This window comes from Enterobacter sp. ENT02 (assembly GCF_019219165.1).
Classification (GTDB): domain Bacteria; phylum Pseudomonadota; class Gammaproteobacteria; order Enterobacterales; family Enterobacteriaceae; genus Enterobacter; species Enterobacter mori.
In genome coordinates this window covers 56,833-108,269 of sequence record NZ_JAHUWD010000010.1, presented here as the reverse complement: position 1 = coordinate 108,269, position 51,437 = coordinate 56,833, and the positions used below count along the sequence as shown (strand labels likewise).

48 protein-coding genes, 1 other RNA gene, 1 pseudogene and 1 other annotated feature (1 of these 51 running past the window's edge) are annotated in these 51,437 nt (G+C 55.5%); of the genes and pseudogenes, 26 read left to right on the top strand and 24 right to left on the bottom strand.

What is annotated here, in order from left to right:
• Positions 1 to 184: 184 nt before the first annotated feature.
• A complete protein-coding gene (gene tesB / locus KW829_RS21305) occupies positions 185 to 1,045 on the bottom strand; it encodes an acyl-CoA thioesterase II (RefSeq protein WP_089599328.1) in 861 nt (286 codons plus the stop codon).
• 203 nt (positions 1,046 to 1,248) lie between these two features.
• On the opposite strand from tesB, the gene KW829_RS21300 reads away from it, so the two are divergent.
• Complete coding sequence (locus KW829_RS21300) at positions 1,249 to 1,776, top strand: YbaY family lipoprotein (RefSeq protein ID WP_010428141.1); 528 nt, start codon at positions 1,249 to 1,251, stop codon at positions 1,774 to 1,776.
• Positions 1,777 to 1,809: 33 nt separating this feature from the next.
• Here KW829_RS21300 and KW829_RS21295 read toward each other — a convergent pair whose 3' ends face one another.
• Entirely contained in the window at positions 1,810 to 2,121 is a 312-nt protein-coding gene (locus KW829_RS21295) for an MGMT family protein (protein ID WP_010428142.1), read from the bottom strand.
• 170 nt (positions 2,122 to 2,291) lie between these two features.
• On the opposite strand from KW829_RS21295, the gene ffs reads away from it, so the two are divergent.
• The 3 genes from ffs to KW829_RS21280 all read left to right on the top strand — a co-directional run bounded on the left by ffs (position 2,292) and on the right by KW829_RS21280 (position 3,123).
• An RNA gene (gene ffs / locus KW829_RS21290) (signal recognition particle sRNA small type) lies at positions 2,292 to 2,388 on the top strand.
• Positions 2,389 to 2,659: 271 nt separating this feature from the next.
• On the top strand, positions 2,660 to 2,911 hold the full coding sequence (locus KW829_RS21285) for a hypothetical protein (protein ID WP_199887082.1): 252 nt from the start codon (positions 2,660 to 2,662) through the stop codon (positions 2,909 to 2,911).
• Positions 2,908 to 3,123, top strand: a complete 216-nt coding sequence (locus KW829_RS21280; protein ID WP_010428144.1) for a hypothetical protein — start codon at positions 2,908 to 2,910, stop codon at positions 3,121 to 3,123. Before KW829_RS21285 ends, KW829_RS21280 begins: the two co-directional genes overlap by 4 nt.
• Before the next feature lie 69 nt (positions 3,124 to 3,192).
• Here the strand turns inward: KW829_RS21280 and KW829_RS21275 are convergent, their stop codons facing one another.
• Positions 3,193 to 4,614, bottom strand: coding sequence for a PLP-dependent aminotransferase family protein (locus KW829_RS21275; protein ID WP_218309028.1), 1,422 nt, complete (start codon positions 4,612 to 4,614; stop codon positions 3,193 to 3,195).
• 86 nt (positions 4,615 to 4,700) lie between these two features.
• Here KW829_RS21275 and KW829_RS21270 point away from each other — a divergent pair, with 86 nt between their 5' ends.
• From KW829_RS21270 to KW829_RS21260, 3 genes are all read left to right on the top strand, one after another.
• Positions 4,701 to 5,312 (top strand): YitT family protein, encoded by a 612-nt coding sequence (locus KW829_RS21270; protein ID WP_218309027.1) that lies wholly within the window; start codon positions 4,701 to 4,703, stop codon positions 5,310 to 5,312.
• A gap of 77 nt (positions 5,313 to 5,389) precedes the next feature.
• Positions 5,390 to 6,460: a LacI family DNA-binding transcriptional regulator gene (locus KW829_RS21265; protein ID WP_218309026.1), complete on the top strand. Its 1,071-nt coding sequence runs from the start codon at positions 5,390 to 5,392 to the stop codon at positions 6,458 to 6,460.
• A gap of 103 nt (positions 6,461 to 6,563) precedes the next feature.
• Entirely contained in the window at positions 6,564 to 9,656 is a 3,093-nt protein-coding gene (locus KW829_RS21260; RefSeq protein WP_218309025.1) for a beta-galactosidase, read from the top strand.
• Positions 9,657 to 9,692: 36 nt separating this feature from the next.
• Here the strand turns inward: KW829_RS21260 and KW829_RS21255 are convergent, their stop codons facing one another.
• Complete coding sequence (locus KW829_RS21255; RefSeq protein WP_218309024.1) at positions 9,693 to 10,529, bottom strand: nickel/cobalt efflux protein RcnA; 837 nt, start codon at positions 10,527 to 10,529, stop codon at positions 9,693 to 9,695.
• 132 nt (positions 10,530 to 10,661) lie between these two features.
• Here KW829_RS21255 and KW829_RS21250 point away from each other — a divergent pair, with 132 nt between their 5' ends.
• Entirely contained in the window at positions 10,662 to 10,934 is a 273-nt protein-coding gene (locus tag KW829_RS21250) for a metal/formaldehyde-sensitive transcriptional repressor (protein WP_010428149.1), read from the top strand.
• Here KW829_RS21250 and KW829_RS21245 read toward each other — a convergent pair.
• A complete protein-coding gene (locus KW829_RS21245; protein WP_010428151.1) occupies positions 10,927 to 12,492 on the bottom strand; it encodes an EAL domain-containing protein in 1,566 nt (521 codons plus the stop codon). The two genes, KW829_RS21250 and KW829_RS21245, sit on opposite strands and share 8 nt — an antisense overlap.
• A gap of 231 nt (positions 12,493 to 12,723) precedes the next feature.
• Here KW829_RS21245 and KW829_RS21240 point away from each other — a divergent pair, with 231 nt between their 5' ends.
• Together KW829_RS21240 and ykgO are read left to right on the top strand one after the other, a co-directional pair.
• Entirely contained in the window at positions 12,724 to 12,984 is a 261-nt protein-coding gene (locus KW829_RS21240) for a type B 50S ribosomal protein L31 (RefSeq protein ID WP_010428154.1), read from the top strand.
• Between the two features lie 2 nt (positions 12,985 to 12,986).
• A complete protein-coding gene (gene ykgO, locus KW829_RS21235; protein WP_003859006.1) occupies positions 12,987 to 13,127 on the top strand; it encodes a type B 50S ribosomal protein L36 in 141 nt (46 codons plus the stop codon).
• Here the strand turns inward: ykgO and KW829_RS21230 are convergent.
• On the bottom strand, positions 13,124 to 13,834 hold the full coding sequence (locus KW829_RS21230; protein ID WP_218309023.1) for a GNAT family N-acetyltransferase: 711 nt from the start codon (positions 13,832 to 13,834) through the stop codon (positions 13,124 to 13,126). The two genes, ykgO and KW829_RS21230, sit on opposite strands and share 4 nt — an antisense overlap.
• 101 nt (positions 13,835 to 13,935) lie before the next feature.
• Here KW829_RS21230 and KW829_RS21225 point away from each other — a divergent pair, with 101 nt between their 5' ends.
• Positions 13,936 to 15,396 carry a PLP-dependent aminotransferase family protein gene (locus KW829_RS21225; protein ID WP_218309022.1) on the top strand — a complete coding sequence of 487 codons (1,461 nt, stop codon included), beginning with the start codon at positions 13,936 to 13,938 and terminating at the stop codon, positions 15,394 to 15,396.
• On the opposite strand, the gene KW829_RS21220 is transcribed toward KW829_RS21225, so the two are convergent.
• The 6 genes from KW829_RS21220 to acrA form a co-directional block, all read right to left on the bottom strand.
• Positions 15,368 to 15,835, bottom strand: a complete 468-nt coding sequence (locus KW829_RS21220; RefSeq protein WP_089597999.1) for a YlaC family protein — start codon at positions 15,833 to 15,835, stop codon at positions 15,368 to 15,370. The genes KW829_RS21225 and KW829_RS21220 overlap by 29 nt on opposite strands.
• Before the next feature lie 117 nt (positions 15,836 to 15,952).
• A complete protein-coding gene (maa, locus tag KW829_RS21215) occupies positions 15,953 to 16,504 on the bottom strand; it encodes a maltose O-acetyltransferase (RefSeq protein ID WP_010428173.1) in 552 nt (183 codons plus the stop codon).
• Positions 16,505 to 16,713: 209 nt separating this feature from the next.
• Complete coding sequence (locus tag KW829_RS21210) at positions 16,714 to 16,932, bottom strand: HHA domain-containing protein (RefSeq protein ID WP_010428174.1); 219 nt, start codon at positions 16,930 to 16,932, stop codon at positions 16,714 to 16,716.
• A gap of 27 nt (positions 16,933 to 16,959) precedes the next feature.
• Positions 16,960 to 17,334: an Hha toxicity modulator TomB gene (gene tomB / locus KW829_RS21205; protein ID WP_008499288.1), complete on the bottom strand. Its 375-nt coding sequence runs from the start codon at positions 17,332 to 17,334 to the stop codon at positions 16,960 to 16,962.
• 509 nt (positions 17,335 to 17,843) lie between these two features.
• Positions 17,844 to 20,990, bottom strand: a complete 3,147-nt coding sequence (acrB, locus tag KW829_RS21200) for a multidrug efflux RND transporter permease subunit AcrB (RefSeq protein WP_089598001.1) — start codon at positions 20,988 to 20,990, stop codon at positions 17,844 to 17,846.
• 22 nt (positions 20,991 to 21,012) lie between these two features.
• The gene (gene acrA, locus KW829_RS21195; RefSeq protein WP_172701376.1) at positions 21,013 to 22,206 is read right to left on the bottom strand and encodes a multidrug efflux RND transporter periplasmic adaptor subunit AcrA; all 1,194 of its coding nucleotides are present in this window, start codon (positions 22,204 to 22,206) and stop codon (positions 21,013 to 21,015) included.
• 141 nt (positions 22,207 to 22,347) lie between these two features.
• Here acrA and acrR point away from each other — a divergent pair, with 141 nt between their 5' ends.
• Positions 22,348 to 23,001, top strand: coding sequence for a multidrug efflux transporter transcriptional repressor AcrR (gene acrR / locus KW829_RS21190; protein ID WP_010428179.1), 654 nt, complete (start codon positions 22,348 to 22,350; stop codon positions 22,999 to 23,001).
• Between the two features lie 113 nt (positions 23,002 to 23,114).
• Positions 23,115 to 26,462: a mechanosensitive channel MscK gene (gene mscK / locus KW829_RS21185; RefSeq protein ID WP_218309021.1), complete on the top strand. Its 3,348-nt coding sequence runs from the start codon at positions 23,115 to 23,117 to the stop codon at positions 26,460 to 26,462.
• 41 nt (positions 26,463 to 26,503) lie between these two features.
• On the opposite strand, the pseudogene rsmS reads toward mscK, so the two are convergent.
• Together rsmS and priC are read right to left on the bottom strand one after the other, a co-directional pair.
• Positions 26,504 to 26,672: pseudogene (gene rsmS, locus KW829_RS21180) on the bottom strand (pleiotropic regulatory protein RsmS); the annotation flags it as partial.
• Positions 26,673 to 26,686: 14 nt separating this feature from the next.
• Positions 26,687 to 27,214, bottom strand: a complete 528-nt coding sequence (priC, locus tag KW829_RS21175) for a primosomal replication protein N'' (RefSeq protein ID WP_089598004.1) — start codon at positions 27,212 to 27,214, stop codon at positions 26,687 to 26,689.
• Between the two features lie 50 nt (positions 27,215 to 27,264).
• Here priC and KW829_RS21170 point away from each other — a divergent pair, with 50 nt between their 5' ends.
• From KW829_RS21170 to KW829_RS21130, 9 genes are all read left to right on the top strand, one after another.
• A complete protein-coding gene (locus tag KW829_RS21170) occupies positions 27,265 to 27,642 on the top strand; it encodes a DUF454 family protein (protein ID WP_010428184.1) in 378 nt (125 codons plus the stop codon).
• A gap of 151 nt (positions 27,643 to 27,793) precedes the next feature.
• The gene (gene apt / locus KW829_RS21165) at positions 27,794 to 28,345 is read left to right on the top strand and encodes an adenine phosphoribosyltransferase (RefSeq protein WP_218309020.1); all 552 of its coding nucleotides are present in this window, start codon (positions 27,794 to 27,796) and stop codon (positions 28,343 to 28,345) included.
• 88 nt (positions 28,346 to 28,433) lie between these two features.
• Positions 28,434 to 30,359, top strand: coding sequence for a DNA polymerase III subunit gamma/tau (dnaX, locus tag KW829_RS21160; RefSeq protein ID WP_218309019.1), 1,926 nt, complete (start codon positions 28,434 to 28,436; stop codon positions 30,357 to 30,359).
• Positions 29,689 to 29,753 (top strand) — a sequence feature (DnaX frameshifting element). It overlaps the preceding gene by 65 nt.
• 53 nt (positions 30,360 to 30,412) lie before the next feature.
• Positions 30,413 to 30,745 (top strand): YbaB/EbfC family nucleoid-associated protein, encoded by a 333-nt coding sequence (locus tag KW829_RS21155; RefSeq protein ID WP_010428194.1) that lies wholly within the window; start codon positions 30,413 to 30,415, stop codon positions 30,743 to 30,745.
• The gene (gene recR, locus KW829_RS21150; protein ID WP_008499298.1) at positions 30,745 to 31,350 is read left to right on the top strand and encodes a recombination mediator RecR; all 606 of its coding nucleotides are present in this window, start codon (positions 30,745 to 30,747) and stop codon (positions 31,348 to 31,350) included. The genes KW829_RS21155 and recR overlap by 1 nt, the downstream gene beginning before the upstream one ends.
• A gap of 110 nt (positions 31,351 to 31,460) precedes the next feature.
• Positions 31,461 to 33,335 carry a molecular chaperone HtpG gene (gene htpG, locus KW829_RS21145; protein WP_010428198.1) on the top strand — a complete coding sequence of 625 codons (1,875 nt, stop codon included), beginning with the start codon at positions 31,461 to 31,463 and terminating at the stop codon, positions 33,333 to 33,335.
• Positions 33,336 to 33,553: 218 nt separating this feature from the next.
• The gene (adk, locus tag KW829_RS21140) at positions 33,554 to 34,198 is read left to right on the top strand and encodes an adenylate kinase (protein ID WP_010428200.1); all 645 of its coding nucleotides are present in this window, start codon (positions 33,554 to 33,556) and stop codon (positions 34,196 to 34,198) included.
• Between the two features lie 125 nt (positions 34,199 to 34,323).
• Positions 34,324 to 35,286: a ferrochelatase gene (gene hemH, locus KW829_RS21135; protein ID WP_010428201.1), complete on the top strand. Its 963-nt coding sequence runs from the start codon at positions 34,324 to 34,326 to the stop codon at positions 35,284 to 35,286.
• Between the two features lie 62 nt (positions 35,287 to 35,348).
• Complete coding sequence (locus KW829_RS21130; protein ID WP_089598006.1) at positions 35,349 to 36,653, top strand: inosine/guanosine kinase; 1,305 nt, start codon at positions 35,349 to 35,351, stop codon at positions 36,651 to 36,653.
• Positions 36,654 to 36,930: 277 nt separating this feature from the next.
• Here KW829_RS21130 and ybaL read toward each other — a convergent pair whose 3' ends face one another.
• A complete protein-coding gene (gene ybaL, locus KW829_RS21125) occupies positions 36,931 to 38,607 on the bottom strand; it encodes a YbaL family putative K(+) efflux transporter (RefSeq protein ID WP_010428204.1) in 1,677 nt (558 codons plus the stop codon).
• 232 nt (positions 38,608 to 38,839) lie between these two features.
• Entirely contained in the window at positions 38,840 to 40,060 is a 1,221-nt protein-coding gene (locus KW829_RS21120; protein ID WP_218309018.1) for an MFS transporter, read from the bottom strand.
• A gap of 164 nt (positions 40,061 to 40,224) precedes the next feature.
• Here KW829_RS21120 and ushA point away from each other — a divergent pair, with 164 nt between their 5' ends.
• Positions 40,225 to 41,877 carry a bifunctional UDP-sugar hydrolase/5'-nucleotidase UshA gene (gene ushA / locus KW829_RS21115; protein WP_010428206.1) on the top strand — a complete coding sequence of 551 codons (1,653 nt, stop codon included), beginning with the start codon at positions 40,225 to 40,227 and terminating at the stop codon, positions 41,875 to 41,877.
• A 120-nt stretch (positions 41,878 to 41,997) separates the two neighbouring features.
• Here the strand turns inward: ushA and ybaK are convergent, their stop codons facing one another.
• From ybaK to copA, 3 genes are all read right to left on the bottom strand, one after another.
• Positions 41,998 to 42,477 carry a Cys-tRNA(Pro)/Cys-tRNA(Cys) deacylase YbaK gene (ybaK, locus tag KW829_RS21110; RefSeq protein WP_010428207.1) on the bottom strand — a complete coding sequence of 160 codons (480 nt, stop codon included), beginning with the start codon at positions 42,475 to 42,477 and terminating at the stop codon, positions 41,998 to 42,000.
• 199 nt (positions 42,478 to 42,676) lie between these two features.
• On the bottom strand, positions 42,677 to 43,471 hold the full coding sequence (locus tag KW829_RS21105; protein WP_218309017.1) for a TraB/GumN family protein: 795 nt from the start codon (positions 43,469 to 43,471) through the stop codon (positions 42,677 to 42,679).
• A 49-nt stretch (positions 43,472 to 43,520) separates the two neighbouring features.
• A complete protein-coding gene (copA, locus tag KW829_RS21100; protein WP_218309016.1) occupies positions 43,521 to 46,019 on the bottom strand; it encodes a copper-exporting P-type ATPase CopA in 2,499 nt (832 codons plus the stop codon).
• A gap of 108 nt (positions 46,020 to 46,127) precedes the next feature.
• Between copA and cueR the strand changes: the two genes are divergently transcribed.
• Complete coding sequence (gene cueR, locus KW829_RS21095; protein ID WP_010428217.1) at positions 46,128 to 46,538, top strand: Cu(I)-responsive transcriptional regulator; 411 nt, start codon at positions 46,128 to 46,130, stop codon at positions 46,536 to 46,538.
• On the opposite strand, the gene KW829_RS21090 is transcribed toward cueR, so the two are convergent.
• Genes KW829_RS21090 through KW829_RS21080 form a run of 3 tightly spaced genes read right to left on the bottom strand, consistent with a single transcriptional unit; the run spans position 46,535 to position 48,792 of the window.
• On the bottom strand, positions 46,535 to 46,987 hold the full coding sequence (locus KW829_RS21090) for an NfeD family protein (protein WP_042715721.1): 453 nt from the start codon (positions 46,985 to 46,987) through the stop codon (positions 46,535 to 46,537). The two genes, cueR and KW829_RS21090, sit on opposite strands and share 4 nt — an antisense overlap.
• Complete coding sequence (locus tag KW829_RS21085) at positions 46,984 to 47,898, bottom strand: SPFH domain-containing protein (RefSeq protein ID WP_042715719.1); 915 nt, start codon at positions 47,896 to 47,898, stop codon at positions 46,984 to 46,986. Before KW829_RS21085 ends, KW829_RS21090 begins: the two co-directional genes overlap by 4 nt.
• 42 nt (positions 47,899 to 47,940) lie before the next feature.
• Positions 47,941 to 48,792 (bottom strand): hypothetical protein, encoded by an 852-nt coding sequence (locus KW829_RS21080; protein WP_010428223.1) that lies wholly within the window; start codon positions 48,790 to 48,792, stop codon positions 47,941 to 47,943.
• Positions 48,793 to 48,934: 142 nt separating this feature from the next.
• Between KW829_RS21080 and fetA the strand changes: the two genes are divergently transcribed.
• Positions 48,935 to 49,606, top strand: a complete 672-nt coding sequence (gene fetA, locus KW829_RS21075) for an iron ABC transporter ATP-binding protein FetA (RefSeq protein WP_218309015.1) — start codon at positions 48,935 to 48,937, stop codon at positions 49,604 to 49,606.
• Positions 49,599 to 50,381 (top strand): iron export ABC transporter permease subunit FetB, encoded by a 783-nt coding sequence (gene fetB, locus KW829_RS21070; protein WP_010428226.1) that lies wholly within the window; start codon positions 49,599 to 49,601, stop codon positions 50,379 to 50,381. The genes fetA and fetB overlap by 8 nt, the downstream gene beginning before the upstream one ends.
• Before the next feature lie 50 nt (positions 50,382 to 50,431).
• On the opposite strand, the gene KW829_RS21065 is transcribed toward fetB, so the two are convergent.
• Together KW829_RS21065 and KW829_RS21060 are read right to left on the bottom strand one after the other, a co-directional pair.
• Entirely contained in the window at positions 50,432 to 51,286 is an 855-nt protein-coding gene (locus KW829_RS21065; protein ID WP_010428228.1) for a co-chaperone YbbN, read from the bottom strand.
• A 58-nt stretch (positions 51,287 to 51,344) separates the two neighbouring features.
• On the bottom strand, positions 51,345 to 51,437 hold the final stretch of the coding sequence (locus KW829_RS21060) for an SDR family oxidoreductase (protein WP_085928900.1). Its footprint extends 717 nt past the window's final position; only the last 93 of its 810 coding nucleotides appear in the window; its start codon lies off the right edge, out of view — the gene reads right to left on this strand; the stop codon is at positions 51,345 to 51,347.

Here is a 51,437-nt window from a genome sequence, read left to right as displayed (position 1 = left end):
AGCAAAACGGCAACTTCGGTTGCCGTTTTTAGTGTGTATTCCCTCTCCCTGTGGGAGAGGGTCAGGGTGAGGGCATCAGGCCGCATAAGGTTAAAGCAAAACGGCAACTTCGGTTGCCGTTTTTAGTATGTATTCCCTCTCCCCGTGGGAGAGGGTCAGGGTGAGGGCATCAGGCCGCACAACATCACCCTCGGTTACGCATCACCCCTTCCTGCACCGTCGAGGCGACCAGCACGCCATCCTGCGTATAAAACTCCCCGCGGACAAACCCGCGCGCGCTTGATGCCGACGTACTTTCCACACTGTAGAGCAACCACTCATTCATGTTGAATGGACGGTGGAACCACATCGAGTGGTCGATGGTGGCGACCTGCATCCCCTTTTCCAGGAACCCCACGCCGTGCGGCTGCAGCGCCACAGGCAGGAAGTTAAAGTCAGATGCATAGCCCAGCAGGTACTGATGAACGCGGAGATCTTCCGGCACTGTACCGTTGGCACGCATCCAGACCTGACGTTTCGGTTCTGCAGTGTGGCCTTTCATCGGGTTATGGAATTCAACGGGGCGGATCTCAAGCGGCTTATCGCAGAGGAACTTCTCCTTTACCTGTGGCGGAAGCAGATGCGCCAGCGCGCGGGCGATATCGGTTTCCGATTTGAGATCGTCAGGCGAAGGGGCTGGCGGCATCACTTTTTGATGCTCATAGCCCGGTTCAGGCGCCTGGAAAGAGGCGGTCATGTAAAAGATCGGTTTGCCATGTTGAATGGCTGCCACGCGGCGAGCACTAAAACTGTTGCCATCTCTGAGCACTTCAACGTCATAGACAATGGGTTTTGCGCTATCGCCAGGGCGCAGGAAGTAACTGTGAAAGGAGTGCACCAGACGGTCAGTCGGGACGGTTTCCTTGGCTGCGTACAGCGCTTGTCCCACGACCTGCCCACCGAAGACCTGGCGTAAACCCAAATCTTCGCTCTGTCCGCGAAAGAGTCCTTCCTCAATTTTTTCCAGATTCAGTAATGTCAGCAGATTGTTCAGTGCCTGACTCATAGTCGTCCTCAATAAACGCCGTGGCGAAAGATACGCAGAGTATAACGCAGAAATGAAAGTGGTCCGATGGGTAGATTAGTCTGAATATCGGGGAGAATTCAGGCGTTAATCATTGATTTGTGCCACACTTGAATACGTTATGTGAATGAAACGACATCGGATGGGATCGATCCCGCTGGTGCATTGATGATAAGGAGACTTCAATGAAACTCGTGCCTATGCTAAGTGGTATAGCTATTGCGGTGGCGTTGTCCGCCTGTGCAGGTAAGAGCGCTCAGGTGCCGGTGCCCGCAGCTGACCCGAACGGGATTAATACACTTTCACAGCAGTCAATTCAGCAGCCAAATGTATCCGGTACAATCTGGATCAAGCAAAGAGTGGCTCTGCCGCCGGATGCGGTATTAACGGTAACGCTGTCTGATGCTTCACTGGCCGATGCACCGTCGAAAGTGCTGGCGCAGCGTGCGGTTCGCACCGAGGGTAAACAGGCGCCATTTAGCTTCGTACTGCCTTACAATCCAGCAGATGTGCAGCCAAATGCGCGTATCCTGCTGAGTGCGGCGGTAACGATCAACGATAAACTGGTCTTTATTACCGACACGGTGCACGAAGCGATTAACAACGGTGGAACAAAAGTTGACCTGAATCTGGTCCCGGTGCAGCAAACGGAAGTTCCGCTTGCGCCTCAGACTAACCAGCCGGCCGTCGCAACCCCGCCTACGCAGCTGTAATTCCTGCCTTTACCCTCTCCTGCGGGAGAGGGTTCAGTACACCCAACGGTATTTCTGCAAATCGATCTGTCCCGAACCTGACACCTGCACACCTTCTGACAATAACGCCTGACGCTGGCGCTGCAAATCCGGCCCGGTAAGCGAAATGGCACCGTGACGATTCACCACACGATGCCACGGCAAAGCACTTCCTTCCGGGAGCCGCTTCAGAACGCCACCGACCTGACGTGCTGCACGCGGAGAGCCTGCAAGACGCGCTACCTCACCGTAGGTGGTCACAACCCCTTCCGGGATGGAGGCCACGATTTGCCACACGCGTTGCGGGAAAGAGTCATGTTCGTCCATTTATCACTCCAGTGGGTCGTAATGAAGTGTGATGGTAAACGAAGATGAAGGCGATTGCCGCTTAAGTTTGCGCAATAAACCAGCATCCAGATGCCCATGGCTTGCAATTGACGGGCGGCATAGGGATAATGCGCCAGCGCGTTGGTTAACAACGCTCTCAATGGGGGCTCTGTTGGTTCTCCCGCAACGCTACTCTGTTCACCAGGTCAGGTCCGGAAGGAAGCAGCCAGGGCAGACGACGTGTGTGCCGGGATGTAGCTGGCAGGGCCCCCACCCATTTCTCCCCGCCCCAAAAAAAATCTTCTGCTTTAGATAGCGTTGCTCTCAGGCTATTAATCCTTATAGATAAAGTGGTTTTATAAGCCCGGAAATATATCTTTCATTTAACTGAAATAATATTGTCATAAACCTGTAATAATAGACTGTCATTTTATTATCGGGTGTCTTTTTTCCGTCATAAGCAAAAAATATATATCTGGATTAGAAAGTTAACTTCGTGTATTAAATTAAACACGTATTCCGAAGGGAAGTGACAATTATGGCTACTGCGGTTTTAAATGTTAAAATTGATGAAGCGCTAAAAGAAAGACTTCGCCACTATGCCGAAGTTAATAATGAGAATTTAAGCGTGACCACAGAGAAACTGCTGCTGCTGGCGTTTGAAGCAGTAGAAGAGGCGGGAGTATCGGAAGAGGATATTGATAATCAGCATACGGAAGAAGAGAGCATTTCTCCATTTACTCCTAAAGAAATCAAGGCACTACGTAAACTTCTGAAGAAGAGAAAATGAAACAACAACTGTCGACCGCCCATGACTACAAAGAGGCCTGCGATCTGTTGCGTTCAGGCTATGTTAAACATGTACGTCTTGGCTGGAATGTAGGAAGTGATGAGTTCTTTCGTATTGCGTCTGACTGGTGTGATACCGGCGCAAAAATAAAGAAAGAGGGTGAAGATTTTGTTATTTCACTGAAAGGTTTCCCGATTCCTCCTCAGCACTAATTCCTGAACTGTGAAAACAGCTGACTGCCTCTATGACAGTCAGCTGTTTTTATTATTTACGAAAAAATTTTATACCAGGCTCCGTTTAATCGAGGGCGTGGTTTTGTTCAGGGCGAGCCACAACGGCTTGATTCTCAATAACGCTTGCTCGAGTTCTTCCGGTTCAAGTGAGAAAGGCATACGCAAATAGCGATCAAATGCCCCTGAAAGGCCGAACCGCGTGCCGGTCCCCATGTTGATCCCAATCGTCTCAGCCCGTGCGGCGAGCTGCGTTGCCAGCATCCCCGGCAGTTCAATCCAGTACGAAAGCCCGCCTTCGGCTTCATGGAAGGTCCAGTCCGGGAAATGCTCGCGCAGGAGTTCCCCGCACTTGTTCCGTCGTTCCACCAGCATTTTCCGGCGAGCGGGCAAAAAGGTTTCGCTGTTTTCGATAAGCCACAGCGTTGCCAGCTGTTCCAGCAGAGGGGAGCCGAGGTCCAGCGTATCGCGCGCCTGAGCAAGCGCCGCGATGGTGCGTGAAGAGGCGCGGATCCAGCCGAGACGCAGTCCACCCCAGAAGCTTTTCCCGGCAGAGCCCAGCGTAATCACCGCCGCCCCAGGATTAAACGCTGCCAGAGGGGGCGGCGGCGGCGCATCAAACCAGAGATCGAGCATGGTTTCGTCCACGACCAGCGTGGTACGAGTCCGCGCGGCGATGTCGGTGATCGTCTGACGCGTTGCAGCGTCCATACAGCGTCCCGTTGGATTATGAAAATCCGGCATCAGGTAGGCCAGGCGCGGGGCCGTTTGGGCAAGCGTTGCCGCGAAACCGTCGGTATCCCAGCCGCTTTCAGGCAGTGATACGCCTACCGGTCGGCAGAGGGCCCCCTGAATAGCGGCGATCGCCAGCGGGTAGGTTGGATGGTCGACGACGATGCGATCGCCTGGCCCGGTCATCATGCGCAATACCAGCGCAAAGCCGCTGACGGCACCATTTACGACCATCACTTCGTCTGCCCGCGTTGGCAGCCCGCGCGCGGTATAGCGTGCGGCAATGGCTTCCCGCAGCGCGGGCAACCCGAGCTGGTCATAGCCCGTCAGCGCAAGGTGCTGGGTAATCGCCGTCAGCGCATGGGTATACGCCTGATGGATTTCGGGCCCGGCGTTGAGTGCGGCGGTGGAGAGGTCCAGCGCCGCGCTGGCCGCGGAAAGCGTCGGTACCGCGCGGGTATCCGGCAGGATCACGCGTGAGCCGCTGCCGTGGCGACTTTCCAGATAACCCTCTTCCCGCAGATGGGCGAGCGCGCTGCCAACGGTGGTTCGGCTGACGTTTAGCGTACTGGCTAATTCCCTCTCACCTGGTAGCCGCGTATTCAGCGCCAGTCTGCCATCCAGAATAAGCAGACGTAACGCATCGGCCAGTTGACGCCACAGCGGCGTACGCGATGAGGATTGTTGCCAGTGGCCTAAAAGGCGTGCCAGAGACTGGCTTCCGAAACGACGAGATGACATATGCAGTCCACTATTTAGAAACTGGACATTAATCATAGAGCCATTTTGACCCAATATGAAACTCTGGTTCACTGGAGAAGATAAAAATGGTACGTCGTCTGCTACAGCTTTATGTCGGTTTAGGGCTTTATGGTCTTTCCACCGCGATGTTTATTCGTGCGGATCTGGGCGTCGATCCGTGGGACGTCTTTCACCTTGGGGTGGCCTTACAAACGGGGATGACCATTGGTACGGTCATCATTGTGACCGGTGCGGCGGTGCTTCTGCTGTGGATCCCGCTGCGTCAGATGCCCGGGCTGGGCACCCTCAGTAACGTTATCTGTATTGGCCTGGCGGCAGATGCTTCAATGGCATTAATCCCTGAGTTGAGTTCGCTGCCTGTCCGCATCGCGCTGCTGGTGTCCGGGATCGTCGCGAACGCCATAGCAACCGGGATGTATATCGGTGCAGGTTTTGGGTCAGGTCCGCGCGACGGCCTGATGACCGGGATCCACGCCCGGTTAGGCTGGTCAATCCGCAGCGTGCGCACCTCCATTGAAGTCTCTGTCCTGATTATCGGTTGCCTGCTTGGCGGTTCATTTGGTGTGGGGACAGTGATTTACGCCCTGACCATCGGCCCGCTTATCCAGCTCTGTTTGCCGTGGTTCCGTCAAAAGCCGCCTATCGAGACGGTTCCTCAGCCTGAGCGGGTTGTTTAATTTTGCGAAGCGCTCACATGTTTTAATGGCGTCCCTGTGCCAGAATAGCGGCTTGTTATCAAGCGATGCCGGACTGCATGAAAGCGATCACACTCTATGACGTAGCCCTCCTTGCGGGGGTGTCTTACCAGACCGTGTCCCGCGTGATTAATGGCGCGGAGCACGTCTCCACCCGCACGCGGGAAAAGGTGCAGCAGGCGATGGCTGAGCTGCACTATGTGCCTAATCGGGGCGCACAGCAGCTTGCGGGGAAACGGACCCGGACGCTGGGGCTGATCACCACCGATCTGGCCCTGCATGCGCCCTCGCAAATTGTCTCAGCGGTAAAATCCCGCGCGGCAGAGCAGGGGGCAAGCGTCTTAATTTCAATGGTGGAGCATGTTCAGCAATGCCAGGCTGCGGTGCAGGAACTGCTGGCTCAGCGTGTGGAAGCCTTACTGGTCAACGTCCCGCTGGACGATCCTGACGCAGAGCAGCTTCAGAAAATGGCTTTGCCTGTGCCTGTTCTGTTCCTCGATGTTTCCCCTTCGGCGCAGGTCAACAGTCTGGTATTTAACGCCGGGCAGGGGGCCGCGCTGGGCGCGGAACATCTGATTTCTCTGGGGCATCAGCGCATCGCTCTTCTCAGTGGACCAGAGAGTTCCGTTTCAGCGCGTGCGCGTCTGGCGGGCTGGAAAACGACCCTGGCACAAGCCGGTCTTGAAGCCGCTGACGAGGTTCATGGCGACTGGAGCGCCGCCTCCGGATATGAAAAAGGCCACCAGCTTTTATCCGGATCGCAACTACCTGACGCCATTCTGGTCGCGAACGATCAGATGGCGCTGGGCGTGATGCGCGCCTGCGTTGAGAAGGGCATTGCTATACCGGGCCAGATATCGATTGTCGGGTTTGATGACACGGCCGACAGCGCCTGGTTTTCACCGCCGCTGACCACCGTTCGGCAGGCTTTTCGTGAAGCGGGCGAGCGCAGCGTGGAATGGCTGCTGACGCCGACGAGAAGCGAAAAATGCTGGCAAGAGCAGCTTCCCGTCACGCTGATCGCGCGTCATTCGAGCGCCCGTCGCGCAGCCGATCGGGTTGATCGGGAAGAGCTTGCCCATCAACTGAGAAATCTGGCATTGCTGGCTGAAAAAATCGCGCGGGGATAAATCTTTTGTGATCCGGCTCGCTACGTGAGGATCGCACACTTTACCCTTCTCTGTTGCCAGGGCATGTTGACTAAAATTGTGAGCGCTTCGCAAAGAGGTTATTATGTCTGACACATCATCGCTGACCCTCAGCGCACTTCTGGCTCGTCGGGACTGGGAAAACCCCGGGGTAACGCAGTGGAATCGCCTGGCGGCCCACGCGCCGTTTCACAGCTGGCGTGACGAAGCCTCTGCCAGAGAAGAGGCGAAAACCCCGAACAAACGTTCTCTCAACGGGGTGTGGCAGTTTAGCTTTTTTGCAGCACCAGAACAGGTTACGCAGGCATGGGTAGAAGAGGATTATACCGATGCCGTCGCGATGCCCGTTCCTTCGAACTGGCAGATGCAGGGCTTTGATACGCCGATCTACACCAATGTGACCTATCCGATCCCCGTCAATCCGCCCTGCGTTCCGACAGAGAATCCTACCGGTTGTTACTCGCTCACATTTGAGATGGATGACGCCTGGCTGCACGGCGGGCAAACCCGCATTATCTTCGACGGGGTAAACTCAGCATTCCATCTCTGGTGCAACGGCCAGTGGATTGGCTATTCCCAGGACAGTCGCCTGCCCGCCGAGTTTGATCTCACGGCAGCGCTGCGTTCAGGCCAGAATCGTCTTGCGGTCATGGTGCTGCGCTGGTGCGACGGGAGCTATCTTGAAGATCAGGATATGTGGCGCATGAGCGGTATTTTCCGTGACGTATCGCTGCTGCATAAGCCTGAGACGCAGATTGCGGATTACCACGTTGTGACCAATCTCAACGCAGAGTGCGACCGCGCAATGCTTAACGTCGACGTCACGCTGGCCGGCTCCTGCTATTCAGCCTGCGAAGTGGTCATCACCCTGTGGCGAAACGGCGAAAAATGCGCCAGCGTCACGCAACGCCCCGGCTCTGCGGTGGTCGACGAGCGAGGGCGCTGGGCCGAGCGGCTAGCGGTGGCGATCCCCGTCAAAGATCCCGCACTGTGGAGTGCGGAAACGCCTGAACTTTACCGGCTGACAATTGCGCTTAGGGACGCACAGGGTGATGTGCTGGACGTCGAGGCATGCGACGTCGGCTTTCGCCGGGTTGAAATCAGCAATGGCCTGCTGAAGCTAAACGGTAAACCGCTGCTGATTCGGGGCGTGAACCGCCATGAGCATCATCCGGAAAACGGGCAGGTGATGGATGAAGCGACGATGCGCCGCGATATCGAGCTGATGAAGCAGCATAACTTTAACGCCGTCCGTTGCTCGCATTACCCGAATCATCCGCTGTGGTACAGGCTTTGCGATCGCTACGGTCTGTACGTTGTGGACGAGGCCAATATCGAAACCCACGGCATGTTGCCAATGAGCCGTCTTGCTGACGATCCCCGCTGGCTGCCTGCCATGAGTGAACGCGTGACCCGCATGGTGCAGCGCGATCGTAACCATCCGTCCATTATCATCTGGTCGCTGGGGAATGAGTCCGGACACGGTGCAAACCATGATGCGCTTTACCGCTGGCTGAAAACTACCGATCCAACGCGCCCTGTACAGTACGAAGGCGGTGGGGCGAATACGGCAGCAACCGACATTGTCTGTCCGATGTATGCTCGTGTTGATCAGGACCAGCCGTTCCCTACGGTGCCAAAATGGGCGATCAAAAAATGGATCGGCATGCCGGATGAAACTCGCCCGCTGATCCTCTGTGAATATGCCCACGCGATGGGCAACAGCTTTGGCGGGTTCGCCAGGTACTGGCAGGCATTTCGCAGTCATCCGCGCCTGCAGGGCGGGTTCGTCTGGGACTGGGTCGACCAGGCGCTGACGAAGAAAGACGAAAACGGCAAACCCTTCTGGGCTTACGGCGGTGACTTCGGTGATAAACCGAATGACCGACAGTTCTGCCTGAATGGTCTGGTATTCCCGGATCGCACGCCGCATCCGGCGCTATATGAAGCGCAGCGCGCGCAGCAGTTTTTCACCTTTACGTGCGTGAGTACCTCTCCGCTAGTGATTGAGGTGAAAAGTGATTACCTGTTCCGCCATACCGACAACGACGTGGCGAGATGGTCGGTTACCCGCGACGGGGAGGTGCTGGCTCAGGGTGAGGTTGCGCTTTCCATTGCCCCTCAGGGGCAGCAGCGTCTGGAAATCTCGCTGCCGACGCTGACGGCCGAGCCGGGAGAGGCCTGGCTTAATGTGGAGGTTATCCAGCCGCAGGCAACAGCCTGGTCACCGGCGAATCATCGCTGCGCGTGGGATCAGTGGCTGCTTCCGACGCCGCTGTACGTTACGCCACCGCGGGCAGTCGGGATCCCGCCGGTATTCACAGAGCAGGATGATGTGCTGGACATTACCCATGGAGAGCAACGCTGGCGGTTCGATCGCGCCTCGGGAAATCTCACGCAGTGGTGGAACAAGGGCGTTGAAACGCTGCGCTCGCCGCTGACGGATAACTTTACCCGTGCGCCACTGGATAATGACATTGGCGTGAGCGAAGCCACGCAAATCGATCCGAATGCCTGGGTTGAACGCTGGAAAGCGGCCGGAATGATTGAGATGTCTGCTCGCCTGCTTATGTGTGAAGCGGAATCGCATGCCAATGACGTGGTCGTGACCACGCGACACGTCTGGGAGTATCGCGGTAAGGCGCTGTTTTTGAGCCATAAGGTCTGGCGGATTGACGATTGCGGCGTGCTGCATGGAGATGTGCAGGTGCAGGTGGCGTCCGATATTCCCGAGCCCGCGCGTATAGGCCTGAGCGTCCAGTTTGCTCAGGTACCGGATACGGTGCGCTGGCTGGGGCTGGGGCCGTTCGAGAACTATCCGGACAGGAAGCTCGCGGCGCAGCAGGGGCGCTGGACTTTGCCGCTCGATGCGATGCAGACCCCCTACATTTTCCCGACAGAAAATGGTCTGCGCTGTGACACTCGAGAGCTTGTCTGCGGGGCGCACGTGCTTCAGGGAAATTTCCATTTCTCCGTCAGCCGCCACAGCCAACAGCAGCTTCGTGAGACAACGCATCAGCACTTACTGTGCGATGAGCCGGGCTGCTGGCTCAACCTGGATGCATTCCATATGGGCGTTGGCGGTGATGATTCCTGGAGCCCAAGCGTTTCACCTGAATTCATCCTGCAACATCGTCAGCTTCGCTACACCTTTAGCTGGCATCAGAACGCACTTTAGCGCGCCAGTCGCGGCCACCGTGGGTGGCCGCGTCGCTCAGGATAAAATTCCGCTCAGCCCGTGAAGACTCATAGTGATCCCGACGAGGGTAATCAGTGCCGCAGATATCCAGGGCGCTTTTCGCGAAAACTTGCTGAAACCCGGCCAGCGCTTCGTCGCGTGCTTAAGGCTTAAGGCGGCAATCGCGCCTGAAGCCACCAGCGTCAGTGCGAGGCCAATACTGAAGCTGAACACCAGCGTTGCGCCGAGTGCGAAGTGCTTGAGCTGCAGGCAAATCAGCAGCACCGTGATGGACGCCGGGCAGGGAATAAGCCCGCCCGTCAGGCCAAACAGGGCGATCTGCCCGGTAGTGACGTTTTGTCCGTTGAAACGACGGTTAATATCCTGGGCATGCGCGCGCTGGTGGGCGTCTTGCCACTCTTCTTCAACCAGTTGATGACCAGGGTTGTGATGATCATGATGATGCTCGTGCTCGTGCTCGTGCTCGTGCTCGTGCTCGTGCTCGTGCTCGTGATGATGATGCTCGTGCGGCTGGCTCTCTTTCCAGGTGCGCCAGGCCATCCAGAGCGCGATCGCAATGATCAACACGCCAGAGATCAGCTGGAACCAGGGCTCAGACGTATGAGCATCCCAGCCCCGACCAAACCATAATCCCGCCATCGCAATGATCCAGACCACCGCCGTGTGAGACAGGGTTGCGGCAAGCCCGAGAAGGATCGCCTGCTTAAGTGTCCCGCGGATCGCCACGATAAAAGCGGCCATCATCGTTTTTGAGTGGCCCGGCTCAAGGCCGTGCAGCGCACCGAGCAAAATAGCGCTGGGCACAAACAGCCAGGCGTTGCCTTGTTGAAGGAGAGAAGCAAAATCGTTCATTGAACATTCCGGGAGAAAAATTGTGCTCTGATACTACTCCCCCCCAGTAGTCTAATACTACCCCCCAGTAGAAAAATACTCAGAGGGAGTAGGGCGTGATATGCTTAAAACGTCAAAATTAGGGGGAAAGAGATGTCACATACGGTTCGCGACAAGAAGATGTTATTAACCCGCCTGAAAAAAATTCAGGGGCAGAGCAACGCGCTGGAAAAAATGCTTAATAGCGACCACGAATGCGCCGATGTTCTCCAGCAGCTGGCAGCGATCCGCGGGGCGGTCAACGGCATGATGATGCAGGTGATCGAGGGCCATTTAACCGATCACGTGGTGAAAGAGCCCGAAGAAGAGCAGCGTGAAGCCGATCTTGGCGTGGTTTTAAAGGTGATCAAATCCTACCTTAAGTAGAATGTGTCTTGAGGTTTATTTCCGCCCAGAGAATAAACTCCTCCCTTGGCAGCGCCTTACTGTAGTACCACCCCTGTCCATACTGCACCCCGTGAAGGTGCAGCCAGCGGAGCTGCCCGTCGGTCTCTATACCCTCCGCCACCATGGCCAGATTCAGCGATTTCGCCATTTCAATAATGTGCGGGGTGACGTTTTTATACTCCAGCGCGTCCACAAACGACTTATCAATCTTTAACGTGTCGACGTCCAGATCCTGTAGGTAGCTCAGACTGGAATAACCGGTACCAAAATCATCGATATAGATGGCATGACCCGAACGGCGGAATGCCGCGATGGCCGGTGCGCTAATTTTAGGATCGGCAAAGCCGCGCTCGGTTAACTCAAGGGCGATCTGCCTGGGATGGACTTTCCACTTATTGAGCAACTGGCTCAGCAGAGGCGGCAACTTGCCGGAGAGTAAATCGGCAGGCGCAAGGTTAATGGAAATATGCTGATCGCCATGCAGATGTAGCCAGTGACCCATATCCTCAAACAGTTTTTCGATGACTAGCTGCGTCAGTTGCGAAATAAGGCCCGTCTGTTCCGCTAGCGGAACGAAAATTTCCGGTGAGAGATAGCTCCCGTCAGGCTGTGGCCAGCGGGCAAGTGCCTCTGCACCGACAATTTTCCCACTGCAGAGCGCCACAATGGGCTGGTAGTTAACCACAAATTCGCGGTTATTAATCGCATCAAGCAGCCTGTAGCGTGGGGATTGTATACGCCGCAGAATACGCAGAACAAAAAGCGCGGCAAGCAGGCTTATCAACACGCCAAACGGCAGCCAGAAAAGAAGCTGCCGATGCCAGGTTTCAGCCAGCGGTTTTAACGCCGCCCAGGCGACGATATTAAACCCCAGTTCAGGAACAGGCTTAATAATATACATTGAGCCGTTGTACTGAACGCGGGTCATTTCCCGATCGACAATCATGTTGCGGATATGAGGAGCAAGCGTGTCGCTGCTGGCAAAAACGAGGTGTGTTGAGCTGCCTACCAGCGCGGCATCAATTGCGATCTCACCGAAAGGGATCACGTCCACCAACGAGGCTGGATCGATCAGCACAAGGTAATGGCCTTTGCCCAGTGCGGCCATATAGCGGTTAAAACCAAGATCGTTTTGCGTGGTCAGCCAGGCACTGTAACCATCTGCAGTAATGCGCATCGGGGGCGGGAAAGCGGCTGCGTCGCTGTCTTGTTCCAGCGAGGAGCAGAGGGGCTTCAGGCTGTCGATGTAGATCACTTCCTGAACATAACGCCATGAGAAAGCAACCCGACGCATTTCCCGTAAATGTAGATAACTACAGGGAGGCCCCTCAAAGGCCTGAAGCCGGGTCAGCGCTTCTTTTGCCTGATCAACAACCCTGTCTGTACGAAGCAGCACGCGGGAGGCGTAACTATCAAGCACATCGACAAATTTATCCTCCGCCTGGCGATGCGCCAGCCAGATACTGAGGCAAATCGGTACCAGCACAGAAAAGATCAGTATGCCTGTGACCAGGCTGACCAGATGTCGGGTTTTCATGCTGCTGTTTCCTTTCTCATATGCCTGTTTCCGGGCACAGAGTCGCTTGTCGGAGGCGAAAGATTTTTCCGCGAAATGATATAGTTATAGCACGCAGGCGTCATGATTTTCATTTTGTCGCAGACCTTTAAGGAAGTTTTGCGAGGAAGGGGGGGAATTTTCAGGGGTTGTTTTTTCAACTGAGCCTGGATATTATTTTGTTATGTTATAACAAAACATGAAGAGCGTATGATGAAACCTGATATCCATCCAGCCTATCGCACCGTGGTGTTTCACGACACCAGTGCCAACGAATACTTTAAAGTCGGATCGACCATCAAGACCGACCGTGAAATTGAGCTCGACGGTGAAACGTATCCGTACATCACCATCGAAGTCTCTTCAAAATCACACCCGTTTTATACCGGTAAGCAGAAAACGTTCTCGACGGATGGCAGCGCTGCGCGCTTCCGCAAACGTTTTGGCGGCTTTCTTAATGCGAAGCGGGGTTAACCATGCAGGTACTTAACTCGCTGCGCAGTGCGAAACAGCGTCATCCGGATTGCCAGATCGTAAAACGCAAGGGACGCTTGTATGTCATTTGCAAATCGAACCCGCGCTTTAAAGCCGTTCAGGGTCGTAAAAAAAGACGCTAAAAGCGCGTTTCACGCCAACTTTCCAGGGATCTGATCTGTTTGCCATCGACGGTAAAATTGTCGGTGGCAAGCCAGTTTTCAAACGCTTTCGCCAGCATCGGCCACTCGCTGTCGATGATTGAGAACCAGTCCGTATCCCGGTTGTGTCCTTTCGTCACCAGAGCCTGACGAAAGCGCCCTTCAAACTGAAATCCCAGACGGAGCGCCGCCTTGCGGGAAGGTTCGTTCAGGCTGTTACATTTCCATTCATAGCGGCGGTATCCCAGCACGTCGAACGCATACTGCATCAGAAGATATTGCGCTTCTGTGGACATCGGCGTGCGGCTAAGAAGAGGGGAGAAATGAACGTGTCCCACCTCCATAACACCGTTTGTCGGATCGATACGCATCAGCGCCAGCGTACCGACCGGTGCCTGAGTCTGATTATCAATGACGGTGAAATGTATCGGATCCGGTAATTCACATACGCTTGCCACCCACGCGGCAAATTCGCCTGCGGTGGCATCAGGTTCACGCAGCAGCCATGTCCAGCTGCGGGTATCTTCTGCCAGAAGATAGGCGGAAAAGAGGGCATCGGCATGTTCCACACGCAGCGGCTCCAGCCGACAGTAGCGGCCATGCAGATGCACGCGGGAAGGAGGCTGGCGGGGGTGCCAGTCGATAAGTTCATCGCCAACAGGTTGTCCAAACTGATTGAATGTTCTCATGTTATTTTCCGCTCTGCTGTAAGTGATCCCAGAGTAAATAAATGCTGGTTCCTTAAAAAGTACCAGTGAGGTATGTTCTGGTGGTACCACGGAGAGAGAAAATGAATATACCTGGCGATGAATTTTATACCCTGATTACTGCTGCGCTGAAAAAGCGCGGTGAAGAGACCTTGCAGCGCACGCTGTATCTTGCCATGCGTGAAGCTGTCCTGCAGGGAAGGCTGCAGGCTGAAAGTCGCTTACCGGGTTCCCGGGTGATTGCGCAGCAGCTTTCCGTGTCCCGTAACACCGTCAATGCGGCGCTTGAGCAACTTTCGCTCGAAGGGTATCTGCTGCGCAGTCGTCAGGGTACACGCGTGGCGCAACTGGCGCAGCGCGGAAATCGACAGGATTTTCCCGAGCCGATCGTTACGCTGGCTAAGCGGGTGACGCAGCTGCCAGAGCCGACGCCGCGGGAGACGCCGGTACTCGCTTTTACGCCCGGCACGCCAGCCATCAATTATTTTCCTCTTCCGCTCTGGCGGCGCTTGTACGATCGCGTTTTACGCGAGGAAGGGAGTGCATTGCTTGGCTATGGCGATCCGGCCGGGGAATCCTCATTGCGTGAGGCGATTGCCCGCCATCTTGCCCTGTCGCGGGGGATTGATTGCGATGCCAGCCAGATTGTGATTACCGAGGGGGCTTTGGAAGGGGTGAATCTCTGCACGCAGTTGTTGAGCGAGCCGGGGGATATCGCGTGGATTGAAGATCCCGGCTATGCGGGGGCAAAAAGCGCGTTTGCGAAATCGGGCTTGACGATGACAGGCATGCCCGTGGACGATGAGGGTATGGACTGGGAAGGGCAACCTGCAGCGCGTCCTACACTTATCTTTACTTCGCCTTCGCATCAGTTTCCCTACGGGAGCGTGCTGAGCGCGCGTCGGCGCTTGTCATTGCTGGCGCTGGCGCTCCAGCATAAGGCCTGGATTATCGAGGACGACTACGACAGCGAGTTTCGATATACCGGAGAGCCGGTGCCAGCAATGCTGGGAATGGTCAACAACGCGCCGGTGGTTTATCTGGGAACATTCAGTAAAACGCTGTTCCCGTCGCTCCGAATCGGTTTTATGGTCATCCCACCGTCGCTGGCAAACGCGGCGCGTCCGGCCGTTGGTGCGTTATTGCGTGGGGGGCATCGTGCCGAACAGCGTACGCTGGCGCTGTTTATTGAAGAGGGCCATTACGCTCGTCATCTTGCCGCCATGCGTCGGCTCTATCGGAAACGCTACCGGCAGCTGCGCGACGTGCTCAACGCGGAGCTACATGTCGCGCATCGTGTTCTGGCGGCGGAGGGCGGCATGCACCTGACGGTGGCGATTGACGGGATTAATGACAAGGCGATTGTTCAGCAGGCGAGGGCATTTCAGCTGGCCCCCGCGGCGTTAAGCGGGTACTACCTGACGCCGAAGCAGGGGCAAACCGGTCTGGTTCTGGGGTACGGTAATACCTCTGCTTCTCAGTTTGCGTCAGGTATCCGACGCCTACAGACGCTGATTACACAGCAGCAGGACGGGAAAGCGTAAATACGTCATAGAAAGAGAGCTGGCCTTTGGTTGAAACCATTTTCTGCAGCTTCTCTTTCTGCCCGGTCTCCACAGCAGGGGAGTGTAAAATGCTGTCGATCAATTCTGTCGGCACAAAGCGCGTGTTGTACCACTCGCCGTTATAGCAGACCCGGAAATCAAGCACGTCGATATCTTCGTAGCGGTAGCGGGGATTAACGTCGAAAAAGAAGAATGCGTTAAATACCACAAACAGCACAACGAGCAGCCAGACGGAGTCCACCAGGGTTTCGGATGTCAGCATCACCACAAGCGTTGCCAGCCAGGCAGCGTACATGGCGACAAACAGTCCCGGATGCTTGCGGATGAAGCTAATGCTAAAACGCGGGCGATTGTCGCGCTTTTCGCGATGGTTAAGATCGTCGATGGTGGCGGTGAGCAGGCGCTGTATCTCGGTCATTTTCTGCCTTCATGATTGTTGAAAATACAGGAGATCTGCCTATTTTAGGGGAGCAACCAGGCTGAAAAAAGTAACAGTCAGGCGCTAAAAGACCATAACAGTTGGCTCCCCGATACTTTAGAGCATCTTGATGATTTTTGCCGGATTGCCGCCAACGACAGCATTGGCCGGTACATCTTTTGTCACAACCGCGCCGGAAGCCACCACCACATTATCACCCAGCGTGACGCCAGGATTAATGACGGCGCGCCCGCCAATCCAGACATTATTGCCAATGGTCACGGGCTTGCCAAACTCGACGCCGCTGTTGCGTTCATCGGGATCCAGCGGATGAGTTGCCGTGTAGATATGCACACCCGGTGCCAGCATGCAGTTGTCGCCAATATGAATAGGGCAGACATCCAGCATCACGCAATCGAAGTTAGCGTAAAATTCTTTACCCAGGTAAATGTTGTAACCATAGTCACAGCGGAAACTCGGCTCGATATACGCGCCTGCGCTTTGTCCTAAAAGTTCCGCCAGAATGTTCTGGCGTTCAGTTTTCGCGTCGGGGGCGGTGTGGTTATAGCGGTGAATCAGATGGCGGGCTCGCAGCCGATCGCCCCGTAACGTCTCATCACCAGGGCAGTAATGTTCACCTGCAATCATCTTCTGTTTTTCTGTGCTCATTTAGGAACCTCTCTGGATATCATTACTGCAGAGTAATAGGGATAGGCCAGTAAGGGAACGTTCCCGGAAAACCTGTGTGATAAGAGTCACAACAATGTTGCGGATGAGCACGTTTTACACGGAGACCTGCTTTCGCACAGGGAGCGTAAGTCGAAAGGTGTATACAAACCAGAACGTGACGTAGAACCTCTACAGATACACGTTAAAGATTAACGAACAAATTTCCATACGGACGTTGGGATTTTGTCATACAGCTTATTCATGGTCAGCTCAGCGAGCCGATGGTCAGCGGCTGAATAAAATACAGCCAGTTCATTATCAGACAGCTCGTATTTATTTTTTTCGATGACACGTTCGAGCGTGTCTATTGACTGACAACGTCGCAAGCGCATCAAATAATCGACTTTTGTTAATGGTTTATCAGACATAAATTCACCTTAGTAATTGTAATAATTTTAACAGGAAAGACTAACCGGGTTTGCTCTGCTCACGTTGACGAAGCAGCGGAATAGCCGATTTCCCGATTTACGCCATTTTTGCAAATCCTGGGCGTTAATGCCGTAGCTACTGAACAACATAAAGGTGTCGTCCAGGTATTCGTCAATTTGCTCAATGAGCTTATTATCTTCATTGTACTTAATTTTATAATTAAGTGCGAAGGTTGCAATATGCTCTATCAGCTCGTTCAACTGTAAATTGATCGCAGACGTTGGGTCATTCACCCAGCCATGGTTACTTTCATCAAGATTGGCAAGGCAGTCATGGTACAAGGATTCGCAGAGAAATTTCAACTGCGCGATATCATGCCTTTTTGGCGAGTACTCGTCCATAGCGCATCCCCTTCTGAGTGATTTCTTACTCACCGAACATCATGTCGGGATGGATACAACATACTTAGCCGCACGGGTGCTGTGTTCCTGATAACTCTAACTATAAGCCACTCTGATCGAGATTTCACCGCGCTATTACGAAAAATTACAATTAAAACCTGATACTGCGAGCGTTTACGCAATTGCCCGGCCTGAACAGAACGTTTTTATCCGAATTAACACTGATTTTTTATCGCGTCCTTACGTTTCATTGATTTAGCGTAAACTGTCAGACGAAGACCAGATTCGGACTTTTCTTTGTTCGATAGTGGTGCTAGGAATATTCCTAATAATTTACGCGTCGAAATGAAATTAAAAAAATCATGAATTCGCCGATTAAGTTTTCAGTTAATTATGATATGTCTTATTAAGATGACAGAAAATAAATAGCACCACAATAAGCGTAATTTATGATTTTTTTGAAATGAAAAAGGCCGCAAATGCGGCCTTTTTATCATATGAAACCGGTATCAGTGAGGTTCTACCGAATGACTGTGCTCAACGTCTTCATTCTTACGGCTGAAGCGGCGGCGAACCACCACGAAGAACACCGGTACGAAGAAGATCGCAAGAACGGTCGCGGTTACCATCCCACCCATTACGCCGGTACCTACTGCGTTCTGCGCGCCGGAGCCCGCACCGGAGCTGATAACCAGCGGCATTACACCGAGGATAAATGCCAGAGACGTCATCAGGATTGGACGCAGACGCATACGAACGGCTTCGAGCGTCGCCTCAATCAGACCTTTGCCTTCTTTCTCCATCAGATCTTTGGCGAATTCCACGATAAGTATCGCGTTCTTCGCCGACAAGCCAATGGTTGTCAGCAGGCCCACCTGGAAGTAAACGTCGTTGGTCAACCCACGGAACGTTGCGGCAAGCAGCGCACCGATAACCCCCAGTGGAACAACCAGCATAACGGAGAACGGAATCGACCAGCTCTCATACAGTGCCGCCAGACACAGGAAGACCACGATGAGTGAAATGGCGTACAGGGCAGGGGCCTGGTTCCCGGACAGACGTTCCTGATAGGACATACCGGTCCAGTCATAGCCGATACCTGCAGGCAGTTTACTGGCGAGTTCTTCCATCAGGTTCATCGCTTCACCGGTGCTTCGACCCGGCGCAGCCTGACCCAGGATTTCCATCGATGGCAAGCCGTTATAGCGTTCCAGACGCGGTGAACCGTATTCCCAACGCGAGGTTGAGAAGGCGGAGAACGGTACCATCTGCCCATCGCTGCCGCGAACGTACCAGTTATTGATGTCGTTCGGCAACATACGGTACTGCGCCTCTGACATCACGTACACCTTCTTCACACGACCGCGGTCGATGAAGTCGTTGACGTAGCTACCGCCCCAGGCTGCGCCCAGTGTGGTATTGATGTCGCTGATGGACACACCCAGCGCCTGGGCTTTTTCCTGGTCGATGTCGATTTTATACTGCGGCGTATCTTCCAGACCGTTTGGACGCACGCCGACCAGCAGGTCAGGGTGTTTAGCCACTTCACCAAACAGCTGGTTACGCGCCTGAGTCAGTTTCTCGTGACCCAAACCACCCTGGTCAATCAGCTGGAAGTCGAAACCGGTCGCCGTACCCAGTTCAACAATCGCTGGCAGGTTAAAGGCGAAGACCATCGCATCTTTAATCTGCGAGAAGGTGCCCATAGCGCGGCCGGTGATCGCTTCAACTTTGTTCTCTTCGCCCGGACGTTCAGACCAGTCTTTCAGAGAAACGAAGGCGATACCGGTGTTCTGACCACGACCCGCAAAGCCAAAGCCGTTAACCGCAAACACGGATTCAACGTTGTCTTTCTCTTTGGTGAGGTAGTAGTCCGTCACTTCGTCCAGTACTTTCTGGGTACGCTCTTGCGATGCACCCGCCGGGAGCTGTGCCATCGTCAGGAACACGCCCTGGTCTTCATCCGGCAGGAACGAGCTTGGCAGACGAACGAACAGGAAAGCCATGCCCACCACGATGATGATATAGAGCAGCAGATAACGACCGGTGCTGCGCAGGATGTTGCCCACGCTGTCGGTGTAATGGTGCGTACTCTTATCAAACATGCGGTTAAACCAGCCGAAGAACCCTTTGTGCTCGCCGTGACCGCCTTTCTGAATCGGCTTCAGCATGGTGGCACACAGGGCAGGCGTCAGGATCAACGCCACCAGCACGGACAGCGCCATCGCGGAAACGATGGTAATAGAGAACTGACGGTAAATCGCACCGGTTGAACCTCCGAAGAAGGCCATCGGGATAAATACCGCAGACAGCACCATCGCGATACCGACCAGCGCGCCCTGGATTTGCCCCATCGATTTACGGGTTGCTTCCTTCGGCGGCAGGCCTTCCTCCGCCATCACACGCTCGACGTTCTCTACCACAACGATGGCGTCATCCACCAGCAGGCCGATGGCGAGCACCATCCCGAACATTGTCAGGGTGTTTATCGAGTAGCCGAATATCGACAGGATCGCGAAGGTCCCGAGCAGTACGACCGGAACGGCGATGGTTGGGATCAGCGTCGCACGGAAGTTTTGCAGGAACAGGTACATGACCAGGAAGACGAGGATGATCGCCTCAACCAGGGTTTTTACCACTTCGTGAATCGAGATTTTAACGAACGGCGTGGTGTCATACGGATATACGATTTTCAGACCTGACGGGAAGAAAGGTTCCATCTTCTTCAGCTCTGCACGGATAGCCGTGGCGGTGTCCAGGGCGTTAGCGCCTGTCGCCAGTTTGATACCCAGACCGGAAGCAGGTTTGCCGTTGAACTTCGCGATGATGTCGTAGTTCTCACCGCCCAGCTCAACTTTCGCCACGTCGCGCAGGCGAACCTGAGAACCGTCCTGATTCACTTTCAGCAGAATTTTGCTGAACTCATCGGCGGACGTCAGACGCGTCTGTGCGATGATCGAGGCGTTAAGCTGCTGGCCTTTCACCGGCGGCGTACCGCCTAGCTGACCGGCTGCCACCTGGGCGTTCTGTGCTTTGATCGCGCTGATTACGTCAACCGGCGTCAGCTGGAAGTTGTTCAGCTTGTTCGGATCCATCCAGATACGCATCGCGTACTGGGAACCAAACAGCTGCACGTCACCCACACCGGAAGTACGGCTGATAGCGTCCTTCATGTTGGCGCCCACGTAGTCGGAAATATCCTCCTGCGTCATGGTGCCGTTGGTGTTGATAACGCCGACAACCATCAGGAAGCTACTGGACGATTTCTCGACGCTCACGCCCTGCTGTTGTACTTCCTGCGGCAGCAGCGGCATCGCCAGCTGCAGTTTGTTCTGCACCTGAACCTGCGCGATGTCAGCATCGGTACCTGACTGGAAGGTCAGGGTGATCTGAACTGTACCGGTGGAGTCACTGTTTGAGGACATGTACATCAGGTTATCGATACCGTTCATGTTCTGTTCGATAACCTGAGTCACGGTGTCCTGCACCGTTTTTGCATCAGCCCCTGGATAGGTTGCGGAGATCGTCACCGCCGGTGGCGCAATCGTTGGATATTGCGCGACGGGCAGCTTCAGGATCGCAAGTCCCCCAGCTAGCATGATGATTATGGCGATCACCCACGCAAATATGGGGCGATCGATAAAGAAATTAGGCATGTCTTAACGGCTCCTGTTTAAGTTAAGACTTGGTTTGTTCTGACTGACCAGCGGCTGAAGCTTGTTGTTTATCGTCAGACTTCACTTCCTGTGCTTTAACCTGCGCGCCAGGACGAACTTTTTGCAAACCAGTGATAATCACGCGATCGCCATCTTTCAGACCTTCCGTCACCAGCCATTTATCGCCAATCGCCTGCGTAGCAGTGATATTGCGGGTTTCGACTTTGTCATCAGCCCCGACAACCAGTGCGCTCGCATCGCCGCGTGGCGTACGGGTCACACCCTGCTGTGGAACCAGAAGTGCGGTTGGATTCGTCCCTTCTTCCAGACGCGCGCGAACGAACATACCAGGCAACAGCGTGTTGTCCGGGTTCGGGAAAATCGCACGTAAGGTGATGGAACCGGTGGTCTGGTCGACCGTCACATCAGAGAATTCCAGTGTGCCTGACTGTGGGTATTTGATACCGTCATTGGTCACAAGCTCCACTTTGGCTTTGCCGTTTTCCTGTTGCAGCTTGCCACTTGCGAGCTCTTGCTTCAGACGCAGGAAATCATTGCTGGACTGTGTGACGTCAACGTAGATCGGATCAAGCTGCTGCACGGTAGCCAGCGCCGAGGCCTGACCGTTCTGCACTAGCGCCCCTTCCGTCACGGAAGATTTACCAATACGACCGCTGATAGGGGAGGTCACTTTGGTGTAGGCCAGGTTAATACGCGCGGTTTCGACGGCGGCTTTCGCGGCAACGACGGCAGCGTTGGTCTGCTGTGCATCCGCCAGCGCAGTATCGTAATCCTGTTGACTGATGTACTGCGTACCGAGCAGTTTTTTATAGCGGCTCAGCGTGAGCTGGGAGATTTTGGCTGCAGCTTCAGCTTTCGCCAGATCGCCTTTCGCGCTTTCATAAGACGCCTGATAGGTTGCTGGATCAATCTGATACAGAGACTCACCGGCTTTCACATCACCGCCTTCCGTGAAGTTACGTTTCAGGATAATACCGCTCACCTGAGGACGCACTTCCGCAATGCGGTAAGCACTCGTACGGCCTGGCAATTCTGTGGTGATTTGTAGAGGTTCAGATTTGAGCGTCACAACGCCTACTTCTGGCGCCTGCTGAGCTCCTTGTTGAGCCGGTTTGTCGTCACATCCTGTTAGCGCTAAGCTGCCTGAGAGCATCAGAACGACCGCCAGAGGCGTTAACCCTCTGTTTTTGTTCATATGTAAACCTCGAGTGTCCGATTTCAAATTGATCAAGGGTCCTGAGTCTAAAAACCCATTGCTGCGTTTATATTATCGTCATGCTATGGTACATACATTCACAAATGTATGTAAATCTGACTCCTGTAAATTCACTGACATATGGCACGAAAAACCAAACAACAAGCGCTGGAAACCCGACAACACATTCTGGATGTGGCGATTCGTTTGTTCTCTCAGCAGGGTGTGTCATCAACCTCGCTGGCGCAGATTGCTCAGGCCGCGGGCGTCACGCGGGGAGCGATTTACTGGCATTTTAAAGACAAGTCAGATCTGTTTGGTGAAATCTGGGAGCTTTCAGAATCCAACATTAGCGATCTAGAGACTGAGTATCGGGCAAAATTCCCCGACGATCCACTCTCAGTATTAAGAGAAATTCTAGTATATATCCTTGAAGCAACGGTAGTTGAAGAACGTCGCAGGCTAATGATGGAAATTATTTTTCATAAATGCGAGTTCGTGGGCGAAATGGCGGTCGTCCAGCAGGCGCAGCGTAGCCTGTGTCTGGAGAGTTATGACCGTATCGAACAGACGCTAACGCAATGTATTCAGGCAAAAACGTTACCGGCCAACCTGCTGACGCGCCGCGCCGCCATTCTGTTACGTAGCTATGTCTCCGGGCTGATGGAGAACTGGCTATTTGCGCCACAATCTTTTGATCTTAAAAACGAAGCTCGTAGCTACGTCGCCATTTTGCTGGAGATGTTGCAATTTTGCCCGACACTGCGTGACGAAACCCACTCCGTTCCTGCCTGACCGTCGCCAGGATTTATCCTGGAGGTTCATGTTCTTGCTATTCTGCTTTCAGCGGGCGTGATATTCTTCACGCCGGACTATTTTCGGTCATTTCTCACATCATACTCACGACTATGCTGCACACCAAACGCTCGCAACATCCTGTTCTTGCATTATTTTTTGCTATGCTGTTTTTCCTGGCTTCCGCGCCGCTTTCGTATGCTCGCGCAGATAACGCCAGCGATATCCCTTCGCGTGCCGATGTTCAGGCGCAGCTTGATACGCTGAATAAACAAAAAGAGCTGTCGCCTCAGGAGAAACTCGTCCAACAGGATCTGACGGAAACGCTGGAAACGCTGGATAAAATTGAACGCGTAAAAGCAGAAACGGCTCAGCTTCGCCAGAAGGTCGCGCAGGCCCCGGACAACATGCGCAAGGCGACAGAGGCGCTGAGCGCGCTGAGCGACGTCGATAACGATGACGAAACCCGCAAAACGCTTGCGACGCTCTCGCTGCGTCAGCTGGAGTCGCGTGTGGCGCAGTTGCTGGACGATCTCCAGACCGCGCAGTCCGATCTCGCCACCTATAACAGCCAGCTTGTCTCGCTGCAAACGCAGCCTGAGCGCGTGCAAAACGCGATGTACACCGCGTCTCAGCAGCTTCAGCAGATCCGCAACCGCCTGAATGGGACGGCTGTGGGAGATGGCGCGTTACGCGCTACGCAGCAAACGTTGTTGTTGATTCAGCAGACGTTGCTTAATGCGGAAATTGAACAGCAGCGCAAGAGCCTTGAAGGCAATACGGTGCTGCAGGATACACTGCAAAAACAGCGTGATTACGTCACCGCCAACATTAATCGTCTTGAGCACCAGCTCCAGCTGCTGCAGGAGGCGGTAAACAGCAAACGCCTGACGCTGACGGAAAAAACCGCTCAGGAAGCCGTCTCGCCAGACGAAACCGCCCGCATTCAGGCCAACCCGCTGGTGAAGCAGGAGCTTGAGCTTAACCATCAGTTAAGTGAGCGTCTGATTCAGGCCACCGAAAGCGGTAACTCGCTGGTGCAGCAGAATATTAAAGTCAAAAACTGGCTGGATCGCGCGCTGCAGGCGGAACGTAACATTAAAGAGCAGATTGCGGTTCTGAAAGGGAGCCTTCTGCTGTCGCGAATTTTGTACCAGCAGCAGCAGACGCTGCCGTCCGCCGACGAGCTGGAGGACATGACCAACCGCATCGCGGATTTACGTCTGGAGCAGTTTGACGTCAACCAGCAGCGCGATGCGCTTTTCCAGAGCGATAACTTTGTCGCGAAAGTGGAAGAGGGCCATTCCAGCGAGGTAAACCCGGAGGTTCACGACGCGCTGCTGCAGGTCGTCGATATGCGTCGCGAGCTGCTCGACCAGCTCAACAAACAGCTGGGCAATCAGCTGATGATGGCCATTAACCTGCAGATCAACCAGCAGCAGCTGGTGAGCGTCTCGAAAAGCCTGCAGGAGATTTTGACCCAGCAGATTTTCTGGGTGAACAGCAACAAGCCGATGGACTGGGACTGGGTCAAATCCTTCCCTGAGACGCTGAAGTCGCAAATCAAGAGCATGAAAATCACCGTCAACTGGGAGAAGGCCTGGCCTGCGGTGATGATTGCCTTCCTCGCGGGCCTGCCGCTTTTGCTGATTGCGGGTCTGATCCGCTGGCGTTTGAAATGGCTGAAACAGTATCAGGCCAGGCTGGCGTCGGAAGTGGGACAACTGCGTAACGACAGCCAGCTGCACACCCCGAAAGCGATCCTGATTGACCTGATCCGCGCGCTGCCAGTCTGCCTGCTGATTCTGGCCGCCGGGCTGATTCTGCTCACGATGCAGCTCAACATCAGCGATTTGCTCTGGGCGTTCAGCAAAAAGCTGGCGCTGTTCTGGCTGGTGTTTGGTCTCTGCTGGAAAGTGCTGGAAAAAGACGGAGTGGCGGTGCGCCACTTCAACATGCCGGAACAACTTACCAGCCACTGGCGTCGCCAGATTGTGCGCATCAGCCTCGCACTGCTGCCGCTGCACTTCTGGTCTGTTGTGTCTGAACTCTCACCGCTGCATTTGATGGACGACGTGCTGGGGCAGCTGGTTATTCTGCTGAACCTGCTGCTGATTGCCGTTCTGATGTGGCCGATGTGCCGCGACAGCTGGCGTGATAAAGAGTCCCACAACCTTCGTCTGGCGACCGTAACGGTGCTGGCGATCATTCCGCTGGCGCTGATGGTGCTGACGGCAACGGGCTACTTCTATACCACGCTGCGCCTGTCAGGCCGCTGGATCGAAACGGTTTATCTGGTGATTGTCTGGAATCTGCTGTTCCAGACCGTGCTGCGTGGGTTGAGCGTGGCGGCGCGGCGTATCGCCTATCGCCGTGCGATCGCGCGCCGTCAGCATCAGGTGAAAGAGGGGGCAGAAGGCGCGGAGCCGCAGGAAGAGCCGACCATCGCGCTGGAGCAGGTCAACCAGCAAACCATGCGTATCACGATGCTGGTGATGGTGGCGCTGTTTGGGGTGATGTTCTGGGCCATCTGGTCTGATTTAATCACCGTCTTTGCGTACCTCGACAGCGTCAAGCTCTGGCAGTACAGCGGCACCGAGGCGGGTGTGACGGTGATGAAAAGCGTGACCATGGGCAGCCTGCTCTTTGCGCTGGTGTCGCTGGTGGTCGCCTGGGCGCTGATCCGCAACCTGCCGGGCCTGCTGGAAGTGCTGGTGCTGTCCCGCCTGAACCTGCGTCAGGGGGCGTCTTACGCCATCACCACTATCCTGAACTACGTGATCATTATCGCGGGTGCGATGACGGTCTTTGGTTCGCTGGGTGTTTCATGGGACAAACTGCAGTGGCTGGCGGCAGCGCTCTCGGTCGGTCTTGGTTTCGGCCTGCAGGAGATCTTCGGGAACTTCGTCTCCGGCCTGATCATCCTGTTCGAACGTCCGGTGCGTATCGGCGATACCGTCACCATCGGCACCTTCTCCGGCACCGTCAGCAAGATCCGTATTCGTGCGACCACCATTACCGACTTTGACCGTAAAGAGGTGATCATCCCGAACAAAGCGTTCGTGACCGAACGCCTGATCAACTGGTCGCTCTCCGATACGACCACCCGCGTGGTGATCCGCATCGGTGTGGCCTACGGTTCCGATCTGGACAAGGTGAAAGAGGTGCTGTTGAAGGCGGCGTCTGAACATCCGAAAGTCATGCACGATCCGGCTCCTGCGGTGTTCTTCACCACTTTCGGTCCGAGTACGCTGGATCACGAGCTGCGCCTGTACGTGCGTGAGCTGCGCGATCGCAGCTACACCGTCGACGAACTGAACCGCGCGATCGACCGCCTGTGCCGTGAAAATGACATTAACATCGCCTTCAACCAGCTTGAGGTTCACCTGCGTAACGAAAAAGGTGAAGAGCATACGGAAGTGAAGCGCGAGATTAAGGGTGACGATCCGACTCCGGCATAATCTATTTCCCCTCTCCCCTCAGGGGCGAGGGGACGATTTTCTCCCTCTCCCTCAGGGAGAGGGCCGGGGTGAGGGTAATTTCCCCTCAAAATCCCGCCGCACAATCTCCAGCGCTTTCAGCACTGTCTCCGCCGGGATCTCATGATTCTCCAGCAGCATAATCAAATCGACGGCCAGCTTGACCTCGTCGGGTGCATTTTCCAGTGACATCTTTGTGGCTCCTGTTAACGGGTCAAACGTTCAATGACGCGCTCGATCTCATCCAGCGCCTGTCGGCAGCGGGCAATACGGCCTTCGAGGGCGCTTATCTCGCGCATCAATAGCTGCTGCTCTTCCAGCGTTTCGCTGTTGTTCAGTCGGGCTTCGCGTTCGCGTTTCATCTCAAACAGCCGGCGTTCAAACTCCTGGTTCTCCAGCCGCTTGCGCTGCCATTTACCGAGTCCCGGCGAGGCGCTGTCCCAGGCGCGCAGCGGCCAGGCGGCGATTTCGCGATGTAAAGCAGTAATCTGCTCGGCGAGATGCTCCGCCAGCCAGGCCACCTGTTCCTGCTGTCCGTTCTCTACCGCATGGCGCAACTCATCAAGATTCGTTTGCGCCTCCGCAAGATAATCCTGAATTAACGTGCTGCGGGTACGAAAAAGCTGTCGGTCAAAGCGCGGCTTCAGCGTGGCGTGTCCCATCAGCGGCGTGGCCTGCGCGCGCAAGGCGATCAGTTGATTTTGTAGCGTCTCAAGAAGCAAGGCTGTTTTCAAAACGCTCTCCAGTGGTAAAGTAGCCGTTCAGTTTGATAACGATTCGCATTATGCAGCGTACTATTTTAATCATCATTGGCTGGCTCGCGGTAGTGCTGGGCACGCTGGGCGTTGTTTTACCCCTGTTACCGACCACGCCGTTTATTCTGCTGGCGGCCTGGTGCTTCGCCCGTTCATCGCCGCGCTTTCACCACTGGCTGCTCTACCGCTCATGGTTTGGCGGCTACCTGCGGTACTGGCAAAAACACCGGGCCATGCCGCCCGGCGCGAAGCCGCGCGCGATCGCGGTGATCCTCATCACCTTCGCCATTTCATTATGGCTGGTGAAAATGATGTGGGTACGCATTCTGCTGCTGGCGATCCTGACCTGCCTGCTTATCTTTATGTGGCGGATCCCCGTGGTTGATGAAAAGCAACAAAAGCACTGAAGCCTCATCATGGCTGTTGCAATTATTGCGTACAGCCAGTAAATTCGACCGTTTTCGAGCACAGGTGCGCCTGGTTAAAGGTTAAGCAATTGTTACCTTTACCGACTCGTTGCGCGCCGTGAGTAACACTGTTTCACTTAGGCACAAACCGATGACCGCAACTGCACAGCAGCTTGAATTTCTGAAAAAAAGCATCAAAAGCATCCAGGACTATCCGAAGCCTGGCATTCTTTTCCGTGATGTCACCAGCTTGCTGGAAGACCCGAAAGCGTACGCGCTCAGCATTGAACTGCTGGTGGAGCGTTATAAAAACGCCGGGATCACCAAAGTAGTAGGTACCGAAGCCCGTGGCTTCCTGTTTGGCGCACCGGTTGCGCTGGCAATGGGCGTGGGTTTTGTGCCGGTGCGTAAGCCGCGCAAGCTGCCGCGTGAAACCATTGCTGAGAGCTACGAGCTGGAATACGGCACCGATCAGCTGGAAATCCACGTGGATGCCATCAAGCCAGGCGACAAAGTGCTGGTGGTGGACGATCTGCTGGCAACCGGCGGCACCATCGAAGCGACCGTGAAGCTGATCCGCCGTCTGGGTGGGGAAGTGACCGACGCGGCATTCATCATCAACCTGTTCGATCTGGGCGGCGAACAGCGCCTGGAAAAACAGGGTATTACCAGCTACAGCCTGGTACCATTCCCGGGTCATTAATCCCGTTCCTCACAACCTCGCTCAATGAGTGAGGTTGTGATAGCATTCCCCTCCATAAATTCACCTTCCAGCGTTGCAGAGCCTGCCCATGAGTTATCAGGTGTTAGCCCGTAAATGGCGACCACAAACCTTTGCTGACGTTGTCGGTCAGGAACATGTGCTGACGGCCCTGGCGAACGGCTTGTCGCTAGGTCGTATCCATCACGCCTATCTTTTTTCCGGCACCCGCGGCGTCGGTAAGACCTCTATTGCCCGTCTGCTGGCGAAAGGCCTCAACTGCGAAACCGGGATTACCGCCACCCCGTGCGGCGTGTGCGATAACTGCAGGGAAATCGAGCAGGGGCGTTTTGTCGATCTGATTGAGATCGACGCCGCCTCGCGCACCAAAGTGGAAGACACCCGCGATCTGCTCGATAACGTGCAGTACGCCCCGGCGCGCGGCCGCTTCAAGGTCTACCTGATCGATGAAGTGCACATGTTGTCGCGTCACAGCTTCAACGCCCTGCTGAAAACGCTGGAAGAGCCGCCTGCACACGTGAAGTTCCTGCTGGCGACCACCGATCCGCAAAAGTTGCCGGTTACCATTCTGTCGCGCTGCCTGCAGTTCCACCTGAAGGCGCTGGACGTTGAGCAGATACGCGCGCAGCTTGAGCACATTCTCGATGAAGAGAAAATTGTCCATGAACCGCGCGCCCTGCAACTGCTGGCTCGCGCGGCGGACGGTAGCCTGCGTGATGCGTTAAGCCTGACCGATCAGGCGATTGCCAGCGGTGACGGCAAGCTCTCGACCGACGCGGTCAGCACCATGCTCGGTACGCTGGATGACGATCAGGCGCTCTCGCTTATCGAAGCGATGATTGCCGCCAACGGTGAACGCGTGATGTCGCTGGTAAACGCGGCTGCCGCCCGAGGCGTGGAGTGGGAGGGGCTGCTGGTTGAAATGCTCAGCCTGCTGCACCGCGTGGCGATGCTGCAGCTTTCTCCATCGGCAATCGGCGCGGATATGGCCGCCATTGAGCAGCGGATGCGTGAACTTGCCCGCACCGTGCCGCCTGCCGACGTGCAGCTTTACTACCAGACGCTGCTAATTGGCCGCAAAGAGCTGCCGTTCGCGCCGGACCGCCGGATGGGCGTTGAAATGACGCTGCTGCGCGCGCTGGCGTTCCACCCGCGCATGCCGCTGCCCGAACCGGAAGTGCCGCGACAGTCCTTCGCGCCGGTCGCCCCGACCGCGGTGATGTCGCCGCAGCAGGTGCCGCCGCAGCCGACACCGCCGCCGCAAAACGTGCCGCTGTCGGATGCCACCAGTTCGGTACTTGCCGCACGCAGTCAGTTGCAGCGTGCGCAGGGAGTAACCAAACCAAAAAAGAGTGAACCGGCAGCGCCAGCAAGAGCGCGGCCGGTGAACAACGCCGCGCTTGAACGACTGGCCTCGGTAACGGAGCGCGTTCAGTCGCGTCCGGCACCGTCCGCGCTCGAGCAGAAAGCCCCGGCAAAAGAAGAGGCTTACCGCTGGAAGGCGACCACCATCACCGAAACGGTGAAGGAAGAGGTCGCCACGCCAAAAGCGCTGAAGAAAGCGCTGGAGCATGAGAAAACCCCGGAGCTTGCCGCGAAGCTCGCCGAAGAGTCAATCGAGCGGGACGCCTGGGCCGCAGAGGTCAGCAAACTGCAGCTGCCGAAGCTGGTGGAGCAGGTCGCGCTCAACGCCTGGAAAGAGCAAGAGGGCAACCAGGTGCGTCTGCATCTGCGTCCTGGCCAGCGACATCTGAATTCCCCTGGTGCGCAAAAGGCGCTGGCGGAGGCGCTCACCGCATTGCAGGGTGCGCCGGTTGAATTGACTATCATTGAAGATGATAATCCCGCAGTGCGAACGCCGTTGGAGTGGCGCCAGGCTATTTATGAAGAGAGGCTCGCGCAGGCGCGCGAGTCAATTATCGCGGATAACAACATTCAGACCCTGCGCCGGTTCTTCGACGCCGATCTGGATGAAGAGAGTATTCGCCCCATTTGATCGTGAGTCTGACTTACGGTTGTAATCCTTAAACGTGAAAGAGAGAGAAGCCTATGTTCGGTGGAAAAGGCGGTCTGGGTGGCCTGATGAAGCAGGCTCAGCAGATGCAGGAAAAAATGCAGAAGATGCAGGAAGAGATCGCTCAGCTGGAAGTCACGGGTGAATCCGGTGCCGGTCTGGTAAAAGTGACCATCAACGGTGCGCACAACTGCCGCCGCGTGGAAATCGACCCAAGCCTGCTCGAAGACGACAAAGATATGCTGGAAGATCTGGTTGCCGCCGCGTTTAACGATGCCGCGCGCCGTATCGACGAAACCCAGAAAGAGAAAATGGCCTCTGTTTCCAGCGGTATGCAACTGCCGCCGGGCTTCAAGATGCCATTCTGATGCAAACCAGTCCGCTGCTCACGCAGTTAATGGAAGCACTGCGCTGCCTGCCGGGCGTTGGCCCGAAGTCGGCGCAGCGCATGGCGTTCACGCTTTTGCAGCGCGACCGCAGCGGCGGGATGCGCCTGGCGCAGGCTCTGACCCGCGCCATGTCAGAAATTGGTCACTGTGCGGATTGCCGCACCTTTACCGAGCAGGACGTGTGTAACATCTGTACGAACCCGCGTCGCCAGGAAAACGGTCAGATTTGCGTGGTGGAGAGTCCGGCGGACATCTACGCCATCGAACAAACCGGGCAGTTTTCTGGTCGCTACTTCGTGCTGATGGGGCATCTCTCCCCGCTGGACGGTATTGGCCCGGATGATATCGGTCTCGACCGCCTTGAACAGCGTCTTGAGTCCGAAACCATCAAAGAGGTTATCCTCGCCACCAACCCCACGGTGGAAGGGGAGGCAACCGCTAACTACATCGCTGAACTGTGCTCGCAGTATGGCGTTGACGCCAGCCGCATCGCCCACGGCGTGCCGGTAGGCGGCGAGCTGGAAATGGTCGACGGCACCACGCTGTCGCACTCTCTGGCCGGGCGTCACAAGATTATTTTCTGACCAAACGGAGGCTGCGCGCGTGGCCTCCGCTTGAAATTTTCCTCCCTTATCCCCATCTCTCACTCAACGTTTTACAACCCCATTAAATGGCATTGTTGAGGTCGACTTAGATGAAAGGACAAGAAACCCGTGGTTTCCAGTCAGAAGTAAAACAGCTTCTGCACCTGATGATCCATTCCCTGTATTCCAACAAAGAAATCTTCCTGCGTGAGCTGATTTCCAACGCATCCGATGCGGCGGACAAGCTGCGCTTCCGCGCGCTGTCCAACCCGGACCTGTACGAAGGCGACGGCGAGCTGCGCGTGCGCGTCTCTTTCAATAAAGAGAACCGCACCCTGACCATTGCCGATAACGGCATCGGGATGAACCGCGACGAGGTGATCGACCACCTCGGCACCATTGCCAAATCCGGCACCAAAGCGTTCCTCGAGTCCATGGGCTCTGACCAGGCGAAAGACAGCCAGCTGATCGGCCAGTTCGGCGTGGGCTTCTACTCGGCGTTTATCGTTGCCGACAAAGTCACCGTGCGCACCCGCGCGGCAGGCGAAAGCGCAGAAAATGGTGTGTTCTGGGAATCCAAAGGGGAAGGCGAATACACCGTTGATGACATCACCAAAGCGGATCGCGGCACCGAAATCACCCTCCACCTGCGTGAAGGCGAAGACGATTTCCTGAACGACTGGCGCGTGCGCTCCATCATCAGCAAATATTCCGACCACATCGCGCTGCCGGTTGAGATTGAGAAACAGGAAGAGCAGGACGGTGAAACCGTTGTCTCCTGGGAGAAGATCAACAAGGCGCAGGCGCTGTGGACGCGCAACAAGTCTGAAATTAAAGACGACGAGTACAACGAGTTCTACAAGCACATTGCCCACGACTTTACCGATCCGCTGACCTGGAGCCACAACCGCGTGGAAGGTAAGCAGGAGTACACCAGCCTGCTGTACATTCCGGCGCAGGCGCCGTGGGACATGTGGAACCGCGATCACAAGCACGGCCTGAAGCTCTACGTGCAACGCGTGTTCATCATGGACGACGCCGAGCAGTTCATGCCGAACTACCTGCGCTTTACGCGCGGGCTGATCGACTCTAACGATCTGCCGCTGAACGTCTCCCGTGAAATTCTGCAGGACAGCACAGTCACCCGCAACCTTCGCAACGCGTTGACCAAACGTACGCTGCAGATGCTGGAAAAACTGGCGAAAGACGATGCGGAAAAATATCAGACCTTCTGGAAACAGTTCGGTCTGGTGCTGAAAGAAGGCCCGGCGGAAGACACCGCGAACGTCGAAACGATCGCCAAACTGCTGCGCTTCGCCTCAACGCATACCGACTCTTCCGCACAGACCGTGTCGCTGGAAGAGTACGTCTCCCGCATGAAAGAAGGGCAGGAGAAGATCTACTACATCACCGCCGACAGCTACGCGGCGGCGAAGAGCAGCCCGCACCTGGAGCTGCTGCGCAAGAAAGGCATCGAAGTGCTGCTGCTTTCTGACCGCATCGACGAGTGGATGATGAACTACCTGACCGAGTTCGACGGTAAATCCTTCCAGTCCGTGGCCAAAGCCGACGAGTCCATCGACAAGCTGGCGGATGAAGTGGACGAAAGCGCGAAAGAAGCCGAGAAGGCGCTGGAGCCGTTCGTTGAGCGCGTGAAAACACTGCTGGGCGATCGCGTGAAAGAGGTGCGCTTCACGCACCGTCTGACCGATACTCCGGCGATTGTCACCACCGATGCCGACGAAATGGGCACCCAGATGGCGAAGCTGTTCGCTGCGGCGGGCCAGGCGATGCCGGAAGTGAAATATATCTTTGAGCTTAATCCGGATCACCCGCTGGTGAAACGTGCGGCAGACACCCAGGACGACGCCCGCTTTGCCGAGTGGGTTGAACTGCTGCTGGATCAGTCCCTGCTGGCCGAACGCGGCACGCTGGAAGATCCTAACCTGTTCATTAAACGTGTGAATGCGCTGCTGCTGGCGTAATCTCCCCTCACCACTGCCCTCTCCCCAAAGGGAGAGGGTGAAAGAGTTCCCTCTCCCTGTGGGAGAGGGTTAGGGTGAGGGCACCAGACCGCACTAACCCAAATTATCTCCCCCCATTAACCGTTTCAGCTTCCCCGCCTTCCTTGAGCCACGCCCATTCTGGTGGTATTGTTTAGCGCTTTTGAAAAATTGAAACGACATTTGAGGGGATTTTCGCAATGCGTATTATTCTGCTTGGCGCTCCGGGCGCGGGTAAAGGAACTCAGGCTCAGTTCATCATGGAGAAATACGGTATTCCGCAAATCTCCACCGGTGACATGCTGCGCGCCGCTGTTAAATCTGGCTCCGAGCTGGGTAAACAAGCGAAAGACATCATGGATGCAGGCAAGCTAGTGACCGACGAGCTGGTTATTGCTCTGGTCAAAGAGCGCATTGCTCAGGAAGACTGCCGTAACGGTTTCCTGCTGGACGGCTTCCCACGCACCATTCCTCAGGCTGACGCCATGAAAGAAGCGGGCATCAATGTGGACTACGTTCTGGAGTTCGACGTACCGGACGAGCTGATCGTTGACCGTATCGTTGGCCGTCGCGTACACGCTGCTTCTGGCCGCGTTTACCACATCAAATTCAACCCACCTAAGGTTGAGGGCAAAGACGACGTGACCGGCGAAGAGCTGACCACCCGTAAAGACGATCAGGAAGAGACCGTGCGTAAACGCCTGGTGGAATACCATCAGATGACTGCACCGCTGATCGGCTACTACACCAAAGAAGCGCAGGCGGGTAACACCCAATACGCCAAAGTCGACGGTACCAAAGCCGTGGCTGACGTACGTGCAGAGCTGGAAAAAATCCTCGGCTAATTGCACGTCTCTCACCCGGGTTCTCCGGGTGAGAAAAATTCTCATCTTACCTATTACAGCAATGGGTTTCGTTTAAACGCATTTCCGCTACAATTGACAACCTATCAAATGGTTAAGAGGCGTGAATGAGTCAGGCGAAAACCGGCATCCTGCTTGCCAATCTGGGCACCCCAGAAGCACCCACTCCAGCAGCGGTAAAACGCTATCTGCGACAGTTTTTAAGCGACACGCGCGTCGTGGATACCCCAAGATTGCTGTGGTGGCCCCTGCTGCGTGGCGTTATTCTGCCGATTCGTTCTCCGCGCGTGGCAAAGCTATATCAGTCCGTCTGGATGGAAGAGGGCTCGCCGCTGATGGTGTACAGCCGCCGTCAGGAGAAAGCACTGGCCGCCCGCCTGCCGGATATGCCCGTCGCGCTCGGCATGAGCTATGGAACACCTTCGCTCGAAAGCGCAGTGGAAAACCTGCTCGCGCAGGGCGTTGACCATATCGTCGTGCTGGCGCTCTATCCACAGTATTCGTGTTCGACGGTAGCTGCCGTCTGGGATGAGCTGGCACGCATTCTGAAGACGCGTCGTCGCATTCCTGCGGTGACCTTTATTCGCGACTACGCGGATAACGATCTGTACATCAAGGCGCTGGCCAGCAGCGCCCGCGCGTCGTTTGAAAAGCACGGCGAGCCGGATCTGCTGCTGCTCTCCTATCACGGCATTCCGCAGCGTTTCGCCAATGAAGGGGATGATTACCCGCAGCGCTGCCGCGATACCACCCGCGAGCTGGTCTCCGCCCTTGGCCTGCCGCCGGAGAAAGTGATGATGACCTTCCAGTCGCGCTTCGGCCGCGAGCCGTGGCTGACGCCGTACACCGATGAAACCCTCAAAATGCTGGGCGAGAAGGGCGTGAAGCACATTCAGGTGATGTCGCCGGGCTTCTCGGCCGACTGTCTGGAAACGCTGGAGGAGATTGCGGTACAAAACCGGGAATTTTTCCTCGAAGCTGGCGGTGTGAAGTACGAGTACATTCCGGCACTTAACGACTCCCCTGAGCATATCGACATGATGGTCTCGCTGGTGACGAATAGCCGCTGATCGCGCTTGAGGCCGGGTTTGTGCTACCATTCCCGGCTTCTATTCCTTGCACAGTCCAGACCATGAAATTTCCCGGTAAACGTAAATCAAAACACTACTTCCCCGTTAACGCTCGCGATCCGCTCCTGCAGCAAATCCAGCCTGAAAATGAAACCAGCGCCGCATGGGTGGTGGGTATCGATCAGACGCTGGTGGATATTGAAGCCAAAGTGGATGATGCGTTTGTTGCGCGTTACGGTCTGAGCGCCGGGCATTCGCTAGTGATCGAGGACGATGTTGCTGAAGCGTTGTATCAGGAGCTGGTGCGTGAAAATCTGATCACCCATCAGTTTGCCGGTGGCACCATTGGCAACACCATGCACAACTACTCCGTGCTGGCTGATGACCGTTCGGTGCTGCTCGGCGTGATGTGTAGCAATATCGAAATCGGCGGCTACGCCTATCGCTACCTGTGCAACACCTCCAGCCGTACCGACCTGAACTACCTGCAGGGCGTAGACGGCCCGATTGGCCGCTGCTTTACGCTCATTGGTGAGTCCGGCGAGCGTACCTTTGCCATCAGCCCTGGCCACATGAACAAGCTGCGCGCAGAGAGTATTCCTGAAGAGGTTATTGCGGGGGCCTCTGCGCTGGTGCTCACGTCGTATCTGGTGCGCTGCAAGCCGGGCGAGCCGATGCCGGACGCGACCATGAAGGCAATTGAGTACGCGAAGAAGTACGATGTCCCGGTCGTCCTGACGCTGGGGACCAAATTCGTTATCGCCGACAACCCGGAGTGGTGGCAGGCCTTCCTGAAGGAACACGTTTCGATTCTGGCGATGAACGAAGAAGAGGCCGAAGCGCTGACCGGCGAAAGCGATCCGCTGCTGGCGTCTGATAAAGCGCTGGACTGGGTCGATCTGGTGCTCTGCACCGCCGGACCTGTCGGGCTGTACATGGCGGGCTTCACGGAAGAAGAGAGCAAACGCAAAACCCAGCATCCGCTGCTGCCTGGCGCAATTGCCGAATTCAACCAGTTCGAATTCAGCCGCGGTATGCGCCATAAAGACTGCACCAACCCGCTGCGTATCTACTCCCACATCGCGCCGTACATGGGCGGGCCAGAGAAGATCATGAACACCAACGGCGCGGGCGATGGCGCGCTGGCCGCGTTGCTGCACGACATCACCGCTAACGCTTACCACAAAACCAACGTGCCAAACTCCAGCAAGCATAAGTTTAGTTGGCTGACCTATTCGTCGCTGGCGCAGGTGTGTAAATACGCGAACCGCGTGAGCTATCAGGTGCTGAATCAGCACTCCCCGCGCTTGACGCGTGGCCTGCCGGAACGGGAAGACAGCCTCGAAGAGGCGTATTGGGACAGGTAAAAGCAAAACGGCAACCAGGTTGCCGTTTTTAGTGTTTATTCCCTCTCCCGGTGGGAGAGGGTCAGGGTGAGGGCATCAGGCCGCACAAGGTAAAAGCAAAACGGCAACCAGGTTGCCGTTTTTAGTGTTTGTTCCCTCTCCCTGTGGGAGAGGGTCAGGGTGAGGGCATCAGGCCGCACAAGGTAAAAGCAAAACGGCAACCAGGTTGCCGTTTTTAGTGTTTATTCCCTCTCCCGGTGGGAGAGGGCCAGGGTGAGGGCATCAGGCCGCACAACACTCAGCCTGTAACAGCCTCTTCAACCGGCGCTTTCTCCAGTAGCGTCAGCATCGTGTTCGCAATCTCACGCTCACCCATGACGACCTTATTCGCGCCGCGCTCGGTGATGTATTCCACCTCATCGTCATAATGTGCGCGGGCAATAATCTCGATGGTCGGACACTTCGCGCGCGCGGACGCGACAATCTCACCTGCCTCGTAGCCGTTCGGAATGGTCAGCAGCAGCCAGCGGGCGCAATCCAGATGCGCCAGATTCATGATCTCTTCGTTTGCCGCATTGCCCAGCACCGCGCGAATGCCGCGCTCGCGCAGTTCGTCAACGCGTGTGCGTGAGGTTTCAATCACCACCAGCGGAATGCCCTGCGCCATCAGCTTCTCACCGAGCAGGCTGCCCACGCGGCCAAAGCCAACCAGTAGCGCGTGATTGCAGATATCCACCGGGATCTGCTTCTCTTCTTCGATAGCCTCTTCCAGCGTCTGCTCTTCCAGGGTTTCCGTTTTATCGAGGTATTTTTCCAGCAGGGCAAACAGCACCGGGTTCAGCATAATGGAGAGGATCGCCCCCGCCAGCACCAGATTCTGACCGGCCTGCGGGAGTAGATTAAGCGCCATGCCGAGACCGGCCAGAATAAACGCGAACTCACCAATCTGCGCCAGGCTGGCGGCAATGGTCAGCGCCGTACGCGGCGAGTGGCCAAACATCCGCACCAGGAAGAAGGCGGCAACGGACTTACCAAAGATAATGATCGCCAGCGTGCCCAGCACCGCCAGCGGCTGCTGGATCAGAACCAGCGGGTCAAACAGCATCCCGACGGAGACGAAGAACAGCACGGCGAAAGCATCACGCAGCGGCAGCGTGTCGTGCGCCGCGCGGTGGCTTAATTCAGATTCGTTCAACACCATCCCCGCGAAGAACGCGCCCAGCGCAAACGAGACGTCGAACAGCTCTACGGCACCAAAGGCGATACCCAGCGCCAGAGCGAGTACCGAAAGGGTGAACAGCTCGCGGGAACCTGTCGCCGCAGTGCGGGACATGATCCAGGGTACCAGACGGCGGCCCACCAGCATCATGATGGCGATAAAGGCCACAACCTTACCGATGGTGATACTCATATCCAACGCCAGCGAAGCGAAGCCGACGTTGTCTTTTTCCATCATCCCGGCGACGGCGGGCAGCAGCACCAGCGTTAACACCATCACCAGATCTTCAACGATCAGCCAGCCTATTGCGATTTGCCCGCGCTGGCTGTCTATCAGCTGTCTCTCTTCAAGCGCGCGCAGCAGCACCACGGTACTGGCGGTTGAAAGACACAGCCCAAACACGATGCCGGTCATCAGCGACCAGCCTAGTACCGCTGAAAGCGCCATTCCCAGCAGCGTCGCCACCCCTATCTGGGCGATCGCTCCCGGTATGGCGATAGACTTTACCGCCATCAGGTCCTTCAGTGAAAAATGCAGACCGACGCCAAACATCAGCAGAATCACGCCTAATTCCGCCAGTTCTGGAGCCAGTTTGGTATCCGCCACGAAACCCGGCGTAAAAGGACCCGCCAGTACACCCGCTAACAGATAGCCGACAAGAGGAGAAATACGCAGTTTATTGGCAATCATGCCAAGGATAAAAGCGAGCACAAGTCCACCAACAATGGTGGTGATAAGCGGTGTGGCGTGGTGCATTCCGTCTCCTTTCGTGGTGAGTGTTCCATTTTTGGCATAAATACCAAAAGACCAGGTAATAGTTTATGACAATTTTTACCCTTATGTTTATGAATAATTGTTGAAGTTTGAATAAAAGAGCAATAAGCGTGAAAAAAAGCCCTTTTGGACAAGTTTGATGGGGAAGGTGAGAAGAAACCCTTATGGCATAAGGGGGCAAGGTCGCCAGAGTTTAACTTTGGCGACCCCTAAATTACGCTTTATGACGGTTATCAGGCAGGAATATGGTCAATATCCCCAGAAGTGGCAGGAAAGCACAGATTTTATAGACCAGGAAGATGTTGGTGTGATCTGCAACCATGCCCAACACCGCCGCACCAAGGCCGCCCATGCCGAAGGCAAATCCGAAAAAGAGCCCGGAAACCATACCGATACGCCCCGGTAACAGCTCCTGTGCGTAAACCAGAATGGCCGAGAAGGCAGAGGCCAGAATAAAACCAATAATGACGGTCAAAATCCCCGTCCACTCCAGGCTTGCGTAGGGCAAAATAAGCGTGAAGGGTGCAACACCGAGGATTGAGCCCCAAATCACATATTTACGCCCGATTTTGTCACCTACAGGCCCACCAATCACCGTTCCTGCTGCCACCGCAAACAGGAAGGCAAACAGGTGGAACTGCGCGTTTTGTACCGATAATCCGAATTTTTGCATCAGATAAAAGGTGTAATAGCTGCTGATGCTCGCCATATAGAAGTATTTCGAGAAAATCAGCACCAGCAGCACGCTTACGGCCAGGATAACCTTGTTACGGGGAAGGGGATTAATAACCTTTGCTACAGGTTTGCCCTTGTTCACGCGATGCTGCGCGGCATACCAGCGGCTGATTTGCGCCAGTACCACAATCGCCAGCAGCGCGGCCAGCACAAACCACGCCACGTTGCCTTTGCCGTATGGGGCGATGATCACCGCGGCCAGCAGTGGGCCGAGGGAACTGCCAAAGTTACCGCCTACCTGGAACAGGGACTGCGCCAGCCCGTGACGACCACCGGAGGCCATACGCGCCACGCGGGAGGATTCCGGATGGAAGACGGACGAGCCTGTCCCCACCAGCGCGGCGGCGATAAGCACCGCTTCAAAGCTGCCCGCCATTGCCAGCAGCACCAGCCCGCTCAAGGTGAAGCACATGCCAATGGGGAGCGACCACGGCATTGGGTATTTATCCGTCCAGTAACCGACCACCGGCTGCAGCAGCGAGGAGGCCATCTGGAAGGTGAGGGTGATCATCCCGATCTGTACGAAGGTTAACGAAAACTCGGACTGCAGCAGCGGGTAGATTGCCAGGATCAGCGACTGGATCATGTCGTTGAGCAGGTGCGAGAGACTGATTGCGCCTAAAACTTTAAAGGAAGTGCGCGATTTTGGCGGCGACGCCGGAGCGCCCGGGACGGGCTGGGTTGATTCACTGATTGCCATAAATACCACGTCGATTTGTTATGAGAAATGCAGGGTGTAATTATTATCCGACTAACATACCCGTCCGTGACATTTGAAGAAAGTCGCAATTCTGAAAACTTATTTGTCTATTCTTGTGAGTCACTGTAATTTTTGCGTTTGTCTATTGGTCAGGGAGAGAGATGATGAAGTTAATGAAGCGTGGCGTCGCGCTGGCGTTGATAGCGGCCTGGGGGCTGACAAGCCTGCCCGCGCAGGCATATGAAAAAGACAAAACCTATAAAATTACCATTTTGCATACCAACGATCACCACGGTCATTTCTGGCGCAGTGAATACGGGGAATATGGCCTGTCGGCGCAAAAAACGCTGGTTGACGGTATTCGCAAAGAGGTCGCCGCAGAAGGCGGTAGCGTGCTGCTGCTCTCGGGCGGGGATATCAATACCGGCGTGCCGGAATCTGATTTACAGGATGCCGAGCCTGACTTTCGCGGCATGAATCTGATTGGCTACGACGCGATGGCCGTGGGTAACCATGAATTCGATAACCCGCTGAGCGTGCTTCGCCAGCAGGAGAAGTGGTCTAAATTCCCGTTCCTCTCTGCCAATATTTACCAGAAAAGCACCGGCGAACGCCTGTTTAAACCCTGGGCGCTGTTTAAGCGTCAGGACTTAAAAATTGCGGTCATTGGCCTCACTACCGACGACACGGCCAAAATTGGTAACCCTGAGTTCTTCACTGATATCGAATTCCGTAAACCGGCAGACGAAGCGAAGCTGGTGATTCAGGAATTGCAGCAGAACGAAAAACCGGACGTGATTATCGCCACCACCCACATGGGGCACTACGACAACGGCGCGCACGGCTCCAATGCGCCGGGCGACGTCGAGATGGCGCGCAGCCTGCCTGCGGGCTCTCTGGCAATGATTGTGGGCGGTCACTCACAGGATCCGGTGTGTATGGCGTCCGAGAATAAAAAGCAGGTGGATTACGTACCGGGCACGCCGTGCGCGCCGGACCGTCAGAACGGTATCTGGATCGTACAGGCGCACGAGTGGGGGAAATACGTGGGTCGTGCAGATTTTGAGTTCCGTAACGGCGAGATGAAGCTGGTCCACTATCAGCTCATTCCGGTCAACCTGAAGAAGAAGGTGACCTATCCGGACGGGAAAAGTGAGCGCGTACTTTACACGCCTGAGATTGCAGAGAACCAGCAGATGCTCTCCCTGCTGACGCCGTTCCAGAACAAAGGCAAGGCGCAGCTGGACGTGAAAATTGGTACGCTCAATGGCCGCCTGGAAGGGGACCGCAGCAAAGTCCGCTTCGTGCAGACCAACATGGGCCATCTGGTGCTGGCGGCGCAAATAGCGCGCACTGGCGCTGACTTTGGCGTAATGAGCGGCGGCGGCATTCGTGATTCCATCGAAGGTGGAAACATCACCTATAAAGACGTGCTGAAGGTACAGCCGTTCGGCAACGTGGTGGTGTATGCGGATATGAGCGGGAAAGAGGTGATTGACTACCTCACCGCCGTGGCGCAGATGAAGCCGGACTCGGGCGCCTACCCGCAGTTTGCTAACGTGAGTTTCGTCGCGAAAGACGGCAAGCTTAACGATCTGAAGATCAAGGGCGAACCGGTTGACCCGGCCAAAACGTACCGTCTGGCAACGTTAAGCTTTAACGCCACGGGTGGCGACGGCTATCCGCATATTGATAATAAACCGGGCTATGTGAATACCGGCTTTATCGACGCGGAAGTGCTGAAGCAGTTCATCGAGCAGAATTCACCGATTGACGTGAATGCGTATGAGCCGAAAGGTGAGGTGAGCTGGCAGTAGTGTTGTGCGGCCTGATGCCCTCACCCCAACCCTCTCCCACCGGGAGAGGGCGCGAACACAAAAAACGGTAACGCCTGTTACCGTTTTGCTTTTACCTCGCAGCGCCACCGGGCAATTTTCTCAATCCCGGCGCGCAATATCCGCAAACTTCGCGTCCAGCATTTTCGCCAGATCGCCCGCGGCCAGTTCGATATCCAGCCCGCGCTTGCCGCCCGAGATATAGATCGTCTCAAATTCCTGCGAAGGTGCATCGATCAGCGTCGGCAGCCGTTTTTTCTGCCCGAGCGGGCTGATCCCGCCCACCAGATATCCGGTAGTGCGTTGCGCAACCATCGGATCCGCCATATCGACCTTTTTTGCCCCCAGCGCTTTGGCGACCTTTTTCAGATCCAGCTGCCCGGCGACGGGCGTTACCGCCACGGCGAGATGTTTCATATCACCGTTCACCGCGACCAGCAGCGTTTTATAGACCTGGTCAGCGTTCAGCCCCAGCTTGCGCACCACTTCATCACCAAAATTGGTTTCATTCGGATCGTGATCGTAAGTATGGATCCGGAAAGAGATTTTGTTTTTTTCGAGTAATTTAACGGCGGGAGTCATAGCTATCCTTCTTACGACAGACATTTTATGCCAACAGCATACGCCTGACGTTTGTCTAAAAAATAGCACCATCTTGCGCAATAGTATTGGCAGTGATGGTCACTTTGAGCGACAATCGGCTCAGCCGAAGGTCTCCTTCGGTATAATAAAAACGATGAAATTCCTCTTTGACGGGCCAATAGAAATATTGGCCATTTTTTTATTTCAGCAGCGACGGCAGATTCCCTTCCCCATACAAATGCAACGCGCCGACCGCGACGACATACCGCCCGGCAGGCAGGGCATGCAGCGTTTCTCGCCACGCCTGATTGCGCGCGTTCATCAGCACATCATACAGCGATTCACTGAACGTAGACGGCAGCACAAGCTTACTGTCCGTCGGCGGAGCATCCAGCCACCAGCCAATCATGGTTTGCAGCAGACGGGCATTGGTGTGCCAGTGGGTTAGGGTGTCGTCCAGCAGGATCAGACCGTCATCGGGAAGCTGCCGCAGCAGACCGATCTGGCTGTCCGTGCCTTCCAGTTCAATGATCGGGAGATTGCGCGCTCTTGCCGTATTCAGCAGCTGATAATCAATGCCGTAATCACCGCGCAAGCCCAGACGCTGTGCCTGCGTCGCCTGCAACACCATGGCAATTTGCCAGAGCGGAAGGATGTCCAGCATGGCGAGCGATACACCGGTTTCATCCGCGAGCCGCGTCAGTTCGGTAAGCTGGGCTTCGCTGAGACGCTCCGCAAGAGGACGATCGCTCTCCAGACCCGCAAAGGGGGATTCATGGCCCGAAATATCCGCCTCGACGACCAGCGCGTCGGCATTCTTCAGCAGTTTTATCAGGCCAGCGGGCAGCGGGGACATATCCTGCGTGCCCATATGGATGCTTCCTACAAGGTGCAGGTGTTGCCCGCCCGGAAGTGAGATATCCATACCGGGCCAGGCATAACGTCGTGGAAAGAGGGCGCGAAACGATGCTTTTATACGATTAAACAGACTCATACGCGCTCCATGACCGAAAGGATCATGCTAGCGCGTACGAGAACAAGGTTCAATCTTTCGGTTTAAACCGCAGGAGACGGTTGGCGTTGCTCACCACGGTAATGGAGGAGAGCGCCATTGCCGCCCCGGCAACCACCGGGTTTAGCAGCGCGCCCGTCAGCGGCCATAAAATCCCGGCGGCAATCGGAATGCCGAAGACGTTATAAATAAATGCCCCGAGCAGGTTCTGCTTCATGTTGCGCAACGTGGCCTTCGAAATCGCCAGCGCATCCGCAACGCCCATCAGGCTGTGGCGCATCAGGGTAATGGCCGCCGTTTCAATCGCGACATCGCTCCCGCCGCCCATGGCAATACCCACTTCTGACTGCGCCAGCGCCGGTGCGTCGTTAATACCGTCACCGATCATGGCCACCTGACGGCCCTGACTTTGCAGGTTCTTGATGGCATCCGCTTTGCCATCCGGCAGTACGCCCGCAATGACGTCATCAATACCCGCCTCTTTGGCGATAGCGTTGGCCGTTGTTGGGTTATCCCCGGTCAGCATCATCAGACGATAGCCCGCACGGTGAAGACGTTTTAATGCATCCACGCTGTCCTGGCGCAGGGGATCGCGCACCGACAACATGGCGACGGCTTTACCGTCTACAGCGAGCAGTACGGGCGTTGCGCCCTGTGATGCCTGAGCAATCAGTTCGCCTTCCAGCGATGAAGTATCAATTCCGTTTTCATTGAGCAGCGCCTGATTCCCCAGCAGCAGCGTGTGGCCGTCGGCTTCGCCGCTCACCCCGAGCCCGCGCAGGGTGCGGAAGTTACTGACCTGCGGCAGGGTAGCGTCACTGGCTTTATCGAGAATGGCGCGGGCCAGCGGGTGGCTGGACCCTTGCTCCAGCGCGGCGGCGAGACGCAGCGCGTCAGCCTCTGAGAAGCCAAGAGTATGCACCGCCACGACCTGCGGTTTCCCTTCGGTCAGCGTACCGGTTTTGTCAAAGACCAGCGTGTCCAGGGTGCTTGCACGCTGCAGGGCATCGGCATCACGCACCAGCACGCCAAACTCGGCGGCACGTCCTACGCCGGAGATGATCGACATCGGCGTCGCCAGGCCAAGGGCACACGGACAGGCGATGATCAGCACCGTGGTGGCAATCACCAGGGTATAGACGATTTGCGGTGCTGGCCCAAAGAAATACCAGATTGCCGCGCTCAGCAGGGCAATACAGACCACCACCGGAACAAAAACGGCGGAGATTTTATCGGCAAGTTTGCCGATTTCGGGCTTACTGCTCTGTGCCTGGCGCACCATGCGGATAATACGCGACAGCGTGGTGTGGCTGCCGACCGCGCTGGCGCGGAACAGCACGCTGCCGTCCTGGACGACCGTGCCTGCGTGCACGTTATCGTCCTGGGATTTTTGCTGCGGGATCGGTTCCCCGGTCAGCATGGCTTCATCGAACCAGGCTTCGCCCTGGAGAATTGCGCCGTCAACCGGAACGCGATCGCCCGTCGTCAGGCGCAGCGTCATGCCGGGCTGCACGTCAGCCAGCGGGACGCTTTTTTCACCCTCGTCGGTCACCACGCGTGCCGTCGGCGGGGTTAAATCAAGCAATCTTTCCAGCGCCTTCGAGGAGCGCTGACGGGCGCGGGCTTCGAGCATGTGGCCTAAATTAATCAGGCCGATAATCATCGCGCTCGCTTCATAATAGAGATGCCGCGCTTCCATCGGGAACCACTGCGGCCAGACGTTCACGCTCATGGAATAGAGCCACGCTGCGCCGGTCCCGAGCGCGACCAGCGTATCCATCGTCGCGGTGCGGTTTTTCAGGCTCTTCCAGGCGCTGGTATAGAAATGTCCGCCTGCAAAGACCATCACGGCGAGCGTGATCGCACCAATCCCCAGCCACAGCGTGCGGTTGTCGTCAGTGACCATCATGTTGTCACCGATCATGCCCCACACCATCACCGGGATACCCACCAGCAGCGCAACGATGGCCTGCCAGCGGAAGCGTTTCATGGTGGCGACAGCCGTTTCCTGCTGGCGCTCGCGGCGTTTGATGTCATCTTCAATCGCTTCCGCGCCGTAGCCCGCTTTCTCTACGGCCTGGACTAAATCTGCGGCGGAGGCGCTGCCCATTACCAGCGCAGTGCGCTCCGCGAGGTTTACCCGTGCCTGTGCGACGCCCGGTACGGCCTGCAATGCATTTTGTACCCGGGAGACGCAGCTGGCGCAGCTCATGCCGTTGATCAGCAGCTGTTGGCTGTCATCAATATCATCCGCTACCGGAAGCTCAGGAGTGGCCGCTGTCAGTGCTTCCGACGGGGATGATGACTCTGCCAGCGGTTTAGCCTTTGGGTGGCTTAACTCCGCCCCGTAACCGGCCTGCTTGATGGTATCGATCAGCGCATCCGCGCTGGCGCTGCCGATCACGGCGGCATGATCGATAGTCACGTCAGCGCTTTCAACGTCAGGACGCTGTTCCAGGCTTTCTTTAACGCGTTTGACACAGTGGCCGCAGGAGAGGCCGTCCAGTGTCAGGTCGATAGTGTGAGACATAACAAAACTCCCGTATAATGTTCTGGTCAATTGTTGACCTTCACTCTGCTTTTCGCTAACTGTTATGAAGGTTAAACCTTCCATCAAGGGGAAGGTCAAGGGGGAAATGTGAATATCAGTGACGTTGCGAAAAAAACCGGCTTAACCAGCAAAGCGATTCGCTTTTACGAAGAGAAAGGGCTGGTCACGCCGCCGCTGCGCAGTGAAAACGGCTACCGCAGCTACACGCAGCTGCATCTTGATGAACTGACGCTGCTGCGCCAGGCAAGACAGGTGGGGTTTAATCTGGAAGAGTGCGGCGAGCTGGTTAACCTGTTTAACGATCCGAAGCGCCACAGCGCCGATGTGAAAAAGCGCACGCTGGAAAAAGTGGCGGAGATTGAACGCCACATTGTAGAACTGCAGGCGATGCGCGAACAGCTTCTGGGGCTGGCGGACTCATGCCCGGGCGATGACAGCGCCGATTGCCCGATTATCGACAACCTTGCTGGCTGCTGTCACCGTAAGGCGCATGCTTAACAGGCTTTCACCCGCAGGGTAATGCCTTCCACCGCAATGACCTCGACCTGGGTACCGGCGCTGAGGTCATCGTCGGCCACCACCGGCCACGAGCTGTCGCCCACCCGCATGTGCCCACGTCCGTTCACCAGTGCGCTGTCGAGCGTAAAACGCTTGCCGACAATCTGCTGCCCGCGCTGATTAAGGTGGGCGTCTGCCGGTTTCTGATCTTTCACCTGTCGGTTCAGCCAGCGCCACCACAGCCACGCGGCCACCAGCGTGAGCACTGCAAACAGTGCACCCTGCCACTCCCAGCCGACAGGCAGCAGCCAGACGACCAGCCCGGTAATGACTGCGGCAACGCCGCTCCAGAGCAGGTAGCCGTTGCCGCCCAGCATCTCCGCCGCCAGCAGTAAGCCACCGAGGCTTAGCCAGAAAGCATGAGGATGTGCAACGATCAGCTCAATCATTTTTTACGCTCGTTTCCACTGTCTTTGATCAGCTCGGCAATACCGGCAATCGACCCCATCAGGCTGCTGGCATCCAGCGGCATCATCACCACTTTACTGTTGTTCGCAGAGCCGATCTCTTTCAGCGCATCGGTATATTTTTGCGCGACGAAGTAGTTCACGGCCTGGATATCACCGGCAGCAATCGCCTCGGATACCATCTGCGTCGCACGGGCTTCCGCTTCTGCCGAACGTTCGCGCGCTTCCGCCTGTAAAAATGCAGACTGACGATCGCCCTCGGCTTTCAGGATCTGCGACTGTTTTTCCCCTTCCGCTTTCAGGATCTCGGCCTGACGCACCCCTTCGGCTTCCAGAATGTAGGCTCGCTTGGTTCGTTCGGCTTTCATCTGGGCGTTCATGGAGGCGATCAGTTCAGCCGGTGGGCGCACGTCGCGGATCTCAATACGGGTGACTTTGATCCCCCACGGATTCGTCGCTTCATCGACAATGTGCAGCAGGCGGGTATTGATGCTGTCGCGCTGGGAGAGCATTTCGTCCAGCTCCATGGAGCCGAGCACGGTACGGATGTTGGTCATCGTCAGGTTGACGATCGCCAGCTCCAGGTTGCTCACTTCATAGGCCGCTTTAGGCGCATCAATCACCTGAATAAAGCAGACGGCATCAATAGTGACGTTGGCGTTGTCTTTAGAGATGATCTCCTGAGAAGGAATATCCAGCACCTGCTCCATCATGTTGATCTTACGACCAATGCGGTCCATGAAGGGGACAATCAGGCTCAGGCCCGGCTGCAGCGTGTTGGTATAGCGGCCGAAGCGCTCTACGGTCCACTGATAACCCTGAGGAACAATTTTGACGCCTGCGCCCACAATGACCAGCGCAACAAAAATAAGGACGGGAACAACGATGAGCATAAAACCTCCTGTTTTGAATGCTGTGATGAGTAAACTGCGTGTTTATTGTTCGTAAGTATAGGTAAAGTCAGAAATGAATCCATCACCCGCAGCGGCAATCGCTTTGGATAATCCCTGGTAGTAATTCGCCAGCCCTACCGTCTCTATCTGCTGAATGTGTTCGCGGATTGGGGCGCAGAATAAAACCGCATTTCCCGCTTCAACACGCTTGTTGTTTGGCGGGAGATCCCCGGTAATTGCTTTAAACCAGGTTCGGATGCCTTGCTTTAAGTTATGTGGCGCTTTTGCCATGTTATCCATTCCGGTCAGAACCTGCAGGGTTGGGAACTCATCGGCCAGTACGGCGGTTTTCATACGCGCAAAGAACTGGCTAAACAATTCAAACGATCCCAGGTCGGTCACGCGCGGTTTGGTGGTTTTGCCGTTTTTATTACCGATTTTGCCCGCCTTTGACGCTGCTGCCGGAACCGCATTCACCTTTTCCAGTTCCAGCCCGAATAACAAATTACAGTGTGCGCGGCGCTCTTTCAGCGGGTAGGACATCAGCACGTCAATAAACTGGGTTGCCTTTACATCAGCAAGATCGTGGTTAATAAGCCACTGGGTACGAGAAAATTCAGCCGGAGAGACGAACCAGCTCGGCACGTCGTTGAAGCGTTTCGACTTTCCCTTGCCATCAAATTCAAGGAAGTGGGTGCCATTATCGAAGGCGAAATAGCAATTTTTGAAACTGCCTATCGTGGTATTCACGATGAGAGCCTTTTTAACAAAATCGACAACCTCTGCACCGATGACAAAACTTGTGAGTTCCGAAGATTTGATGACTTCCATTAATGTTTCGACATCGGGAACACCAGGCTTCAGGGAAGGGAACTCATAAAAGATATGTGTCATGCTGCTTACTTCCTGTAGTGATAGGGTGACAATTAGCGTGCGAAAAGTTTAACACTCGCCATAGATTAAGGCTATTCGCACTGTGCAGGTGAAAGGATTATGCTACAGGCAGTGATGATAAAAATCTGTTAACGGAAGCGAAATGAACGATCAAAAAAAACTTTTGCATATCAGGGATGTTGGGTTCGGCGTGGGGGAAAAAACGATCCTTCGACATGTCGATTTTTGTCTTTCACCAGGCGAATTCAAACTGATCGCCGGTCCGTCAGGCAGTGGTAAAAGTACGTTGCTGAAAATAGTGGCTTCGCTGTTGAGCCCAACGGAGGGAACAATACTTTTTGAAGGGAAGGATATTGCCACACTTTCACCAGAACGCTATCGGCAGCAAGTCTCTTATTGCGTGCAGACGCCAACGCTGTTTGGCGATACGGTTTACGATAACCTGATTTTTCCGTGGCAAATCCGCAGCAAAACCCCAGAGCCTGAAAAATTTATCGCCGATTTAGCGCAATTTGGGCTGCTGCAGGACACCCTGACGAAATCCATTAACACCTTGTCCGGCGGGGAAAAGCAGCGCGTGTCGCTGATCCGCAATCTGCAATTCTTGCCGAAGGTGTTGCTGCTCGACGAGATCACCAGCGCGCTGGATGACGCGAACAAACGCAACGTCAACGACATTATTCATCGCTACGCCCGCGAGCAGAATATTGCCGTGCTGTGGGTAACGCATGATTCAAACGAAATAAGCCATGCGGATGATGTCATTACCCTTCAACCACAGGGCGGAAAAATGCAGGAGGCAGACCGTGGGTGAACATAATATTACCAATGAATCCCTGGCGTTTTCGATGGTGCTGGTATTGATTGCGATTGTGGTCAGCTACCGGGAAAAGCTCGGGCTGGAAAAAGACATTCTGTGGAGTATCTGCCGCGCGGTGATTCAGCTCATCATCGTTGGCTATGTGCTGAAGTACATTTTCAACGTCAACCATGCGGTACTGACCCTGCTGATGGTGCTGTTTATCTGCTTCAATGCCGCGTGGAATGCGCAAAAGCGCAGCAAGTATATCGATAAAGCGTTCGTCTCTTCGTTTATCGCCATCACGACCGGTACGGCGCTCACGCTGGCGGTTCTGGTGCTGTCGGGTTCCATTGAATTCACACCAATGCAGGTGATCCCGATTTCCGGGATGATCGCGGGGAACGCCATGGTCGCCGTGGGGCTGTGTTACAACAACCTCGGACAGCGTTTCAGCAGTGAACAGCAGCAGTTACAGGAAAAATTAAGCCTGGGGGCGACGCCTAAAGTAGCCTCGGCGCGGCTGATTCGTGAGAGCATTCGCTCGTCGCTGATCCCAACGGTAGATTCAGCCAAAACCGTGGGGCTGGTGAGTCTGCCTGGCATGATGTCGGGGCTGATATTTGCGGGGATCGATCCGGTAAAAGCGATTAAGTATCAGATTATGGTGACCTTTATGCTGCTCTCTACGGCAAGCCTGTCGACCATTATTGCCTGCTATTTAACCTACCGGAAGTTTTACAACTCGCGTCACCAGTTGGTGGTGACGCAGTTGAAAAGGTCGGAATAAACCGTCTTTTGTAGGCCCGGTAAGCGTTAGCGCCACCGGGCATTTTTTTGTTAGTAGAGCAACGCGTACAGCTGACGACGATACTTCGACGCCAGTGCGTCACCGGTGCCGAGCGCGGCCAGGATCTCCTGGAACATCTTACGCGCCTGACCGTCTGCGGCGGCCAGATCTTTTTGCAGATGGCTGAACAGCAGCTCCAGCGCCTCTTCGTTACGCCCCACCTGGTGCAGCTGCAGCGCCAGCTGGCTTGCCAGCGCGGCATCGGCCGGGTTGTCGGCAACCTGCTGCTGCAGCTGCTGAATTTCCGGGGTGTCCGCTGCCTGTTTCAGCAGTTCAATCTGCGCAACCAGTCCCTGATAGCGGGTGTCCTGATCCTGCATCGGGATAGTCTTCAGCACGGTTTCCGCGTCTTCTGAACGGTGCAGGGCAATCTGCGTTTCCGCCAGCAGCAGGCCGATCTGGCTGTTCTGATTCGACAGCTGCCACGCGTCTTTTAGCAGCGGCAGCGCCTCGTCGTATTTGCCTTCCTGCATCAGCGCCATGCCTTCCTGCGCTTTCAGCTCTTCTTCGCGCGGCAGCACTTTATCCAGCAGGGCGCGGATCGCCTCTTCCGGCTGCGGCCCCTGGAAGCCATCAACAGGCTGTCCATTCTGGAACAGATAGACGGTTGGAATGGCGCGCAGGCCAAACTGAGATGCCACCATCGGCTCGGCGTCACAGTCCAGCTTAGCGAGAATGAACTGACCATTGTATTGCGCGGCAAGGCTCTCCAGTACCGGCGTCAGCTGCAGACAGTGTTGGCTGCGTTCAGACCAGAAGTAGAACAGCACCGGTTTGGTCATCGACTGTTCCAGCGTCTGTTGCAGGTTTGCTTCAGTAATATTGACGATATTCTGTACGGACATGCGGCTTTCTCTTTTGTCGGTTTGTTCTTTACATGGGGATGAGCGGCGACGCTTCAACTCAGCCGTGTAAAATTTTGTCCATCATCCGGCCCGGCAGAAGGCGTTTTAGCCAGCCAACGGCATGGGTCACCAGCGTGACCGGATAACGCAG

Bases quoted from the DNA above. Each gene is read 5' to 3' on its own strand.
- acrR (WP_010428179.1), top strand. From the start codon at position 22,348: ATGGCACGAAAAACCAAACAACAAGCGCTGGAAACCCGACAACACATT.
- KW829_RS21230 (WP_218309023.1), bottom strand. From the start codon at position 13,834: ATGAGAACATTCAATCAGTTTGGACAACCTGTTGGCGATGAACTTATC.
- KW829_RS21245 (WP_010428151.1), bottom strand. From the start codon at position 12,492: ATGAAAACCCGACATCTGGTCAGCCTGGTCACAGGCATACTGATCTTT.
- KW829_RS21155 (WP_010428194.1), top strand. From the start codon at position 30,413: ATGTTCGGTGGAAAAGGCGGTCTGGGTGGCCTGATGAAGCAGGCTCAG.
- KW829_RS21225 (WP_218309022.1), top strand. From the start codon at position 13,936: ATGAATATACCTGGCGATGAATTTTATACCCTGATTACTGCTGCGCTG.
- htpG (WP_010428198.1), top strand. From the start codon at position 31,461: ATGAAAGGACAAGAAACCCGTGGTTTCCAGTCAGAAGTAAAACAGCTT.
- KW829_RS21265 (WP_218309026.1), top strand. From the start codon at position 5,390: ATGAAAGCGATCACACTCTATGACGTAGCCCTCCTTGCGGGGGTGTCT.
- KW829_RS21250 (WP_010428149.1), top strand. From the start codon at position 10,662: ATGTCACATACGGTTCGCGACAAGAAGATGTTATTAACCCGCCTGAAA.
- ybaL (WP_010428204.1), bottom strand. From the start codon at position 38,607: ATGCACCACGCCACACCGCTTATCACCACCATTGTTGGTGGACTTGTG.
- KW829_RS21300 (WP_010428141.1), top strand. From the start codon at position 1,249: ATGAAACTCGTGCCTATGCTAAGTGGTATAGCTATTGCGGTGGCGTTG.
- KW829_RS21220 (WP_089597999.1), bottom strand. From the start codon at position 15,835: ATGACCGAGATACAGCGCCTGCTCACCGCCACCATCGACGATCTTAAC.
- KW829_RS21120 (WP_218309018.1), bottom strand. From the start codon at position 40,060: ATGGCAATCAGTGAATCAACCCAGCCCGTCCCGGGCGCTCCGGCGTCG.
- copA (WP_218309016.1), bottom strand. From the start codon at position 46,019: ATGTCTCACACTATCGACCTGACACTGGACGGCCTCTCCTGCGGCCAC.
- KW829_RS21085 (WP_042715719.1), bottom strand. From the start codon at position 47,898: ATGCTCATCGTTGTTCCCGTCCTTATTTTTGTTGCGCTGGTCATTGTG.
- KW829_RS21260 (WP_218309025.1), top strand. From the start codon at position 6,564: ATGTCTGACACATCATCGCTGACCCTCAGCGCACTTCTGGCTCGTCGG.
- apt (WP_218309020.1), top strand. From the start codon at position 27,794: ATGACCGCAACTGCACAGCAGCTTGAATTTCTGAAAAAAAGCATCAAA.
- KW829_RS21210 (WP_010428174.1), bottom strand. From the start codon at position 16,932: ATGTCTGATAAACCATTAACAAAAGTCGATTATTTGATGCGCTTGCGA.
- mscK (WP_218309021.1), top strand. From the start codon at position 23,115: ATGCTGCACACCAAACGCTCGCAACATCCTGTTCTTGCATTATTTTTT.
- maa (WP_010428173.1), bottom strand. From the start codon at position 16,504: ATGAGCACAGAAAAACAGAAGATGATTGCAGGTGAACATTACTGCCCT.
- tomB (WP_008499288.1), bottom strand. From the start codon at position 17,334: ATGGACGAGTACTCGCCAAAAAGGCATGATATCGCGCAGTTGAAATTT.
- ybaK (WP_010428207.1), bottom strand. From the start codon at position 42,477: ATGACTCCCGCCGTTAAATTACTCGAAAAAAACAAAATCTCTTTCCGG.
- tesB (WP_089599328.1), bottom strand. From the start codon at position 1,045: ATGAGTCAGGCACTGAACAATCTGCTGACATTACTGAATCTGGAAAAA.
- KW829_RS21065 (WP_010428228.1), bottom strand. From the start codon at position 51,286: ATGTCCGTACAGAATATCGTCAATATTACTGAAGCAAACCTGCAACAG.
- fetA (WP_218309015.1), top strand. From the start codon at position 48,935: ATGAACGATCAAAAAAAACTTTTGCATATCAGGGATGTTGGGTTCGGC.
- ykgO (WP_003859006.1), top strand. From the start codon at position 12,987: ATGCAGGTACTTAACTCGCTGCGCAGTGCGAAACAGCGTCATCCGGAT.
- KW829_RS21285 (WP_199887082.1), top strand. From the start codon at position 2,660: ATGGCTACTGCGGTTTTAAATGTTAAAATTGATGAAGCGCTAAAAGAA.
- KW829_RS21255 (WP_218309024.1), bottom strand. From the start codon at position 10,529: ATGAACGATTTTGCTTCTCTCCTTCAACAAGGCAACGCCTGGCTGTTT.
- recR (WP_008499298.1), top strand. From the start codon at position 30,745: ATGCAAACCAGTCCGCTGCTCACGCAGTTAATGGAAGCACTGCGCTGC.
- hemH (WP_010428201.1), top strand. From the start codon at position 34,324: ATGAGTCAGGCGAAAACCGGCATCCTGCTTGCCAATCTGGGCACCCCA.
- KW829_RS21270 (WP_218309027.1), top strand. From the start codon at position 4,701: ATGGTACGTCGTCTGCTACAGCTTTATGTCGGTTTAGGGCTTTATGGT.
- KW829_RS21240 (WP_010428154.1), top strand. From the start codon at position 12,724: ATGAAACCTGATATCCATCCAGCCTATCGCACCGTGGTGTTTCACGAC.
- acrB (WP_089598001.1), bottom strand. From the start codon at position 20,990: ATGCCTAATTTCTTTATCGATCGCCCCATATTTGCGTGGGTGATCGCC.
- KW829_RS21130 (WP_089598006.1), top strand. From the start codon at position 35,349: ATGAAATTTCCCGGTAAACGTAAATCAAAACACTACTTCCCCGTTAAC.
- acrA (WP_172701376.1), bottom strand. From the start codon at position 22,206: ATGAACAAAAACAGAGGGTTAACGCCTCTGGCGGTCGTTCTGATGCTC.
- KW829_RS21090 (WP_042715721.1), bottom strand. From the start codon at position 46,987: ATGATTGAGCTGATCGTTGCACATCCTCATGCTTTCTGGCTAAGCCTC.
- adk (WP_010428200.1), top strand. From the start codon at position 33,554: ATGCGTATTATTCTGCTTGGCGCTCCGGGCGCGGGTAAAGGAACTCAG.
- ushA (WP_010428206.1), top strand. From the start codon at position 40,225: ATGAAGTTAATGAAGCGTGGCGTCGCGCTGGCGTTGATAGCGGCCTGG.
- dnaX (WP_218309019.1), top strand. From the start codon at position 28,434: ATGAGTTATCAGGTGTTAGCCCGTAAATGGCGACCACAAACCTTTGCT.
- KW829_RS21280 (WP_010428144.1), top strand. From the start codon at position 2,908: ATGAAACAACAACTGTCGACCGCCCATGACTACAAAGAGGCCTGCGAT.
- KW829_RS21105 (WP_218309017.1), bottom strand. From the start codon at position 43,471: ATGAGTCTGTTTAATCGTATAAAAGCATCGTTTCGCGCCCTCTTTCCA.
- KW829_RS21295 (WP_010428142.1), bottom strand. From the start codon at position 2,121: ATGGACGAACATGACTCTTTCCCGCAACGCGTGTGGCAAATCGTGGCC.
- KW829_RS21080 (WP_010428223.1), bottom strand. From the start codon at position 48,792: ATGACACATATCTTTTATGAGTTCCCTTCCCTGAAGCCTGGTGTTCCC.
- KW829_RS21275 (WP_218309028.1), bottom strand. From the start codon at position 4,614: ATGTCATCTCGTCGTTTCGGAAGCCAGTCTCTGGCACGCCTTTTAGGC.
- KW829_RS21170 (WP_010428184.1), top strand. From the start codon at position 27,265: ATGCAGCGTACTATTTTAATCATCATTGGCTGGCTCGCGGTAGTGCTG.